The organism is Aureimonas endophytica (assembly GCF_014642635.1).
Lineage (GTDB): Bacteria > Pseudomonadota > Alphaproteobacteria > Rhizobiales > Rhizobiaceae > Plantimonas > Plantimonas endophytica.
Window position 1 is genome coordinate 945947 of the sequence record NZ_BMIQ01000001.1, and the last position, 56330, is coordinate 1002276.

Annotated in this window: 49 protein-coding genes and 1 pseudogene (2 of these 50 running past the window's edge); 24 read left to right on the plus strand and 26 right to left on the minus strand. The window is 68.2% G+C overall.

Annotated features, from left to right (window positions below):
* Positions 1–598, plus strand: the 3' portion of a protein-coding gene (locus IEY14_RS04765) for an NAD(P)-dependent oxidoreductase (protein WP_188907023.1). The gene continues 269 nt to the left of window position 1, outside the view; 598 of the gene's 867 nt are visible here — the last part of the coding sequence; its start codon lies off the left edge, out of view; it ends in the stop codon at positions 596–598.
* Positions 599–615: 17 nt separating this feature from the next.
* Here the strand turns inward: IEY14_RS04765 and IEY14_RS04770 are convergent, their stop codons facing one another.
* Both IEY14_RS04770 and IEY14_RS04775 read right to left on the minus strand, forming a co-directional pair.
* On the minus strand, positions 616–1464 hold the full coding sequence (locus IEY14_RS04770) for an oxidoreductase (RefSeq protein ID WP_188907024.1): 849 nt from the start codon (positions 1462–1464) through the stop codon (positions 616–618).
* Between the two features lie 99 nt (positions 1465–1563).
* Positions 1564–3552, minus strand: a complete 1989-nt coding sequence (locus IEY14_RS04775) for a diguanylate cyclase (protein ID WP_188907025.1) — start codon at positions 3550–3552, stop codon at positions 1564–1566.
* Positions 3553–3772: 220 nt separating this feature from the next.
* On the opposite strand from IEY14_RS04775, the gene IEY14_RS04780 reads away from it, so the two are divergent.
* From IEY14_RS04780 to IEY14_RS04790, 3 genes are all read left to right on the plus strand, one after another.
* The gene (locus IEY14_RS04780; protein ID WP_188907026.1) at positions 3773–5191 is read left to right on the plus strand and encodes an HD-GYP domain-containing protein; all 1419 of its coding nucleotides are present in this window, start codon (positions 3773–3775) and stop codon (positions 5189–5191) included.
* Positions 5192–5274: 83 nt separating this feature from the next.
* Entirely contained in the window at positions 5275–7116 is a 1842-nt protein-coding gene (gene ilvD, locus IEY14_RS04785; protein ID WP_188907027.1) for a dihydroxy-acid dehydratase, read from the plus strand.
* Positions 7117–7167: 51 nt separating this feature from the next.
* Positions 7168–7350 carry a hypothetical protein gene (locus tag IEY14_RS04790; protein ID WP_188907028.1) on the plus strand — a complete coding sequence of 61 codons (183 nt, stop codon included), beginning with the start codon at positions 7168–7170 and terminating at the stop codon, positions 7348–7350.
* Between the two features lie 61 nt (positions 7351–7411).
* Here the strand turns inward: IEY14_RS04790 and IEY14_RS04795 are convergent, their stop codons facing one another.
* The 8 genes and pseudogenes from IEY14_RS04795 to IEY14_RS04830 all read right to left on the minus strand — a co-directional run bounded on the left by IEY14_RS04795 (position 7412) and on the right by IEY14_RS04830 (position 17557).
* A complete protein-coding gene (locus tag IEY14_RS04795; RefSeq protein ID WP_188907029.1) occupies positions 7412–8230 on the minus strand; it encodes an alpha/beta fold hydrolase in 819 nt (272 codons plus the stop codon).
* An 81-nt stretch (positions 8231–8311) separates the two neighbouring features.
* The gene (locus tag IEY14_RS04800; protein ID WP_210318272.1) at positions 8312–9172 is read right to left on the minus strand and encodes a Cof-type HAD-IIB family hydrolase; all 861 of its coding nucleotides are present in this window, start codon (positions 9170–9172) and stop codon (positions 8312–8314) included.
* The gene (gene zwf / locus IEY14_RS04805) at positions 9154–10629 is read right to left on the minus strand and encodes a glucose-6-phosphate dehydrogenase (protein WP_188907030.1); all 1476 of its coding nucleotides are present in this window, start codon (positions 10627–10629) and stop codon (positions 9154–9156) included. The genes IEY14_RS04800 and zwf overlap by 19 nt, the downstream gene beginning before the upstream one ends.
* Positions 10629–11618: pseudogene (gnd, locus tag IEY14_RS04810) on the minus strand (phosphogluconate dehydrogenase (NAD(+)-dependent, decarboxylating)); the annotation flags it as partial. The gene zwf and the pseudogene gnd, both read right to left, overlap by 1 nt.
* Positions 11619–11695: 77 nt before the next feature.
* Complete coding sequence (tkt, locus tag IEY14_RS04815) at positions 11696–13804, minus strand: transketolase (protein ID WP_188907032.1); 2109 nt, start codon at positions 13802–13804, stop codon at positions 11696–11698.
* An 86-nt stretch (positions 13805–13890) separates the two neighbouring features.
* Positions 13891–14700, minus strand: coding sequence for an ABC transporter ATP-binding protein (locus IEY14_RS04820; RefSeq protein WP_308421998.1), 810 nt, complete (start codon positions 14698–14700; stop codon positions 13891–13893).
* Positions 14697–16682 carry a Fe(3+)-hydroxamate ABC transporter permease FhuB gene (fhuB, locus tag IEY14_RS04825; protein ID WP_188907033.1) on the minus strand — a complete coding sequence of 662 codons (1986 nt, stop codon included), beginning with the start codon at positions 16680–16682 and terminating at the stop codon, positions 14697–14699. Before fhuB ends, IEY14_RS04820 begins: the two co-directional genes overlap by 4 nt.
* On the minus strand, positions 16679–17557 hold the full coding sequence (locus IEY14_RS04830) for an ABC transporter substrate-binding protein (protein WP_188907034.1): 879 nt from the start codon (positions 17555–17557) through the stop codon (positions 16679–16681). Before IEY14_RS04830 ends, fhuB begins: the two co-directional genes overlap by 4 nt.
* A 131-nt stretch (positions 17558–17688) precedes the next feature.
* On the opposite strand from IEY14_RS04830, the gene IEY14_RS04835 reads away from it, so the two are divergent.
* Positions 17689–18429 (plus strand): SIMPL domain-containing protein, encoded by a 741-nt coding sequence (locus IEY14_RS04835; RefSeq protein WP_188907035.1) that lies wholly within the window; start codon positions 17689–17691, stop codon positions 18427–18429.
* A 57-nt stretch (positions 18430–18486) separates the two neighbouring features.
* On the opposite strand, the gene IEY14_RS04840 is transcribed toward IEY14_RS04835, so the two are convergent.
* Entirely contained in the window at positions 18487–18882 is a 396-nt protein-coding gene (locus IEY14_RS04840; protein ID WP_188907036.1) for a hypothetical protein, read from the minus strand.
* A 196-nt stretch (positions 18883–19078) separates the two neighbouring features.
* Here IEY14_RS04840 and IEY14_RS04845 point away from each other — a divergent pair, with 196 nt between their 5' ends.
* Entirely contained in the window at positions 19079–19525 is a 447-nt protein-coding gene (locus IEY14_RS04845; protein ID WP_188907037.1) for a DoxX family protein, read from the plus strand.
* A 7-nt stretch (positions 19526–19532) separates the two neighbouring features.
* Here the strand turns inward: IEY14_RS04845 and IEY14_RS04850 are convergent, their stop codons facing one another.
* The 4 genes from IEY14_RS04850 to IEY14_RS04865 all read right to left on the minus strand — a co-directional run bounded on the left by IEY14_RS04850 (position 19533) and on the right by IEY14_RS04865 (position 27955).
* Positions 19533–21275: an ABC transporter ATP-binding protein gene (locus IEY14_RS04850; protein WP_188907038.1), complete on the minus strand. Its 1743-nt coding sequence runs from the start codon at positions 21273–21275 to the stop codon at positions 19533–19535.
* Between the two features lie 146 nt (positions 21276–21421).
* Positions 21422–23392 (minus strand): RNA polymerase sigma factor RpoD, encoded by a 1971-nt coding sequence (gene rpoD / locus IEY14_RS04855; protein WP_188907039.1) that lies wholly within the window; start codon positions 23390–23392, stop codon positions 21422–21424.
* Between the two features lie 314 nt (positions 23393–23706).
* Positions 23707–25674, minus strand: coding sequence for a DNA primase (gene dnaG, locus IEY14_RS04860; RefSeq protein ID WP_188907040.1), 1968 nt, complete (start codon positions 25672–25674; stop codon positions 23707–23709).
* Between the two features lie 103 nt (positions 25675–25777).
* Complete coding sequence (locus IEY14_RS04865) at positions 25778–27955, minus strand: TonB-dependent siderophore receptor (RefSeq protein ID WP_188907041.1); 2178 nt, start codon at positions 27953–27955, stop codon at positions 25778–25780.
* 277 nt (positions 27956–28232) lie between these two features.
* Here IEY14_RS04865 and IEY14_RS04870 point away from each other — a divergent pair, with 277 nt between their 5' ends.
* Positions 28233–29066: an alpha/beta hydrolase gene (locus IEY14_RS04870; protein ID WP_244639345.1), complete on the plus strand. Its 834-nt coding sequence runs from the start codon at positions 28233–28235 to the stop codon at positions 29064–29066.
* Here the strand turns inward: IEY14_RS04870 and IEY14_RS04875 are convergent.
* Positions 29053–29508 carry a GatB/YqeY domain-containing protein gene (locus IEY14_RS04875; protein ID WP_188907042.1) on the minus strand — a complete coding sequence of 152 codons (456 nt, stop codon included), beginning with the start codon at positions 29506–29508 and terminating at the stop codon, positions 29053–29055. The genes IEY14_RS04870 and IEY14_RS04875 overlap by 14 nt on opposite strands.
* 183 nt (positions 29509–29691) lie before the next feature.
* Here IEY14_RS04875 and carA point away from each other — a divergent pair, with 183 nt between their 5' ends.
* Positions 29692–30879: a glutamine-hydrolyzing carbamoyl-phosphate synthase small subunit gene (gene carA, locus IEY14_RS04880; RefSeq protein ID WP_188907043.1), complete on the plus strand. Its 1188-nt coding sequence runs from the start codon at positions 29692–29694 to the stop codon at positions 30877–30879.
* Between the two features lie 16 nt (positions 30880–30895).
* On the opposite strand, the gene IEY14_RS04885 is transcribed toward carA, so the two are convergent.
* Positions 30896–31327, minus strand: coding sequence for a lysozyme inhibitor LprI family protein (locus IEY14_RS04885; protein WP_188907044.1), 432 nt, complete (start codon positions 31325–31327; stop codon positions 30896–30898).
* 43 nt (positions 31328–31370) lie between these two features.
* Positions 31371–31499 carry a hypothetical protein gene (locus IEY14_RS26095; protein ID WP_280515015.1) on the minus strand — a complete coding sequence of 43 codons (129 nt, stop codon included), beginning with the start codon at positions 31497–31499 and terminating at the stop codon, positions 31371–31373.
* 241 nt (positions 31500–31740) lie between these two features.
* Here IEY14_RS26095 and IEY14_RS04890 point away from each other — a divergent pair, with 241 nt between their 5' ends.
* The 6 genes from IEY14_RS04890 to IEY14_RS04915 all read left to right on the plus strand — a co-directional run bounded on the left by IEY14_RS04890 (position 31741) and on the right by IEY14_RS04915 (position 37872).
* Positions 31741–32010: a helix-turn-helix domain-containing protein gene (locus IEY14_RS04890; protein ID WP_188907045.1), complete on the plus strand. Its 270-nt coding sequence runs from the start codon at positions 31741–31743 to the stop codon at positions 32008–32010.
* A 126-nt stretch (positions 32011–32136) separates the two neighbouring features.
* Entirely contained in the window at positions 32137–35568 is a 3432-nt protein-coding gene (gene carB / locus IEY14_RS04895; protein WP_188907046.1) for a carbamoyl-phosphate synthase large subunit, read from the plus strand.
* A 253-nt stretch (positions 35569–35821) separates the two neighbouring features.
* Positions 35822–36295 (plus strand): transcription elongation factor GreA, encoded by a 474-nt coding sequence (gene greA, locus IEY14_RS04900; RefSeq protein ID WP_188907047.1) that lies wholly within the window; start codon positions 35822–35824, stop codon positions 36293–36295.
* A 20-nt stretch (positions 36296–36315) separates the two neighbouring features.
* Positions 36316–36579, plus strand: coding sequence for a BrnT family toxin (locus IEY14_RS04905; protein ID WP_188907048.1), 264 nt, complete (start codon positions 36316–36318; stop codon positions 36577–36579).
* Positions 36566–36781 carry a type II toxin-antitoxin system BrnA family antitoxin gene (gene brnA, locus IEY14_RS04910; protein ID WP_188907049.1) on the plus strand — a complete coding sequence of 72 codons (216 nt, stop codon included), beginning with the start codon at positions 36566–36568 and terminating at the stop codon, positions 36779–36781. The genes IEY14_RS04905 and brnA overlap by 14 nt, the downstream gene beginning before the upstream one ends.
* Entirely contained in the window at positions 36757–37872 is a 1116-nt protein-coding gene (locus IEY14_RS04915) for a glycosyltransferase family 4 protein (RefSeq protein ID WP_188907050.1), read from the plus strand. Before brnA ends, IEY14_RS04915 begins: the two co-directional genes overlap by 25 nt.
* Here IEY14_RS04915 and IEY14_RS04920 read toward each other — a convergent pair.
* Positions 37809–38663 (minus strand): glycosyltransferase family 25 protein, encoded by an 855-nt coding sequence (locus tag IEY14_RS04920; RefSeq protein WP_188907051.1) that lies wholly within the window; start codon positions 38661–38663, stop codon positions 37809–37811. The genes IEY14_RS04915 and IEY14_RS04920 overlap by 64 nt on opposite strands.
* 85 nt (positions 38664–38748) lie before the next feature.
* The gene (locus IEY14_RS04925; RefSeq protein ID WP_188907052.1) at positions 38749–40536 is read right to left on the minus strand and encodes an ABC transporter ATP-binding protein; all 1788 of its coding nucleotides are present in this window, start codon (positions 40534–40536) and stop codon (positions 38749–38751) included.
* Between the two features lie 393 nt (positions 40537–40929).
* On the opposite strand from IEY14_RS04925, the gene trxB reads away from it, so the two are divergent.
* Both trxB and IEY14_RS04935 read left to right on the plus strand, forming a co-directional pair.
* Positions 40930–41901 (plus strand): thioredoxin-disulfide reductase, encoded by a 972-nt coding sequence (gene trxB, locus IEY14_RS04930; RefSeq protein WP_188907053.1) that lies wholly within the window; start codon positions 40930–40932, stop codon positions 41899–41901.
* Between the two features lie 54 nt (positions 41902–41955).
* Positions 41956–42852 (plus strand): LysR family transcriptional regulator, encoded by an 897-nt coding sequence (locus tag IEY14_RS04935; protein ID WP_188907054.1) that lies wholly within the window; start codon positions 41956–41958, stop codon positions 42850–42852.
* Positions 42853–43155: 303 nt separating this feature from the next.
* Here the strand turns inward: IEY14_RS04935 and smpB are convergent, their stop codons facing one another.
* Together smpB and dapA are read right to left on the minus strand one after the other, a co-directional pair.
* Positions 43156–43629, minus strand: coding sequence for an SsrA-binding protein SmpB (gene smpB, locus IEY14_RS04940; RefSeq protein WP_188907055.1), 474 nt, complete (start codon positions 43627–43629; stop codon positions 43156–43158).
* Complete coding sequence (dapA, locus tag IEY14_RS04945; RefSeq protein WP_188907056.1) at positions 43629–44510, minus strand: 4-hydroxy-tetrahydrodipicolinate synthase; 882 nt, start codon at positions 44508–44510, stop codon at positions 43629–43631. The genes smpB and dapA overlap by 1 nt, the downstream gene beginning before the upstream one ends.
* 270 nt (positions 44511–44780) lie before the next feature.
* Here dapA and IEY14_RS04950 point away from each other — a divergent pair, with 270 nt between their 5' ends.
* Both IEY14_RS04950 and IEY14_RS04955 read left to right on the plus strand, forming a co-directional pair.
* Positions 44781–46967 carry a lytic transglycosylase domain-containing protein gene (locus IEY14_RS04950; protein WP_244639290.1) on the plus strand — a complete coding sequence of 729 codons (2187 nt, stop codon included), beginning with the start codon at positions 44781–44783 and terminating at the stop codon, positions 46965–46967.
* A 13-nt stretch (positions 46968–46980) separates the two neighbouring features.
* Complete coding sequence (locus tag IEY14_RS04955) at positions 46981–47853, plus strand: alpha/beta fold hydrolase (RefSeq protein WP_188907058.1); 873 nt, start codon at positions 46981–46983, stop codon at positions 47851–47853.
* 125 nt (positions 47854–47978) lie between these two features.
* On the opposite strand, the gene IEY14_RS04960 is transcribed toward IEY14_RS04955, so the two are convergent.
* On the minus strand, positions 47979–49337 hold the full coding sequence (locus IEY14_RS04960; protein WP_188907059.1) for a porin: 1359 nt from the start codon (positions 49335–49337) through the stop codon (positions 47979–47981).
* 436 nt (positions 49338–49773) lie between these two features.
* Here IEY14_RS04960 and IEY14_RS04965 point away from each other — a divergent pair, with 436 nt between their 5' ends.
* Positions 49774–50316: a gamma carbonic anhydrase family protein gene (locus tag IEY14_RS04965; RefSeq protein WP_188907060.1), complete on the plus strand. Its 543-nt coding sequence runs from the start codon at positions 49774–49776 to the stop codon at positions 50314–50316.
* Positions 50313–51434, plus strand: coding sequence for a pyridoxal phosphate-dependent aminotransferase (locus IEY14_RS04970; protein WP_188907061.1), 1122 nt, complete (start codon positions 50313–50315; stop codon positions 51432–51434). Before IEY14_RS04965 ends, IEY14_RS04970 begins: the two co-directional genes overlap by 4 nt.
* 7 nt (positions 51435–51441) lie before the next feature.
* Here IEY14_RS04970 and IEY14_RS04975 read toward each other — a convergent pair whose 3' ends face one another.
* Positions 51442–51714, minus strand: a complete 273-nt coding sequence (locus tag IEY14_RS04975) for a sel1 repeat family protein (protein ID WP_188907062.1) — start codon at positions 51712–51714, stop codon at positions 51442–51444.
* A gap of 341 nt (positions 51715–52055) precedes the next feature.
* Here IEY14_RS04975 and IEY14_RS04980 point away from each other — a divergent pair, with 341 nt between their 5' ends.
* Positions 52056–52397 (plus strand): DUF2147 domain-containing protein, encoded by a 342-nt coding sequence (locus tag IEY14_RS04980; RefSeq protein WP_188907397.1) that lies wholly within the window; start codon positions 52056–52058, stop codon positions 52395–52397.
* A gap of 3 nt (positions 52398–52400) precedes the next feature.
* On the opposite strand, the gene IEY14_RS04985 is transcribed toward IEY14_RS04980, so the two are convergent.
* Positions 52401–53102, minus strand: a complete 702-nt coding sequence (locus IEY14_RS04985; RefSeq protein ID WP_188907063.1) for a glutathione S-transferase N-terminal domain-containing protein — start codon at positions 53100–53102, stop codon at positions 52401–52403.
* A 189-nt stretch (positions 53103–53291) separates the two neighbouring features.
* Between IEY14_RS04985 and IEY14_RS04990 the strand changes: the two genes are divergently transcribed.
* Genes IEY14_RS04990 through IEY14_RS05000 form a run of 3 tightly spaced genes read left to right on the plus strand, consistent with a single transcriptional unit; the run spans position 53292 to position 56055 of the window.
* On the plus strand, positions 53292–53468 hold the full coding sequence (locus IEY14_RS04990; RefSeq protein ID WP_188907064.1) for a hypothetical protein: 177 nt from the start codon (positions 53292–53294) through the stop codon (positions 53466–53468).
* A gap of 46 nt (positions 53469–53514) precedes the next feature.
* Complete coding sequence (locus tag IEY14_RS04995) at positions 53515–55017, plus strand: AMP nucleosidase (protein ID WP_188907065.1); 1503 nt, start codon at positions 53515–53517, stop codon at positions 55015–55017.
* A 12-nt stretch (positions 55018–55029) separates the two neighbouring features.
* Complete coding sequence (locus tag IEY14_RS05000) at positions 55030–56055, plus strand: endonuclease/exonuclease/phosphatase family protein (RefSeq protein ID WP_188907066.1); 1026 nt, start codon at positions 55030–55032, stop codon at positions 56053–56055.
* 32 nt (positions 56056–56087) lie between these two features.
* Here IEY14_RS05000 and IEY14_RS05005 read toward each other — a convergent pair whose 3' ends face one another.
* A protein-coding gene (locus IEY14_RS05005) for a hypothetical protein (RefSeq protein ID WP_188907067.1) crosses the window boundary here: on the minus strand, positions 56088–56330 show its 3' portion. 153 nt of this gene lie beyond the right edge of the window; the window shows 243 of its 396 coding nt (coding positions 154–396); the start codon falls outside the window, past its right edge — the gene reads right to left on this strand; its stop codon occupies positions 56088–56090.

Genomic DNA, 56330 nt, shown 5'->3' on the forward strand with positions numbered 1-56330 from the left:
CATGCTGGTCGACCACACCACCGCCTCGGCCGAACTCGCGCGCGAACTGGCGAAGGCGGCGTCCGAGCGCGGCGTCGCCTTTCTGGACGCCCCGGTCTCCGGCGGCCAGGCCGGGGCCGAGAAGGGCATCCTGACCGTGATGGTCGGCGGCGAGGAGCCCGACTTCGCCTCCGCCAAGCCGATCATGGCCGCCTATGGCCGGACGATCACCCTGATGGGGCCGGTCGGCGCCGGCCAGCTCGCCAAGATGATGAACCAGATCTGCATCGCCGGCCTCGTCCAGGGACTGGCCGAGGCGATCCATTTCGGCAAGCAGGCCGGGCTCGACATCGCCACCGTCATCGGCGCCCTTTCCAAGGGCGCCGCCGGCTCCTGGCAGATGGAGAACCGCCACGCCTCCATGGCCGAGGGCCGCTACGATTTCGGCTTCGCGGTGGAATGGATGCGCAAGGATCTCGACATCTGTCTCGCGGAGGCGCGGCGCAACGGCGCGACGCTGCCCGTCGCGGCCCTGGTCGACCAGTTCTATGCCGAGGTCGAGGCGATGGGCGGGCGGCGCTGGGACACGTCCTCGCTGCTCGCCCGCCTGGAGCGCTGACCGGCGCGACCCGGCGCTCAGTCCTCCGGGAAGTCGGCGCTCAGGGACAGGTCGCCGAGCGCCTCGATCTCGGCGAGACGTTCCTTGAGCTTCGCCGTGACATTGTCATAGGCGATGCGGCCGAGCACGAGATGACGCGGCGCCTCGGCGCGCTCGGTCGCGGCGATGATCGCCTCGCCCGCCCGCACCGGATCGCCCGGCTGCCGGCCGCTGATGTCGGAGGTGCTCTTCAGCCGTGCGCCCGCAGTGGCGGCATAGTCGGCGATGCGGTTCGGCGTCTGGCGAAGCGAACGGCCGGCCCAGTCGGTGCGGAACGGCCCCGGCTCGATGCAGGTGACCTTGATGCCGATCGGCTTGCCCTCGGCGGCGAGCGCGTCGGAAAAGCCCTCCACCGCATGTTTCGACGCGGCGTAATAGCCGGAGCCCGGATAGCCGATGAAGCCGGCCTGCGAGGTGATGTTGATCACATGGCCGTAGCGGCGCTGGCGCATGCCGGGCAGCACGGCCCGCGTCAGGGCGAAGAGGCCGAAGACATTGGCGTCGAACTGGGCGCGGATCTCCTCTTCCTCGCCCTCCTCGATCGCCGCCTGATAGCCGTAGCCGGCATTGTTGACGAGAACGTCGATGCGGCCGAAACGGTCTTCCGCCGCCCGCACCGCCGCTTCGATCTCCGCCGGCTTCGTCACGTCGAGCGTCAGCGCCAGGAAGCGCTCGCCGCCGGTCGCGGCGAGTTCGTCGAGGCGCGCGGCCTCGCGCGCGGTCGCCGCGACGCGCCAGCCGCGCGCGAGGAGGAGCTTGGCGAGTTCCTTGCCGAAGCCGGTGGAACAGCCGGTGACGAACCAGACGGGACTTGCGTCGGAAGCCATGCGAAATCGATCCCTTGCCTCATCGGCCGCGCGCGGACGGTCTCCACCCGGGCGCGCGGAAGATAGAGCGCGATCGCCCGAGGCGAAGCGGCGTCCGGCTCAGGAGGCCACGGAAAGATCGGTCGCCGCGAATTCGGTGCGGTTGCGCCCGGCCCGCTTGGCGGCATAGAGCGCGAGGTCGGCGCGCTGGATGAGGTCGCTGCGGCTGAGCTGCGTGTCGCCGATGGTGAGGGTCGCGGCGCCGATGCTGATCGTGACCACGCCATGCGCGCTCCGCTCATGCGCGATCGCGCGCGAGACGACGGCGTGGCGCAGCGCCTCCGCCTCCTGCAAGGCGGTCGAAAGCGGCGTTTCCGGCAGGACGACGGCGAATTCCTCGCCGCCATAGCGCGCGACCGCGATGCCGGGCCGGCGCAGCACGGCGCGCAGTTCCGCGGCGACGGCCCGCAGGGCCTCGTCGCCGGCCATGTGGCCGTAATGGTCGTTGAAAGCCTTGAACTGGTCGACATCGAGGAGAAGCAGGCTGAGACTCCGCCCGTTGGCGAGCGCCATGTCGAAGGACTGTTCGAGCACCGCGTCGAAGGCGCGGCGGTTGAGGAGCTGGGTAAGGCCGTCGGTCGAGGCCAGCGAGGCGAGCTGCCGGTTGGCCCGCGCCAGCTCGTCCTCCATCGCCTTGCGCGCCGTCACGTCGCGCAGCACGAAGACGAGCTGGTCGTCGATCTCCGTCGGCCGCCCGTTCACCTCTACCCAGATATAGCGGCCGTCCTTGTGCCGCATGCGGTAGCGCACCTCCGTCACCGGCGTGCCCGAACGCAGGACCTGCATCATCGAGAGAACGGTCTCGCCGTCTTCGGGATGGATGAGGTCGCTCGGCGGCTGGGTCAGAAGCTCCGCCGGCGACCAGCCGATGACCTCCTTGCAGGCCGGCGACACGAAGGTGCGCATGTCGCGCCGGTCGAGGCAGGTGATCATGTCGGCGGAATTGGCGGCGAGCAGCCGGTAGCGGGCCTCGCTGGCTGCGACGGCCCGTTCCGCCTCGCGCCCCTCCTCCAGCCGCACGGCCATGGCGTTCAGGGTCTCGCCGAGGTCGCGCAGTTCCGGCGAATGCCAGAAGGGCAGCCGCGACCGCGCGGCGAAGTCGCCGTTCTTGATGCGGCCCGCCGTGCGCGTCAGTTGCAGGATCGGCGCCATGTGCAGCCGGTCGCCGAGACACCAGAAGGCGACCAGCGCCGCGATGAGGACCGCGGCGGCGGCCATGGCCGAATGCATCGCGCGGTTGCGGATCGGCGCCAGCAGCGCCTGCCGCGACTCGCCCACCGCGATCATCAGGCCGGAGGTCTCGGCGCCGTCGATCGGCTCGAAGCCATAGATGATCTCGTCGCCCATGAGGCCGGCGGTCTCCGCGACACCGCCGCCGGGCATGGACCGCATGGCGGCGAAGAGCGGATGGTTGCCGAGCACCGTGCCGCCGATCACGTCGTTCCGCGGGAAATGCGAGAGAATCCGACCCGAGGCCGGCTGCACCATCGCGACCGCCAGCCGGCCACCATCGGAGACGATCTCAGCCGTGGCGGAGAGGCGCGCGAGATCGATCGAGGCGAAGACGGCGCCGAGCTTGTTGCCGGCGGCGTCGCGATAGGCCATCGCCAAGGCGAAGGTCGGCTGCTTGCTCACCCGGCCGATCATGAAATTGCCGACGATGAACTCCTCGGCATTCGCCGCCATGATGCGCGTGACGAGTTCGCCATCGGTGAAGGGTTGCCGCTGGCGCAGGATGTTGTGGCAGGTGATGACGCCGTCGGCATCCATCAGCCCGACGGTCAGGAACTGCGGATTGGCTTCCTTGAACTGCGCCAAAGTCGCGTCGCAGGAGGCCCCGCCCTCGATCGACACGTTGGGCGAGCGTCGGAGCGTGTCGAGAAGGAGGCGCGAGGTGGCGAAGATCTGCGACTGGCGCGCCGCGGCGATCCGCGCCGACTGGACCACGTCGTGGCGGGCGGCGGCGAGGGTTCGGACATAGTCGTCATAGACCGAGAAGCCGACGAAGACGGCCAGCGGCAGGATGGCGGACGCGATGAGGATCGTCATTCGGCCTCGCATGCTGATGCGGCCGAGAGCCTCCCTGATCGCCATCGAGCACCTTTCGCGCGGACCGAATGCCGCTATCCAACCATTGAAGTCTTAATAAGACGCCCCAGCGGGCTCAGTCGACAGTTGAGAAGGGTGGGAAAGCGCCTTTCCGATGGTCGCTCGAAATCTCGGCGACGGCTTCAACGGCCGTTAACACGGGCCGGCTAGATCGAACGCGATGGCCCCATTCCCGCTCCGAGACGCCGCCCGTCCCGACCAACCCGCGCTCCGCCTTTCGGAAATCCTGTCGGCGCTGTCGGTGGCGCTCGACATGACGGAGGGCCAGCCGGCCGGCCATTGCATGCGCGCCGCCTATATCGGCGTCAGGATCGCGGAGGAACTCGGCCTCGGCAGCATCGCGCGGCGCGAGGTCTATTATGCGATCCTTCTCAAGGATCTCGGCTGTTCCAGCAATGCCGCCCGCCTTTGCCGCCTCTATCTCGCCGACGATCTCGCCTTCAAGCGCGACTTCAAGTTCCTGGACGACAGCCTGCCGCAGGTGCTGCGCTTCGTCTTCGATCATACGGGGCTCGGCCATGGCCTCGCCGAGCGCTTCCGGGCGATCGCCCATATCATGCGCCATGGCGGCGAGATCGCGCGCGAACTCATCGAGACGCGCTGCGAGCGCGGCGCGAAGATCGCCCGGCGCCTGCGCTTCTCGGAGGCGGTCGCGAGTTCCATCCATGCCCTGGACGAGCACTGGAACGGCAGCGGCAAGCCGCAGGGCCTGAAGGGCGAGGCCATCCCGCTCTATGCCCGCATCGCGCTCGCCGCCCAGGTGGCGGATGTCTTCCACCAGACGGACGGCGCGGCCGGCGCCCTCAGGGAATTGCGGCGCCGCTCCGGCCGCTGGTTCGATCCGACCGTCGTCGCCGCCTTCGCGAAAGTTCTCGCCGATCCAGGCTTCGCGGCGGAATTCGCCGCGGCGGACAGCGATCTGCCGGAATTCGACACCGAACTCGACCGCGTCGACGAGACCCTTCTCGACGACATCGCCGAGGCCTTCGGGGAGATCGTCGATTCCAAGAGCCCCTTCACCTCCGGCCATTGCGAACGGGTGACGCTCTTCGCCGACATGATCGCGGAAGGTCTCGGCCTGTCGCCGGAGCGGCGGCGCATCCTGCGCCGCGCCGCGCTGCTCCACGACATCGGCAAGCTCGGCGTCAGCAATTCGATCTTGGAGAAGCCCGGCAAGCTGGACGAGGAGGAGTTCCGCGTCATGCGCTCGCATTCGCTCCTCGGCGAGACGATCCTGTCGCGCATCGCCGCCTTCCGGGAACTCGCCGAGATCGCCGGCGCCCATCACGAGCGACTGGACGGCAAGGGCTATCCGCGCGGCCTGACCGCCGCCCAGCTCTCGCTGGAAACGCGGATCGTGACCACCGCCGACATCTTCGACGCCCTCACCGCCGACCGGCCCTATCGCGCGGCGATGCCGGTCTCGAAGGCGCTCGCGATCATGCGGGGCGATCTCGGAACCGCCATCGATCCGATCTGCCTCGCCGCCCTCGAAGAGGCGCTCCACGATTTCCTGCCGGAGGAGAAGCGAGGCGAACTGCCGCCGCCGCTCGCCGGCGCGGTTCCGGCCGCCGCCTGATTCGCCTTTCGCGAACGGGGGCTTGGACTTGACGGCCGACGGGTGTAGGCGATTGTCGCAATCTTTGACGATTGGATAAGACGATGCCAGCCTATCGCTCCCGCACGACGACGCATGGGCGCAACATGGCCGGAGCCCGGGGGCTCTGGCGCGCCACCGGCATGAAGGATTCCGACTTCGGCAAGCCGATCATCGCCGTCGTCAATTCCTTCACCCAGTTCGTGCCGGGTCACGTGCATCTGAAGGATCTCGGCCAGCTGGTGGCGCGCGAGATCGAGAAGGCGGGCGGCGTCGCCAAGGAGTTCAACACGATCGCCGTCGATGACGGCATCGCGATGGGCCATGACGGGATGCTCTATTCCCTGCCCTCGCGCGAGCTCATCGCCGACAGCGTCGAATACATGGTCAACGCCCATTGCGCCGACGCCATGGTCTGCATCTCGAACTGCGACAAGATCACGCCCGGCATGCTGATGGCGGCGCTGCGCCTCAACATCCCGGCGGTCTTCGTCTCGGGCGGCCCGATGGAGGCCGGCAAGGTGATCTGGCCGGACCAGACCGAAAAGAAGCTCGATCTGGTGGATGCCATGGTCGCGGCCGCCGACGACCGTATTTCCGACGAGGACGTGAAGACCATCGAGCGTTCGGCCTGCCCGACCTGCGGGTCCTGCTCGGGCATGTTCACCGCCAATTCGATGAACTGCCTGACGGAGGCGCTCGGCCTGTCCCTGCCCGGCAACGGCTCGACCCTCGCCACCCACGCCGACCGCCGGCGCCTCTTCGTCGAGGCCGGCCATCTTGTCGTCGATCTCGCCCGCCGCTATTACGAGCAGGAGGACGAGACCGTCCTGCCGCGCGCCATCGCGAGCTTTTCCGCCTTCGAGAACGCGATGACGCTCGACATCGCCATGGGCGGCTCGACCAACACGGTGCTCCATCTCCTGGCGGCGGCGCATGAAGGCGGCGTCGACTTCACCATGTCGGATATCGACCGCCTGTCGCGCCGCGTGCCGGTGCTCTGCAAGGTCGCCCCGGCGATCTCCAACGTCCATATGGAGGACGTCCATCATGCCGGCGGCATCATGGGCATTCTCGGCGAGCTCGACCGGGCGGGCCTCATCCGCACGGATGTTCCGACCGTGCATGCCGAGACGATGGGCCAGGCGCTGGAGCGCTGGGACGTGAAGCGCACGACGAGCCGCACGGTGCACGACTTCTACCGCGCGGCGCCCGGCGGCGTGCCGACGCAGGTCGCCTTCAGCCAGGAGCGCCGCTTCGACGATGTCGACACCGACCGCGAAACCGGTGTCATCCGCTCGCTCGAACACGCCTTCTCCAAGGATGGCGGCCTCGCGGTGCTCTACGGCAATCTCGCCGAGGACGGCTGCATCGTAAAGACGGCGGGCGTCGACGAGTCGATCCTGAAATTCGCCGGCCCGGCGCGCATCTTCGAAAGCCAGGACGCGGCGGTGCAGGCGATCCTCGGCAACAAGATCGTCGCCGGCGACATCGTGCTCATCCGCTACGAAGGTCCGCGCGGCGGGCCGGGCATGCAGGAAATGCTCTATCCGACGAGCTATCTGAAGTCGAAGGGCCTCGGCAAGGCCTGCGCGCTCGTCACCGACGGGCGTTTCTCGGGCGGTTCCTCTGGCCTGTCCATCGGCCATGTCTCGCCGGAAGCGGCGGAAGGCGGCACGATCGGCCTCGTGGAGGACGGCGACCGGATCGAGATCGACATCCCGAACCGCTCGATCCATCTGGCGGTGCCCGATGCCGAGATCGCCCGCCGGCGCGAGGCGCAGGCGGAAAAGGGCTGGAAGCCCGCCGCCCCGCGCAAGCGCAAGGTGACGACGGCGCTTCGCGCCTATGCGGCGATGACCACCAGCGCCGCGCGCGGCGCCGTGCGCGTCGTGCCAGAGCACTGACGAACGCTCTTCGCCCTGTCGCGTTGTCCTCCGACACAGGAGGACGATGCGATGAGCGACAAACGCGATGCCGAGCGGCGCGACGGCGAGCACCGGACGGCCGGCACCAATGCCCGGCCGCTGGACGAGACCATCGCCCAGACGGGCGGCGGCCTGCCGGACGATACGTCCGAACAGGTCGAGGTGCAGCCGGAAGAGATGAAGCGCATGGGCGACCAGATCCGGCCGCGCTGACCCATAGGCCAAGAGCCGCGCGGGACCCCGCGCGGCTCTTCTTCGTTTCGGGCGCTCCGGCTCAGCCGAGGAATTTCAGGAGATCGGCATTCAGCCGCTCCGGCACGGTGGCGAAGAGACCGTGCGGCTCGCCCTCGTATTCGATGAGCTCGGCGCCCGAAATGCCGCGCGCGGCGGCGCGCCCCGTCGGATCGATCGGCACCGTCTTATCGCCCGTGCCGTGAATGACGAGCGTCGGCACGGTGAAGGATCGGAAGTCCGGGCGGAAGTCCGTCTTGCCGAAGGCATCGACGCAGTCGATCGTCGCCTTCGGGCTCGCCATCACCCCCAAGACGAAGCTCCAGTCGAGGACGCCCTGGCTGACCGGGCTGGTGACGAAGCCGACGCCGTAGAACGTCTTAGCGAAGCTCTGAAGGAAGGCGAAGCGGTCCTTGCGGATCTGAGCCTTCATATCCTCGAAGACGCTGGCATCGACGCCGTCCGGATTGTCCGGGCCCTTCAGGAGATAGCCGGCGACGGAGGCGACCAGCGCCGCCTTCGCCACGCGGCCCGGCCCGTGCCGGGTGAGATAGCGGGCGATCTCGCCGCCGCCCATCGAGAAGCCGACCAGCGACACGCCCTGGAGATCCAGCGCCTCGATGACCGCCGCCAGATCGTCGGCGAAGGTATCGTAGTCGTAGCCGACCGCCGGATGGCCCGACTGGCCGAAACCGCGCCGGTCATAGGTGATGACCCGATAGCCCGCCTCGATCAGCGCCAGCGACTGATATTCGAACATGTCGCCGGTCAGCGGCCAGCCATGGATCAGAAGGACGGGCCTGCCCTCGCCCACATCCTTCACATGCAGCATGACGCCGTTCTTGCCTTCGACAAATGCCATCGGGAAACTCCGTTTGGGTTTCGGAGTGAACCGCCGGCGCGAGCGCTCGTTCCGCTCGGCGCCGATTTCGCGTCCGACCCGTCAGCCGGTGCGCGAGCGCTCGTCCTTCGCCGCGAGAAGCGCCTCGATGAAGGCGGCGAGACCGTCGGCCTCGTTGCTCGTCGTGACGTGATCGGCTTCGGCCTTCACCTCGTCGGGCGCCTGGCCCATGGCGACGGCGAGGCCGGCGACGCGGAACATCGACAGGTCGTTCGGCATGTCGCCGGCGACCGCGACCGCCGCCAGAGGGATGCCGAAGGCCTTGGCGAGTTCAGTCACGCCATGACCCTTGTCGGTCTTCGGCGCGGTGACGTCGAGATAATAGGTCTGCGACTTCGCGATCGTCGCGGAGGCGGAGAACCGCGCCTTCACGGCCCTCTCCGCCTCGGCGAGGCGGGCGGGATCGTCGCAGACGGCCTGGAGCTTGTCGGCGCGGCCCAGCCAGGGCGTGAGATCCTCGGCGACGACCGGCTCCTGCCGGGCGGCGACGATCTCCTGCTCGACATGGGGCATCGCTCGCGTCCGCGTCATCCAGCGCCCGTCCGCGAAGATCCAGTACGGCAGGTCCAGGCCATCGAAACAAGACGCGACGCCGCGCGCCGTTTCCTGCCCCAGATGATGCGCCTCGACGATCGTCCCGTCCGGTTCGAAGACCGTCGCGCCGTTGAAGGCGCCGACCGGCGTCGCGAGGCCGAGATCGGCGATATGGCCGCCCAGGCCGCTCGGCGGCCGCGCGCTGATCAGGGTGAAGCCGATCCCGGCCGCGCCGAGGCGCTTCACCGCCTCGATCGTCTTGGGGCTCAGCGACTTGTCGTCCCGCACCAGCGTGCCGTCGACATCGGAGATCACCAGCTCGATGTCGGCGAGCGCCGTCGCCTCCCCGCTCATCCGATCGCGTGCCATTCGCGGCCGTCGTCGCGGATCAGCCGATCGGCGCCGGCCGGTCCGGCCGAGCCGGCCGGGTAGGTCTCGACCCCGCCGCCGCTCGCCCAGTGGTCGAGAAAGGGCTGCACCGCCGCCCAGCCGCTCTCGATCATGTCGGCGCGCTGGAACAGGGTCTGGTCGCCGATCAGCATGTCGTAGAGCAGGGTCTCGTAGCCCGTCGAACGGCCGACCTTGAAATGATCGGCATAGGAGAAGTCGAGATCGACCGGCACGATGGCGATGCGCGGTCCGGGCTTCTTGGCGGAGAGCTGCATGCTGACGCCCTCGTTCGGCTGGATCTGCATGGTCATCGTGTTCGGCGGCAGGCGCACCGCGTCGGTCTCCTGGAACATCGCATAGGGCGCCGGCTTGAAGGCGACGACGATCTCCGTGTCGCGGGCCGTCAGCCGCTTGCCGGTGCGCAGATAGAAGGGCACGCCGGCCCAACGCCAATTGTCGACGAAGAGCTTCATCGCGACATAGGTCTCGGTCGAGCCGTCCGGCGCGACATTCGGCTCGTCGCGATAGGCCGCGACCTCCGTCTCGCCGATGCGCCCCGCATCGTAGCGGCCGCGCGCCGAGACCTTGTCGACCTCCTCCGCCTTCACGCGGCGGATGGCCTCGACGACCTTGGCCTTCTCGGTGCGCACCGCCTCGGCGTCGAAGGAATTGGGCGGCTCCATGCCGATGGCGGCGAGGAGCTGGAAGAGATGGTTCGGCACCATGTCGCGCATGGCGCCCGTCGCGTCGTAATATTTCCCGCGCTTCTCGACCCCGACGATCTCCGCCGCCGTGATCTGCACATGGTCGACATAGCGATGGTTCCAGACCGCTTCGAGCAGGTTGTTGGCGAAGCGGGTCGTCATGATGTTCTGGACCGTTTCCTTGCCGAGGAAGTGGTCGATCCGGTAGATCTGCGTCTCGTCCAGCACCGCGAGGAGCCGGACGTTCAGCGCCCTCGCGGAGGCCAGATCATGGCCGAAGGGCTTCTCGACGAGAAGGCGGCGGAAGGCGTCCTCCCGCTCCTCCAGAAGGCCGGCCGCCGCCAGCCGCTCGGCGATCTCGCCGAAGAAGTTCGGCGCGACGGCGAGATAGAAGCCGGCATTGCCGAAGCCGATCTCCTCAAGCTTCGCGCCCACCGCCTCGTAGGTGGCGCCGTCGAGGAAATCGCCCTTCAGATAATGGATATGCGGCTTCAGCCGCTCGAAGGCGTCGCCGCAATCGGTGCAGAACTCGGCGAGATGCGCCCGCAGCGTCTCGTCGTCTCCCTCCTCGAAGGAAATGCCGAGAATGGCGAAGCGGTCGTCGCGCACGAGCCTGTCGCGGACGAGATTGGCCAGCGCCGGCACGAGCAGCCGGCGCGTCAGGTCGCCCGTCGCCCCGAAGATGACGAGCGTTGCCGGCGGCGCCGCGCCGTCCTCCGAGACCGCGTACATTACTGGGGGATTTCCACATGGCCGCCGAAGCCGAAGCGCATGGCGGAGAGGAGCTTGTCGGCATAGGAATGCTCCTCGCGCGAACGGTAGCGCGCATAGAGCGCCGCCGAGAGCACGTTGACCGGCACCGCCTCCTCCATCGCCGCATGGATGGTCCAGCGCCCCTCGCCGGAATCGGCGACATGGCCGGAGAACTTCTCCAGTTCCTGGTCGCTCACCAGCGCCTCGGCGGTAAGATCGAGCAGCCAGGAGGAGATGACGCTGCCGCGCCGCCAGACCTCGGCGATGTCGGTGAGGTTGAGGTCGTAGCGCTCGTCCTCCTTGAGGAGGGTCGAGTTCTTCGTCTTCAGGACGTCGAATCCTTCGGCATAGGCCTGCATCAGCCCGTATTCGATGCCGTTATGCACCATCTTGACGAAATGCCCGGACCCGGCGGGCCCGGCATGGATATAGCCGCGTTCGGCGCGATCGTCGGTGGCGGAGCGGCCGCGCGTGCGCTCGATCGTGCCACGGCCCGGCGCAAGGCAGTCGAAGATCGGATCGAGATTGCGGACCGTCTCCGTCTCGCCGCCGATCATCATGCAATAGCCACGCTCCAGGCCCCAGACGCCGCCGCTCGTGCCGACATCGACATAGTGGAGCTGCCGGCCGGCGAGTTCCTTGGCGCGGCGGATGTCGTCCTTGTAGAAGGTGTTGCCGCCGTCGATGATCACGTCGCCGGGCTGGGCGATTTCGGCGAGGCGGGTGATCGTCTCTTCCGTCGGGTCGCCCGCCGGCAGCATCACCCAGAAGACGCGCGGCCCGGCGAGGACGCCGGCCATGTCCTCCAGCGAGGAGGCGCCCGTCATGCCTTCGCCGGCAAGCTTCTGGACCGTGTCCGCCGAGCGGTCGAAGACCACGCAGTCATGGCCGCCGCGGGTGAGCCGGCGCGCGATATTGGCGCCCATTCGTCCGAGCCCGATGATACCGATCTGCATGGGAATGAGGTCCTTTGCCGAGAAGCGAGGAGGTCAGGCCGGCGCGCGTTCCATGCCGCGCCGGCGGATGAGGCGGGACAGCCTTCGGATCAGGCGTCGCGGGCGGAGCTGCGCCGGGCGATCTGGTCCTTGGCGAGCTTCACCACATTGTCGGTCGTGAAGCCGAACTTCGCCTGGAGCTTGGCGATGGGCGCGGAGGCGCCGAAGGTGGTCATCACCACCATCGCGCCCTTGGCGCCGACATAGCGATCCCAGCCGAGCGAGCCGGCCTGCTCGACGCCGACACGGGCCATGACGTCCGGCGGCAGCACGCGGTCGCGATAGGCCTCATCCTGTTTCTCGAAGAGATGCCAGGAGGGCATCGAGACGACGCGGGAGCGGATGCCCTCGGCCCTCAGCCTTTCATGCGCCTCGACGCAGAGCGAGACTTCCGAACCGGTGCCGATGAGGATCACCTCGGGCACCTCGCCCTCGTCGCCCGCCAGGATATAGGCGCCCTTCTCCAGCCCGGCGGCGGAGGCGTATTTCGCGCGGTCGAGCGTCGGCAGCGGCTGGCGCGACAGGATCAGCGCGGTCGGCTCGTGCGTCTGGCGCATCGCCACCTTCCAGGCCTCGGCCGTCTCGTTGGCGTCGCAGGGGCGGATGGCGTTGAGGCCGGGAATGGCCCGCAGACTCGCCAGCTGCTCGATCGGCTGATGCGTCGGCCCGTCCTCCCCGACGCCGATCGAATCATGCGTGAAGACGAAGACGACCGGGATCTCCATGATCGCGGCGAGCCGGATCGGCGGGCGCATATAGTCGGAAAAGACCAGGAAGGTCGCGGTGTAGGAGCGCAGATAGGAGAGCGCCATGCCGTTGGCGATCGACCCCATCGCATGTTCGCGAATGCCGAAATGGAGGTTGCGCCCCTCGTAGCTGCCGGCCTCGAAGGAGCCGGCGCCGTCGAAGGTCAAGAGCGTCTTGGTGGAGGGCGCGAGATCGGCCGAGCCGCCGATCAGATAGGGCACCTTCGCGGCGATGGCGTTCAGCACCTTGCCGCCGGCATCGCGCGTCGCGACGCCCTTCGCATCCGCCTCGAAGCTCGGGATGTCGGCATCCCAGCCCTCCGGCAATTCGCCCTTGCGCATGCGCTCGATCTCGGCCGCCTCGCGCGGATAGGCCTCGGCATAGGCGGCGAAGGTCTTCTCCCAGGCCTCGCGCTTCTCCCGGCCCCGGCCCGCCACCGCGTCCCGGAAGCGCTCGGCGACGCCGTCCGGCACGAAGAAATCCTTGGACTCGTCCCAGCCATAGGCGCGCTTGGCGCCCTTCACGTCCTCGGCGTCGAAGGCCTCGCCATGCGCCTTGGCCGTGCCCTGCTGCTTCTGGAGGCCAAAGCCGATGACGCTGTCGATGACGATCAGCACCGGCCGGTCCTCGGTGCGGCGGAATTCCTCGATCGCGTGGCGGATCAGCGCCGTATCGTTGAAGTTCGAGACATGGATCGTGTGCCAGCCATAGCCCCGGAAACGCTCGATGACGTTCTCGGAAAAGGCGAGATCCGTATAGCCCTCGATCGAGACGCGGTTGTTGTCGTAGACCCAGCAAAGATTGGACAGCTTCAGATGGCCGGCCATCGAGGCAGCCTCGGCCGAGACGCCCTCCATCAGGTCGCCGTCGCCGCAGAAGACATAGACGTCGTGATCGAAGACCACATGGTCCGGCCGGTTGTAATGGGCGGCGAGATAGCGCTCGGCCAGCGCCATGCCGACCGAATTGGCGCAGCCCTGGCCGAGCGGGCCGGTGGTCGTCTCGACGCCGGTGGTCATGCGATATTCGGGATGGCCGGGCGTCTTGGAATCGAGCTGGCGGAACTGCCGGATGTCGTCCAGCGACACGGCGGGCTTCCCGGTCGGCCGGCCCTCGGCGTCGATCTCCTTCACACCGGCGAGATGCAGCACCGAATAGAGCAGCATCGAGCCATGGCCGACCGAGAGGACGAAGCGGTCGCGGTTCGGCCAGTCCGGCTTGTCAGGATCGTAGCGCAGGAACTGGGTCCAGAGCGTGTAGGCGGCGGGGGCGAGGCCGAGCGGCGCGCCGACATGGCCGGAATGGGCTTTCAGCACGGCGTCGAGGGTCAGGGTGCGGATCGTGTCGATCGCCAGCTGCTCGTTGGTGCCGTCCGTGGGCTCGTGCGACACGTCCTTGGGAAGAGCGCTCATCGGCCGAAACCCTCCTGATGGTTAAGCTCGTCCTGCCACATAGGCGGTGACAGGCGCATGGCGATGGTGCGGCGCGCGGCTTTTCGTCAGACCGGAAATGCCAGCGCATGCCCTTGCGGGCTTTCCAGCACCTCGAAGGCCTGGCCGTAGATCGCCTCCAGTCGCTCGGCCCGAAGGATCGCGCGCGGCTCCCCTTCCGCGACGAGCCGCCCGTCGCGCAGCGCCACGAGATGGTCGCAGAAGCGCGCCGCGAGATTGATATCGTGAAGAACCACGACGATGCCGATGCCGCGCTGCCGGCAGAGCGCGGCGAGCAGCGCCAGAACCTCGACCTGATGGGCGACGTCGAGCGCCGAGATCGGCTCGTCGAGAAGAAGGCAATCGGCCCCTTGCGCAATCAGCATGGCGATGAAGGCGCGCTGGCGCTCGCCGCCGGACAGGCTCTCGACGTCGCGGGCCGCGTAGGATTCCAGCCCGGTGACGCGGATCGCCTCGGCGATCGCGGCGCGGTCGGCCTCGCTCCTGCGGCCGAGCGCGCCGTGCCAGGGATAGCGGCCGAGCGCGACCAGCTCCTCCACCCGCATGCCCGGCACCGGCGGGCAGGTCTGTGGCAGGAAGGCGACCTTGCGCGCAAAGGCGCGGGCGGCGAAGCCGGCGAGCTCGGCGCCGGCATGGCGGATCGCCCCCGCGCTCGGCGCGTCCTGCCGGGCGAGCAGCTTCAGCAGCGTCGACTTGCCGGAACCGTTGCGGCCGATGAGGCCGGTCATCCGCCCCGCCGGAAAGGCGAGGTCGAGCGGGCCGACGAGACGGCGCCCGTCCACCGTGAAGCTCGCGCCGGCCACCTCGAAGAGCGGGGCCGTCGGCGTGTCGGGAGCGGGGCGGAAGGGCATGTTCATGCGGCGGACCGGCGGGACAGGAGGAGAAGCAGGAAGGGCGCGCCGACCAGGGCGGCGACGATGCCGGTCGGCAATTGCCATGGAAACACCGCCGAGCGCGCGGCGACATCGGCGAAGGCGGCCAGCATCGCGCCGATCAGCGCCGCGCCGCAGAGAAAGGGCAGCGGACGGTGGAGGCCGAGCATCCGCGCCGCATGCGGGGCCATCAGCCCGAGGAAGCTCAGGGGCCCGAGGATCGGCGTCGCGGCGGCCGTCAGCGCGGCGGCGGCGAGGAGCAGCAGGAAACGGGCCGGCGTCAGCGGCACGCCGAGCGCCCGGGCCAGACTGTCGCCGACCGGCAGGATGCCGATCCAGCGGCGCAGCAGCAGCGCCGCGAGGCCGAGGCAGAGACAGGCGAGAAGCACCGGCAGCGTGCCGTCCCAGCCGATGCCGCCCGGCGCGCCCGCCATCCAGGCGAGAAGCTGCACGGCGCGGGGATCGCCCGTGGCGGACAAGGCGCCGACCAGCGCATCCAGCAGGGCGTTGAGCGCGATGCCGGTGAGGACGACGCGCTCCGGCCGGAAGCCCGAGCGATGCGACAGGACGAGGATCGCGGCGAGAACCGCGAAGGCGCCGGCGACGGCCGCCGCGCTCTGGGCGACCGGCCCGAGCGTCGCGGTGAAGAACAGCGCGAGCGCCACCGCGATCGTCGCTCCCGCGCCGACGCCGAGCACTTCCGGCCCGGCCAGGGCGTTGCCGGTGAGCCGTTGCAGGATGGCGCCGGCCAGCGCCAGCATGGTACCGGCACCGATCGTCGCCAGGAGTCGCGGCCCCCGCCAGGGCAGGACGGTCGCGAGATCCGACGAGGACGAGAGGACCGTCCAGCCGCCCTCGACGTCGCGTCCGACGAGGACCGACAGGCCCGCCGCCGCGACGAGCGCCAGCGCCCCGAGGACGAGCGCCCTGCCCCGCAGCTCGAAACGCTCATGGCGAACCCGCGCCGCGGCCGGCGGCGGCATGGCGGTCTTGAGGCGCGGCAGAAGCAGGAGGAGCAGCGGCGTGCCGAGAATGGCGGTGACGGCGCCCGTCGGCAGGAAGTCGGCATTCTCGCCGATCGCCGCCTGAAGCAGCGCGTCGGTGGCAAAGAGGAGGAGCGCGCCGAACAGAGCCGAGGCGAGAAGGCGCGGACCGAAGCGGCGCGCCCCGGCGAGCCGCGCGAGCAGCGGCGCGACGAGACCGACGAAGCCGATGACGCCGACCGTCGAGGTGACGAAGGCCGCCATGGCGAGGCCGAGCGCGACGGCGCCGACGCGCAGCCCGACGACATTCATGCCGAGCGCCTTAGCACTCGTCTCGCCGAGATCGAGGAGTGACAGCGGCCGCACGAGAAGCGCGGCGAGGAGCGCCAGTGGCAGGAGGCGGAAGACGAGGCCGAGCACCGGGTCCCAGCCCTGCTGCGCCAGGGAGCCGGCACCCCAGATGAAGAGGCTGGCGAGATAGCGGTCGTTGAGCAGCGTCAGGATCGCCGCCAGCGCGCCGCAATAGAGGCTGACGACGAGGCCGGAGAGGACGAGCGGCACCGGCGCGAAATCCTGGCGGCGCGTCAGGAGAAAGACGAGGCCCGCCGCGACGGCGCTACCGCCGAGCGCCACGAGATCGCGGCCGAAGCCGAGAAGCGACGGCACGAAGAGCGTCGCGGCGACGAGCGCCAGCCGCGCCCCGGCATCGAAGCCGAGCGTCGTCGGCGAGGCGAGCGGATTGCGCAGCACCTGCTGGAGCAGCGCACCGGACGCGCCGAGCCCGAGACCGCAGACGAGGCCGATCGCGAGACGCGGCAGCCGCGCATAGACGAGGAGCATGCGCTCCGGGTCGTAGCCCTCCCCCCGCGCGGCGAAGGCCTTCAGGATCGACGGCCCGAGATCGCGCAGCGTCGCGGCCAGCGCCAGGGCGAAGAGGAGCGCGACGAGCGCGACCGGCAGGCGCTGTCCGACGAGGCTCCTCATGCGGCACGGCCTTCGAGCGTCGCGAGGAGAAGGCGGGCGAAGCGCAGGCCGGAGGCGACGCCGCCGAACATCAGCGAGGCCGGCATGGTCGCGACCCGCCCTGCCTTCACGAAGGGCAGTTCGGTCCAGAGCGGCGTCCGCGCCAGCGCCGGCATCACGTCGGGCGGCACCGGATCGATGATGACGACCCGCGCCTCGCCGAGGCTCGCCAGCGTCTCGACGCCGATCGTCGCGAAGCCCCAGTAGAGCGTCTCGCCGCGAAAGGCGTTGGCGAGGCCGATCCGGTCGAGGACGCCCTGATACAGCCCCTGCCCGCCATAGACGCGCACATGCCGGGGATCGAGAAAGCTGATCGCGAGGACGGGAAGCCGATCGGGCAGCGCGCGGACGCGCTCGGCAAGGTTCGCGAATTCACGATCCGCCGCCGCGAGAAAGGCTTCGGCCGCCGCCTGCCGGTCCAGCGCCGCGCCGAGCGTGCGGACGGCCTCGACCGCGCACGGCAGGATTTTGGCGCCGTCCTCGTAGATCGAGACGCGCAGCGTCGGCCCGATCCTCTGGAGCACCGGCAGGATCGGATCGAGATAGGGCGTCGTCAGGATGAAATCGGGCGCGAGCTTGGCGAGGAGCTCGAAATTCGCCGTCTGCGAATCGCCGACATCCACCGTGCCGGGCGGCAGCGCCGGCTCGACCACCCATTTCGGCCAGTCGGTCGCCCCAGCGACGGCGAAGGGCGGCGCGCCGAGCATGAAGGCGGTTTCGGCGAGCGCGTAATCCATGGAGACGAGGCGGGCGGGCGTCGCGGCACCGGCCGGATGCGGCACGGCCAGCGCGGCGAAGCCGGCTAGAACGTCCCGGCGGGAAAGGGCAAGGGGCAAGCCGAACCTCGGCGTCGATGCGTTATTTGTTTACTCTCATAGTCATGTTTTTGGAAGCGTCAACGCGGCCCGGCCCCTCGCCTTCCGCCACATTGCGATGGGAAGGGAAGGCATCGACATGGAGAATCACGATGCCGAAACGCCTTCTTCCGCTTGCCGCCCTCCTCTTCGTCACGGCCGTGCCGGCCTTTGCGCAGGAGGCCGGCGCGCCCGCGCCGCGCCGCGAGGTGACGGTTTCGGGCAGCGGCGAGGCCCATGGCGCGCCGGATCGCGCCACCGTCACCTTCGCCGTGCAGCGCAGCGGCAAGACGGCGCGCGAAGCGCTCGACGCGGCGAATCAGGCGATGACCGAGGTCGTCGCCGGCATGAAGGCGCTCGTCATCGAAAGCCGCGATCTCCAGACGTCCGGCTTCGCGATCACGCCGCAATATCGCTACGACAATGACGGCAACGGCAACAGCAAGCCGCCGGAACTCGTCGGCTACGAGGTGCGCAACGGCCTGACCTTGCGGCTGCGCGATGTCGGCAAGGTGGGCGAGGTGCTCGACCGCGCGGTGACGCTCGGCGTCAATTCGGGCGGCGACGTCGCCTTCGAGGTCGCCGACCCGGCGCAGCTGCGCCTCGCGGCGCGGCAGGACGCGGTGCGGGACGCGGCGGCGAATGCCAAGGCGCTGGCCGAGGCGGCCGGCGCGACGCTCGGCGAGGTGCTGCGGATCGAGGCCTTCGACGGCGGCCCGATGCCGCCGGCGCCGATGCCGATGCTGCGCATGGCGGCGGACGCGGCGGCGTCGAAGGCCGCCGTGCCGGTCGAGGCCGGCGAATCGACGGTCCATGCCGATGTGCGCGTAACCTACGCCCTCTCCGGGCGCTGAAACGACGGCGGCCCGGCGCCTGAGGCGCCGGGCCGTTCGAACCTTGAGCCGTCCGCCTCAGCGGCGGACGGAGAGCACCGGACAGCCGCGGTCGTTGGCGAAGCGCACGGTCTCGACGCGGCCGCGCCGCAACCCGTCGACCGTCACGGAACGCGGCGTCTCGCGCACGATGCGCGGCCGGTTGAGGCCGAGATCATAGGCCTTGCGCAAGGCGAGGCGCGGGCCGCAGACGCCGCCCCGGCGCCAGTCGTCGCGGCGGTCGTCCCGCCGATCGTCCCGCCGGTCGTCATGGCGCCCGTCGCGCCAGTCGCGATACTGGACCGGCATGCCGCGATAGCCGTCGTCGACGATCACCCGGATGTCCGACGCGGAGGCCGATGCGGTGCCGAGGCCGACGAGACCGGCCCCGAGGGTGACGGCGACGAGAGCGCCACGCACGAGATTGTTGAACATGGATGTCCTCCTGCTCTGCCGCCGGTCGCCGCGACGGGCGCCGGCTCGGATGGTCGAGCTATGGCAGGGCCTGGCTGAATGAAGCCGGAAGAGGGCGTTCATCGCCCGTTCAGCTAATGATTTCGGAGCTTTGCGACCTTCCGCTAGGGCAGGGCTTCATGGCATTCTCTTCTCGTCGTGGAACCGGGGGGATGCCATGCCATCTGCACTCGCGCGCCTCACCGGCGCCGGCTGGTTCGCCGTTCTGGCGCGGATCGTCCTCACCTTCGCCTTCTGGGGCAGCGGCCTGTCGAAGCTTCTCGACTTCCCGGGTGGCGTGGCCGAGATGGCGGCCTATGGGTTGCAGCCGGCGGTTCTCTTCAACATCGCCTGCATCGTGACGCTGCTCGGCGGTTCGGCCCTGGTGATCCTCGACCGCGCCGCCTGGCTCGGCCTCGGCGCGCTCGCCGTCTTCACCGTGCTGACGCTGCCGATCGTGCATCACTTCTGGAGCATGACCGGCGAGGAGGCCATGATCCATTTCTTCTTCGCCACCGAACATGTCTCGCTGATCGGCGGATTGATGGTCGCGGCCATCCTGTCGCGCGGCCGTCAGCGCGCCGGAAGCGCGCCCTCCGTCTCGGGCCTCGCACCGGCGGAGTGACGCGCCTTCAGGCGTCGATCACGGCGCCGTCGAGCTGGAGGTCGTGCAGCCGGCGATAAAGGCCGGAGGACCGGCCAACGAGTTCGGCATGCGAGCCTTCCTCGACGATCCGCCCCTCCTCCACGACGAAGATGCGGTCCGCCGCGCGGATCGTCGCGAGGCGATGGGCGATGACCAGAACCGTGCGGCCGTGCGACAGTTCGGCGAGCGAGGCCTGGATCGCCCGCTCCGTTTCCGTGTCGAGCGCCGAGGTCGCCTCGTCCAGGATGAGGATCGGCGGGTTCTTCAGGAAGATGCGGGCGATGGCGAGGCGCTGCTTCTGGCCGCCGGAGAGTTTCACGCCGCGCTCGCCGACCATCGTGTCGAGCCCTTCCGGCAGGGTGTCGATCAGTTCGCCGAGCCGGGCCTTCGCCGCCGCCGCCATGATCTCGGCATCCGAAGCGCCGAGCCGGCCATAGGCGATGTTCTCGCGGATCGAGCCGGCGAAGAGGAACACGTCCTGCTGCACGATGCCGATATTGGCGCGCAGCGAGCGCAGCGTCATGTCGCGGATGTCATGGCCGTCGATCAGGATGCGGCCGCGTCCGACATCGTAGAAGCGCGGCAGCAACGACAGGAGCGTGCTCTTGCCCGCCCCCGACGGGCCGACGAAGGCCGCGAGCTCGCCGGCGCGGATGGAAAGGTCGACGCCCTTCAGGATCTCGCGCCCGGCGCCGTAGCCGAAGGCGACGCCCTCGTAGCGGATGTCGCCCGCGAGGCGCTCGACGGCCCGCGCCCCCGGCCGGTCGGCGACGTCCGGCCGCTCGTCCAGGAAGTCGAGATAGCGCTGGAAGCCGGCGATCCCCTTCGGATAGGTCTCGATCACCGAATTGATCTTCTCGATCGGCCGCAGGAACACGGTGACGAGGAGAAGAAAGCCGACGAAACCGCCGGCGGTGAGGCTGCCGACCGTCACGAACCAGGCGCCCGCCAGCATGATCACCACCTGCACGAAGCGCATCGACAGATAGGTGAGCGAGGTGGAGGCCGCCATGAAGCGATAGGCTTCGAGCTTCGTCGCCCGGTAGCGGCTGTTGTCATGGGCGAAGAGCCGCTTCTCGTGCTCCTCGTTGGCGAAGGCCTGGACGACGCGGATACCACCGACATTCGCCTCGATCCGCGTGTTGAAATCGGCGACGCGGCCATAGAGGGCGCGCCAGGTCTGCGTCATCCGCTGCCCGTAATGGGTGGTGAGAAAGGCGGTCAGCGGCACGATGACCAGCGCGATCAGCGCCAGCGGCGGATGGACCCAGAGCATCAGGAGAAAGGCGCCGATCAGCGTCATCACCGCGATGAACAGATCCTCCGGCCCGTGATGGGCGACCTCGCCGATCTCCTCCAGATCCTTGGTCAGCCGCGCCACGAGGCGGCCGGTCTTCTCGTTGTCGAAGAAGCGGAAGGACAGGGTCTGGAGATGGTCGAAGGCGCGGCGCCGCATCTCGGTCTCGATATTGATGCCGAGCATATGGCCCCAATAGGTGACGACGACCTGGAAGGCGGCGTTCAGGAGATAGATGAGGAGGAGACCCGCCGCGCCGACCGCGATGAGCCCGAATTGCTGCGTCGGCAGCAGACGATCGATGAACAGCGACACCGCCACCGGAAAGGCGAGTTCCAGAAGGCCCGACACCACCGCCGAGGAGAAGTCGATCAGGAACAGGCGCTTGTGCGGACGGTAATAGACGAAGAATCGCCGGAGGAGGCCGTTCATCGACGGGTCCTTTCGATGCGCCGCGAAGTCGTTGAGAGGCTCCGCATAGCAGAGCCTCGCGGCATTGGAAGCCGAATTGTCGAGGACGAAGGGCAACAAAAAAGGCGGCCCGAGGGCCGCCTTCGTGTCTGCCGGGCCTTGCCCGTTCAGCTGTCGAGGAAGGAGCGCAGCTTGCGCGACCGGCTCGGATGCTTCAGCTTGCGCAGCGCCTTCGCCTCGATCTGGCGGATGCGCTCGCGCGTCACCGAGAACTGCTGGCCGACCTCCTCCAGCGTGTGGTCGGTGTTCATGCCGATGCCGAAGCGCATGCGCAGCACGCGCTCCTCGCGGGGCGTCAGCGAGGCGAGGACGCGGGTCGTCGTCTCGCGCAGATTGGCCTGGATCGCCGCGTCGATCGGCAGGATGGCGTTCTTGTCCTCGATGAAGTCGCCGAGATGCGAATCCTCCTCGTCGCCGACCGGCGTTTCGAGCGAGATCGGCTCCTTGGCGATCTTCAAGACCTTGCGCACCTTCTCCAGCGGCATGGCCAGCTTCTCGGCCAGTTCCTCCGGGGTCGGCTCGCGGCCGATCTCATGCAGCATCTGGCGCGAGGTGCGCACGATCTTGTTGATCGTCTCGATCATATGCACCGGAATGCGGATGGTGCGCGCCTGATCGGCGATCGAACGGGTGATCGCCTGCCGGATCCACCAGGTCGCATAGGTCGAGAACTTGTAGCCGCGGCGATATTCGAACTTATCGACCGCCTTCATCAGGCCGATATTGCCCTCCTGGATGAGGTCCAGGAACTGCAGACCGCGATTGGTGTATTTCTTGGCGATCGAGATCACGAGGCGCAGATTGGCCTCGACCATCTCCTTCTTCGCCTGCCGCGCCTCGCGCTCGCCCTTCTGCACCATATGGACGATGCGGCGGAATTCGGTGATCTCGAGGCCGGTCTCGGTCGCGAGATTCTGGATCTCCTGGCGTAGGTTGCGGATCGGGTCCTTCTCGTTCGCCGCGAACTTCGCCCAGCCCTTGCCGGAGAGATTGGCGATCGAGCGCGTCCAGTTCGGATCGAGTTCCGAGCCCTGATAGCTCTTCAGGAATTCCTCGCGCTTCACGCCATGGCTTTCGGCGAGACGCAGGAGCTTGCCCTCGTTCGACACGAGCCGCTTGTTGATGTCGTAGAGCTGGGCGACGAGCGAGTCGATGCGGTTCTGGTTGAGCGACAGGCTCTTCACCGCCGTGATCAGCTCTTCCTTCAGCTTCCGGTAGCTGCGCTCCTGGGCGGAGGACAGGGCGCCGGTGGCGGCGAGACGCGCCTCGACCTGCTGGTCCTGGAGCTTGCGCAGCCGCTTGTAGCTGTCGGCGATGAGATCGAAGGTCGCCAGCACCTGCGGGCGGATCTCGGCCTCCATCGCGGCGAGCGACAGGGAATTCTCGAGATCGTCCTCGTCGTCCTCGCCTTCCTCGCCGATCCGCTCGGGCGGCAGGGCCTCGTCGCCCTCGGCCGCCTCGCCCTCAGCCGCCACCTGCGGCGTGCGCGCTTCCGGCCCGGCATAGGTCGCCTCGAGGTCGATGACCTCGCGCAGCATGATGTTGCCCTCGACCAGTTCGTCGCGCCAGATGATGATGGCCTGGAAGGTCAGGGGGCTCTCGCAGAGGCCCGCGATCATCGTCTCGCGGCCGGCCTCGATGCGCTTGGCGATGGCGATCTCGCCCTCGCGCGACAGGAGCTCCACCGAGCCCATCTCGCGCAGATACATGCGCACCGGATCGTCGGTGCGGTCCGAGGCTTCCTTGCGCGTGGTGGTGGCGACGGCGGTGGTGCCGGCCTCGACCAGTTCCGTCGAGGGTTCCTCGGCTTCCTTCTCCTCGCCTTCCTCTTCCTCGCCTTCCTCGACGACGTTGATGCCCATGTCGTTGAGCATGGCCATCGTGTCCTCGATCTGCTCGGAGGTGACCTCCTCCGAGGAAAGGACCGAATTCAGCTCGTCCATGGTGACGAAGCCGCGCTTTTTCGCGGCCTTGATCATCTTCTTGACCGCGTCGTCGGAAAGGTCCAGCAAGGGGCTGTCAGGCGTGTCCTGACGTTCCTCGACCGCTGTTTCGCTTTCCTTGGCCTTCGTCGCCATCTGCGTATCCGTCTCCAAGACCCGCCCCGCCCGCCCCTTGGGGGACGGCACGCGGCGGATATCGCCATTCACCAATAGAAGCGGACTCTTAACGTTCGACTAACCATAGATGGCCGGCCGAATCGATGCTCCGCAAGACGGCCGGCGCAAAAAAGCGCTGAACCGCATCCAACCGTCTCCGGGCGAGACGCCTCGCCTGCCCGCTTCATCTTCGTCGCGGCCCGGCGGCCGGGGATAAGTCTCCCAGGCTCCGCATGCCCGCAATGGCGCACGACCGCGGCCCCATACACCTCAAGACGTTGGAAGGCCAGCGTTTAGTAGGACTTCATCGCACGCCCCGAAAGAATGCCGAATCCATCGATCAGCGCCTCGGTTCCGTGCAGCGTCTCGATTTCGCGTTTGACTTCCACGACATGGAGATACGCGGCCTCGGTCGGATCATGCCCCAGCGCCTCCTCGGCCGTGCGCAGTTCCCTATGTAGGGATCGAGCCCGATGGTGCAAGTGAAGCGCCTGTCGCACCGCCTCGCGCGCGTCCTCGGGCGCGGCGTCGTCGAGGAAGGGCCAGAGTCGCAGCCGCCGCATCGTGCCGCAGCAGTCCTCGTAGACGGGCCGCAGCCCGACGCGGTCGAGATGGGCGACGAGCTCCTCGCGCGAGGCCGGATGATGCTCGGCATAGATGTCGAGCACGGCCGAGCGCAGCCGCGCCAGATCGCCGTCCGGCAGCTCGACGCCGGCGAAATAGTCGAAGCCCTCGTGGAAGAGCTGCGGATGGTTGACGAAGCCGACGACGATGGCGATCTCGCGCGGCGAGGCCGCCGCTTCCGGCCGGCGGATCAGGCTGGAGCGGGCGAGACGATCGGACACCACCTGCCGGCGCGGCGCGCCGCCGCCCGGTGCCCGGCCCCCGCCCCCACCGCCGCCGTTCTGCCAGGGCGGGCGCTCGCCGCGCCGCCGCTCGCCGCCCTGCCAGCCGCCGCGCCGCGCCTCGGTCGGCGGCGGGCCGAAGAAGGCGCGCAGCCGGTCGTCCATGTCCTGGGCGTAATGGCGGCGGACGCTCTCGTCGCGGATCTCGCGCACCAGCCCCTTCACGCGATGCTCGAGTTCCGCCCGGCGCTCGGGCGTGTCGAAGATGCCGCCGGACGTCTCGCGCATCCAGAGGATCTCCGAGAGCGGGCGCGCTCCGGCCAGGACCTCGCGAAAGGCGTCCGGCCCGCCTTCCCGCACGAGATCGTCCGGGTCCTTGCCGCCGGTGAGCAGCGCGACGCGCAGCGAGCGGCCGGGCGCGAGGAGCGGCAAGGCGAGATCGGCCGCGCGGTTCGCCGCCTTCAGCCCCGCCCCGTCGCCGTCGAAGCAGAGCACCGGCTCGGGCGTCGTCTTCCAGAGGAGTTCGAGCTGCCGGTCGGTCATGGCGGTGCCGAGCGGCGCCACCGCATTCTCGAAACCCGCCTGATGCAGCGCGATCGCGTCGACATAGCCCTCGACGACGACGAGCGTGCCGGCCGTCTTCGCGGCGCGCCGGGCCCGCGCCAGATTGAAGAGCGTCGAGCCCTTCAGGAAGACCTCGGTCTCCGGCGAATTCAGATATTTCGCCTGGGCGTCCTTCGCCATGGCGCGGCCGCCGAAGGCGATCACCCGCTCGCGCACGTCCTCGATCGGAAACATGATGCGGTCGCGGAAGCGGTCGTAGGAGACGGCGATGCCCTCGCCATGGACGACGAGGCCCGCCCCCTCGATCTCCGCCTTGCCGATGCCCTTGCCCGCCAGGAATTCCTTCAGCCGCGAGCGCGAGTCCGGCGCGAAGCCGAGGCCGAAGGTCTTCTGCGTCGCGCCGCTGAGGCCGCGATCGCGCAGATAGGCGCGGGCCTTGGCGCCGTCCGGCCCGTGCAGGGTCTCGCGGAAGAAGTCGGAGGCGAGGCGCAGCGCGTCGAGCAGCGTGGCGCGCTGCTCCTCCCGCTCCTCCGCCTTCGGGTCGCGCGCCGGCAGCGACAGGCCGGCCTCGGCCGCCAGCCGCTCCACCGCCTCCGGAAAGCTCATGCCCTCGCATTCGGTGAGAAAGCGGAAATGGTCGCCCGAGACGCCGCAGCCGAAGCAATGGTAGCGGCCCTTGGCATCCTCGCAATGGAAGCTCGGGCTCTTCTCGCCATGGAAGGGGCAGCAGGCCCAATAGTCGCCCCGGCTCGGCTGCGACTTGCGCCGATCCCAGGTCACGCGCCGCCCGATCACCTCCGAGATCGGCACGCGGGCGCGAATTTCGTCGAGGAAGGTCGGGGAGAAGCGCATCGGTCCTTCATGAAAGCGGCGGGCTGAAGGATCAGCCTTTATCACCTTCTTAGTTAAGAACCGGCGCGCTCCCTTTGCAGTCCCCGCTCTTCACATGCCGGGTTCAGAACCGATAGCGCAGCGAGCCGATGACGCTGCGGCCCTCGTCGCGGTAGCAATAGCCGGCCTGGCAGGCATCCTCGCGCTTGTCGAAGAGGTTCTTGGCGTTGACCTGGGCGAAGACGCCATCCAGCTTCGGATTCGCCTTGCCGAAATCGTAGGAGACCATGGCGTCGACCAGGAGGCGGCCGTCATTGTGGAAGGTGTTGACGTCGTCGCCCCAGCTTTCGCCGAGATAGCGCAGTCCGCCGCCGAAGCCGAAACCGGCCGCCGGGCCGCCCTGCACCGTATAGTCGCTCCAGACCGAGATCTGATGGGCGGGGATGCCGGAGGGCACGTTGCCCTCGTTGTCGCCGGCCGTGATCTCCAGGTCGAGATAGGTATAGGCGGCCGTCAGGTTGAGGCCCGCCATCAGGCTCGTCGTCGCCTCCAGCTCGACGCCCTGCGAGCGCACCTCGCCGCGCTGGATCTGGAAGTTCAGGTTGTCCGGGTCCTGCGCCAGCACATTCGTCTGGCGGATGCGGAAGAGCGCGGCGTTGAGGGTGAGGTTGAGGTCGTCCGGCGCGTATTTGATGCCGATCTCCTCCTGCTTGCCGCGCGTCGGCTTGAAGGGCGCGCTGCTGGCGCTGCGGCCGATGGTCGGCGCGAAGGAGGTCGAATAGCTGACATAGGGCGAGATGCCGTTGTCGAAGAGATAGGCGAGGCCGACGCGATAGGAGAAGTTCTCGTCGTCCTGCCGGCCGCTGGCATCCGGGCCGTTGATGAAGTCGAAGCGCTTCGAGGCGAGCCAGTCGTAGCGGCCGCCGAGCGTCAGGACGACGCGGTTGTATTCCGCCTGATCCTGAAGATAGAGGCCGGTCTGGCTCTGCTGGGTCGTGGCGTCGGCGAAGGTTAGCGCCGGCGAATCGATCCGCTGCGCGCCATAGTTCAGCGCCGCGAGATCGAGGTCCGGCGCGACGCCGAGGCCGATCTTGTCGTTGACGTCGACATAGTTGTAGTCGAGCCCGCCGAGCAGCGTGTGCTTCACCGGCCCCGTATCGAACTTCGCCTCGGCCTGGTTGTCGACGGCGAAGGAGGACAGATCGTCGACGATGCGGCCGGTCGAGCGGCTGGCGCGCAGCCCGTCCGGCGACAGGGCATAGATCGACGCATATTTCACGTCGGCGTCGATATGGGCGTAGCGCAGGTTCTGGCGCACCGTCAGGCTCTCGTCGAAGCGGTGCTCGAACTCGTAGCCGATGCGGGCCTGCTTCTGGACGAAATCGCCGAAGGCCAGATCGCCCGATTCGAGGTCGGTGGTGCGGCCGTTCTCGTTGAAATAGGTCGCGTTGCCGCCGGTGGTGATGTTCGAATATTCGCCGAGGACCGTCAGATGCGTGTTGCGGTCGTCCGAGCGCAGCGTCAGCGCCGGGGCGATGAAGGCGCGGTCGTCCGGCACGCTGAGGACATCGGTATCGGCGCTGCGGGCGAGACCCGTGAGGCGGTAGAGCACGTTGTCACTGTCGCCGAGCGGCCCCGAGGCGTCGAACTGGCCCTGATAGCGGTCGTTCGTGCCGAACTGCGTCTCGATCTCGCGGAAGGGCGCGTCGGTCGGCCGCTTGGACACGAGATTGACGATGCCGCCCGGCGAGCCGCCGCCATAGAGCACCGAGCTCGGCCCTTTCAGGATGGTGACGCCTTCGAGGCCGTAGGGCTCGGTCTTGAAGATCGAGAAATTGCCGGTCAGCTCGCGCAGCCCGTCGCGATAGACGCCGTTATAGACGGTGTCGAAGCCGCGAATATAGAAGCTGTCGAAGCGCGGATCGAAGCCGAAGGCACCGACGCGTACGCCCGGCGTATAGGTCAGCGCCTCGGAAAGACTCTGGACGTTGCGGTCCTCCAGCTGTTCGCGCGACACGACGTTGACCGTCTGCGGCACCTTCTTCAGTTCCGTCTCGGTCTTGGTGCCGACCGCCGCCGCCTTGGCCACATAGCCGCGCGTCTCCAGCCCGCCGCCCTCGCCGTCGCCGGGCGTGACCTGCGCACCGCCATTGCCGCCGGCCGGGTTCCGCGCCGCGTCGATCGTCACCGTGTCGAGCTCGATCGCCTGCTGCGCCGTCGCGGTCGAGACGAGAGCGGGCCAGCAAACGCCGAGAAGACCGAGTCGGAAGACGGTGCGGGTGAGCGGACGGGAACGGCGCATGGGATCTGCCTGATGTTTCTTCGCGGCGGGCGGCCGCTTTCCTCCTCTCCAAAACATGAGTATCTGAGTCAATAATTCAGGCGGCACGACCTTGCTCGCGCCATGCGGGCATCTGCGAGAAATGCGAATGGAATGAGAGGCTTACATGACCATCGCCGAGCCGGACCGAATGCCGGAGATGACACGAGACCGGGCAATTGCGGCAGAAAAGCCACAGGATTTGGAAGATTTCCAGGCTGAAATCGCCAGTGCGCGCACGGTCTCGCTGCCCGGCACGATGGCCTATGATCTGGCCGCGCGGCCGAGCGGCGAGACGCGCCGCATCTTCGTCCATGTCCCCGCCGAGACGCCGCCGCCCGAGGGCTGGCCCCTTCTCGTGATGACCGACGGCAATGCGATGATCGCGACGGCGGTGGACGCGCTGCGCGTCCAGGCGAGCTATCCCGGCGGCACGAATGTCGGGCCCGGCGTCATCGCCGCGATCGGCTATCCGGTGGACGCCGCCTATGACCCGCTGCGGCGCTCCTTCGATCTCTCGCCGCCGCCGGGACGGCACTATCCACCCTTCACGCCGGCCGGGCCGCCCGTCCGCACCGGCGGCGCCGACGAGCTGCTGCGCTTCATCGAAGGCGATCTGTTGCCGTTTCTAGAGCGGCTGGTGCCGATCGACGCGGCGCGCCGCACCCTGTTCGGCCATTCCTTCGGCGGGCTCTTCGCCCTCCACGCGCTCTTCTCGGGCGCCGGTCTCTTCTCGCGCTATGTCGCCGCGAGCCCGACGATCTACTGGGAGGATGGCGGGCTCCTCGAGGCCGAGCGCCGCTTCGGCGAGGAGCATGACGGCTCGTCCGTCTTCGTCCATCTCTCCTCGGGCGAATACGAAGGCGAGACGCTGGCGCCCTTCCAATATGGCCGGGACGACACCGAGGCCCGCCTCGCCAAGGCCAAGGAGGCGCAGACGACGCGGCTCGCCCGCGAGATGGCCGGGCGGCTCGGCGCCCTGCCCGGCCTTGCCGGCCGGTTCGAGACCTATCCGGGCGAGACGCATATGACCGTCCTGCCCGTCGCCGTCGCGCGGGCGGTGCGGGTCGCCTTCGGTCTCAGCCTGCCGTGAGCGCGCTCTTCACGAGACCGTTCGCCTTGCCGAAATCCATGCGGCCGGCATGCTTGGTCTTCAGGAAGGCCATGACCGTGCCCATGTCGCTCATCGCCTTGGCGCCGGTGGCCGCCACCGCCTCGGCGACGGCCGCCGCCATTTCGGCCTCGTCCATCTGCGAAGGCAGGAAGGTCTTGATGATCGCGATCTCCTCGCGCTCGGCCTCGGCCAGCTCGGCGCGGTTGTTCTCGGCATAGATCTTCGCCGATTCCTCGCGCTGCTTGATCATCTTGGCGAGAAGCTGGCGCAGCTCGTCGTCGCTCGCCGCCTCCTTGCCGGCGGTGCGGTTGGCGATGTCGCGGTCCTTGATCGCGGCATTCACGAGGCGGAGCGTGCCGACCCGCCGCTTGTCCTGGTCCTTCGTCGCCTGCTTCAGCGCAGTGGCGATCTCGTCGCGCATGGCGATGCCTCCCTTCTCGTCTGCCGGCGGGGGTAGACTTGAGGCGAGGCCCGCGCAAGGCTCTTGCGTTCGCGCCGCCTTGCGGCGATATGCAGGAGGATACGCACAAGGACAGGCGGCAGGCTCGCGGTGGACGACACGGTCCCGCGCGCCGTTTCGCCCGAGCATAGACGAGGTTGCGCCATGACCGACGGCTGGAGCATTCGGAAGCCGACCGCCCTTCTCGTTCTCGCCGACGGGACGGTGATCGAGGGCGAGGGCGTCGGCCGCGTCGGCCACGCGCTCGGCGAGGTCTGTTTCAACACGGCGCTGACGGGCTATCAGGAGATCCTGACTGATCCGTCCTACGCCAAGCAGATCGTCACCTTCACCTTTCCCCATATCGGCAATGTCGGGGCGAACGAGGAGGATATCGAGGATCTCGTGCCGGCGAACGCCCACGGCGCGGTCGGCGCCGTCTTCCGCGCCGAGGTGACCGAGCCCTCCAACTACCGCGCCGCCGGCGGCCTCGACCAATGGCTGAAGAAGCGCGGCATCGTCGCCATTTCCGGCATCGATACGCGCGCCCTCACCGCCCATATTCGCGAGAACGGCATGCCGAACGCCGTGGTCGCGCATGACCCGGACGGCAATTTCGACGTCGAGGCGCTGAAGCGCGAGGCGGCCGCCTGGTCCGGCCTCGTCGGCCTCGATCTCGCCAAGGATGTCGCGAGCCATCAGACGGAAGTCTGGGACGAGGAGCCCTGGCAGTGGGATGCCGGTTATGCCCGCGGGGCCGAGCCGCGCTGCACGGTCGTCGCGCTCGACTACGGCACGAAGCGCAACATCCTGCGCCTGATGACCGGGCGCGGCGCGCGCGTCGTGCTCCTGCCGCCGACGGCGACCGCCGAGGAGGTGATGGCGCATCGGCCGGACGGCATCTTCCTGTCGAACGGCCCGGGCGACCCGGCGGCGACGGGCGAATATGCCGTGCCGACGATCCAGTCCCTCATCAAGACCGGCGTGCCGATGTTCGGCATCTGCCTCGGCCACCAGATGCTGGCCCTCGCCCTCGGCGGCAAGACGGAGAAGATGCATCAGGGCCATCACGGCGCGAACCATCCCGTGAAGGACTTCACCACCGGCAAGGTGGAGATCGTCTCGATGAATCACGGCTTCGCGGTCGACGCCGCCTCCCTGCCGGAGGCGGTGGAGCAGACGCATGTCTCGCTCTTCGACAACACCAATTGCGGCCTGAAGCTGAAGGACGCGCCGGTCTTCTCCGTGCAGCACCACCCGGAGGCCTCGCCGGGGCCGCAGGACTCGCACTATCTCTTCGACCGTTTCTTCGAACTGATCGACGCGCACAAGGCGAAGGACAAGGCCGCCTGACGGCGGCCTTCGGCCCCTAGCGCGGCGGCACCGGACAGGAGAGGTCGCCCTCCTCGCAGGAGAGAAGCCGCGCCAGATCGTCGGCCCGCTTCCGCGTCAGCTCCGCCCGGCAATCGGCGACGACCATCGGCTGGGCGCTGCCGCCCTCGACGCCGGCCGCGCGCAGCGCGCATTCCGCGTCGCGAAAACCGATCCAGGCCCGCTGGGCCGCGACGAGCTTCGTCTTCACCTTCTGATCGTCGCCGAGACGGGCGACGAGTTCGGCATAGCGCGCATTCAGATCCGCGTCGGCCCGCTTCAGCTCGGCGCCGGCGCAGGCATCGAGATCGCTCTGCGTCGCCTTGGCGCCGCAGGCCGCCTCTGCCGCCGGGGCGCCCCCGGACGCCGCGACGAGCAGCGCCAGAACCGCCGCGCCAAGCGTGAACCTGCGATGCGGACGAGGCTTCATCCGTCCCGTCCCCTGCCCTTTCGGCATCGAATGGCGATGCGGCTCAGGCCAGCCGGAACAGTCGACGCATGAACTTGCGCAGACCGCAGGCGAAGGTCGCGTGGAGATGCATGTCGTGGCGCTCGTATTCGCCGCCGTAGTTCGAACGCCCGATGATGATATCGGCAAGCATGGCCCATCCTCCCGGAATTTCGGCCCCGCCTGGAGCCCGATCTAACTCGTCATGCTAGAAATCTGGTGCACCCCGTGCGCTTCGTCAACGCCGCGAAGGCGCACGACGTGCATGCCTGTCCTTGGTATTTGCTTGGCCGCGCCTTATGTCGCCGTCGCGGCCCGACCCGGTCGCGACGGGTATTCGCCGACGATGATCGCAGCCGAATCTTTCGCGACGATGACCATCATGGAGAGGATCGGTGGAGGCGAAGGCATTCCGCGCCTGGCGCAAGGAGATGGGGCTGAAGCAGCGGGACGCGGCCGAGAAGCTCGGCCTGAAGAAGCGCGTCATCCAATATTACGAGAAGGGCGATCGCGACGGGCGCGCGGTGGAGATCCCGAAGGCGGTGGAGCTCGCCTGCCTCGCGCTCGCCCTCGGCTTCGAGAGCTATGACGGGGCGCCGCGGCGGCGAAAATCCCCCGCTCCGACGCCGCCGAAACCGAATCCCTTGATGACGAATGGCGATTAGCGGCGATGCGCTCTTTCGCCGGCCGGCGCTTTTCCCTATAAGCCGGCCTCAGCCTGAACAATCCTCATGTCATGGGAGCTGGTCGCCCGATCTCGCGGCCGGCCTTCGCGCGCGGAAAACGACAAGATGCCGAAACGCACCGACCTGAAATCGATCCTGATCATCGGCGCGGGACCGATCATTATCGGCCAGGCTTGCGAGTTCGACTATTCGGGAACGCAGGCCTGCAAGGCCCTGCGCGAGGAGGGCTACCGGATCATCCTCGTCAATTCCAATCCGGCGACCATCATGACCGATCCCGATCTCGCCGATGCGACCTATATCGAGCCGATCACGCCGGACGTCGTCGCCCGGATCATCGCCGCCGAGCGCCCGGACGCGCTCCTGCCCACCATGGGCGGCCAGACGGCGCTGAACACCGCGCTCAGCCTGAAGCGCATGGGCGTCCTCGACAAGTACGGCGTCGAGATGATCGGCGCCGATGCCGAGGCGATCGACAAGGCCGAGGACCGCGCCCTCTTCCGCGAGGCGATGACGAAGATCGGCCTCGCGACGCCGAAGAGCTTTCTCGCCAATGCGACGGAGGCCAAGAAGGCCGACAAGCGCGCCCATGAGGAGCGCCGCGCCGCGCTCGTCGCCGAGATGCAGGACGGGGCGGAGCGCGACGCCGCCCTGGCGAAGATCGACGCCGAATGGGCGCTCGGCGAATCGGACCGCAAGCAGCGCTACATGACCAAGGCGCTCGCCGCCGCCGCCGAGGGTCTGGATCATGTCGGCCTGCCCGCCATCATCCGCCCCTCCTTCACCATGGGCGGCACCGGCGGCGGCATCGCCTATAACCGCTCGGAATTCTTCGAGATCGTCGAGGGCGGCCTCGACGCCTCGCCGACCACCGAGGTGCTGATCGAGGAATCGGTGCTCGGCTGGAAGGAATACGAGATGGAGGTGGTCCGCGACCGCGCGGACAATTGCATCATCGTCTGCTCGATCGAGAACGTCGATCCGATGGGCGTCCATACGGGTGATTCGATCACGGTCGCCCCTGCCCTGACGCTGACGGACAAGGAATATCAGATCATGCGCAATGCCGCGATCGCGGTGCTGCGCGAGATCGGCGTCGAGACCGGCGGCTCCAACGTCCAGTTCGCCGTCAATCCCGAGAACGGCCGCCTCGTCGTCATCGAGATGAACCCGCGCGTCTCGCGCTCCTCGGCGCTGGCCTCCAAGGCGACGGGCTTCCCGATCGCCAAGGTCGCGGCCAAGCTCGCCGTCGGCTATACGCTGGACGAGCTCGACAACGACATCACCGGCGGCGCGACCCCGGCCTCCTTCGAGCCGACGATCGACTATGTCGTCACCAAGATCCCGCGCTTCGCCTTCGAGAAGTTCCCTGGCGCCTCGCCGGTGCTGACCACCGCGATGAAGTCGGTTGGCGAGGTGATGGCGATCGGCCGCACCTTCGAGGAATCGCTGCAGAAGGCCCTGCGCGGGCTGGAGACCGGCCTCGACGGCCTGGACGAGATCGCGATCCCCGGCATCGGCGAGGGCGAGGACAAGAACGCCATCCGCGCCGCGATCGGCACGCCGACGCCGGATCGCCTGCGCATGGTGGCGCAGGCGCTGCGCATGGGCTTCTCGGAGGAGCAGGTCTTCCAGTCCTGCCGCATCGATCCCTGGTTCATCGCCAAGCTGAAGATGATCGTCGATCTGGAAGCGCGCATCCGCCAGCACGGCCTGCCGGAGGACGCGGAGAACCTGCGCGCCTTGAAGGCCGCCGGCTTCTCCGACGCGCGGCTGGCGAAGCTGACCGGCGAGGACGAGCGCATGGTGCGCGCCCGGCGCGAGACGGCGGGCGTCCATCCCGTCTACAAGCGCATCGACACCTGCGCCGCCGAATTCGCCTCGCCGACCCCCTATATGTACTCGACCTACGAACGGCCCTTCGCCGGCGCGGTGCGCTCGGAGGACGGCGTTTCCGACCGGCGGAAGGTCGTCATCCTCGGCGGCGGCCCGAACCGCATCGGCCAGGGCATCGAGTTCGACTATTGCTGCTGCCATGCCGCCTTCGCGCTGAAGGAAGCGGGCTACGAAGCCATCATGATCAACTGCAACCCGGAAACGGTGTCGACCGACTACGACACGTCGGACCGGCTCTATTTCGAGCCGCTGACCGCCGAGGACGTGCTGGAGATCCTGCGCGTCGAGCAGGCGAAGGGCACGCTCCACGGCGTCATCGTGCAGTTCGGCGGCCAGACGCCGCTGAAGCTCGCCCATGCGCTGGAACAGGCCGGCATTCCGATCCTCGGCACCTCGCCGGACGCGATCGACCTCGCCGAGGATCGCGACCGCTTCCAGAAGCTTCTGCAGGACCTGAAGCTGCGCCAGCCGAACAACGGCATCGCCCGCTCCGTCGACGAGGCGCGGCTGATCGTCGAGCGCATCGGCTATCCGGTGGTCATCCGCCCGTCCTACGTTCTCGGTGGCCGGGCGATGGAGATCGTGCGCGGCGACGCGCAGTTCCAGCGCTACATCACCGAGGCGGTGGTCGTGTCCGGCAAGTCGCCGGTGCTGATCGACAGCTATCTGACCGACGCGATCGAGGTGGATGTCGACTGCCTCTCGGACGGCGCGGACAGCTTCGTCGCCGGCATCATGGAACATATCGAGGAGGCCGGCATCCATTCCGGCGACTCGGCCTGCTCGCTGCCGGTCCATTCGCTCTCCGACGCCATCGTCGCGGAAATCGAGCGCCAGACCCGCGAACTCGCCGTCGCGCTCAAGGTCGTCGGCCTGATGAACGTGCAGTTCGCGGTGAAGGACGACGAGATCTACGTGCTGGAGGTCAACCCCCGCGCCTCGCGCACCGTGCCCTTCGTGGCGAAGACCGTCGGCTCGCCGATCGCCAAGGTCGCCTCGCGCATCATGGCGGGCGAGAGCCTGACGGAGGCCTTCGCCGCCTATGGCGGGCGCCCGGACTGGCGCCGGCTCGAACATGTGGCCGTGAAGGAGGCCGTCTTCCCCTTCGCCCGTTTCCCCGGCGTCGACACGCTGCTCGGGCCGGAAATGCGCTCGACCGGCGAGGTGATGGGCCTCGACCGCGCCTATGCCACGGCCTTCGCCAAGTCGCAGCTCGGCGCCTCGACCGAACTGCCGATGGCCGGCACCGTCTTCGTTTCGGTGAAGGAAGGCGACAAGGACCGCGTGTTGGCCCCGGTGCGCCGCCTCGCCGAGCTCGGCTTCAAGGTGATCGCGACGGGCGGCACGCAGCGCCATCTCGCCGAGAACGGCATTCCGGCCGAGAAGATCAACAAGGTGCTGGAAGGGCGGCCGCATATCGAGGACGCGATCCGCAACCGCCAGGTCCAACTCGTCTTGAACACGACGGAAGGGGCGAAGGCGCTGTCCGATTCCCGCTCGCTGCGCCGCGCCGCGCTGATGCACAAGGTGCCCTACTACACCACGGTGGCGGGCATGGTGGCGGCGGCCGAGGCGATCGGCGCGCTGAAGGCCGGCGGACTTGAAGTGCGCTCGCTCCAGTCCTACTTCCGCGCCGCGTGAAGGGCGACGGAGGGGGTTCCATTCGACCCCCTCTGCCTATTTCCTGAACGATGCGATCGATTTGACAGCGGCTGCCGGCCGCATCATCATCCCTCGCATCGGTCGCCTTCCGGCGATCACCCCAGCATTGGCTCAGCGGGTTCCGGTCGGCGATCGCCGTCCGGGGCCGTTTTCTTATTGGCCCTGCCGAAGTCGCGGGGCCGGAACGAACGAGAAGGGACTGCCGGCCCGGGCCGGCATTCGAAGGTGAGGCATGGAAAAGATTCCGATGACGAGCCAGGGCTACGAGGAGCTCAAGGAAGAGCTCCGTCGCCGCCAGCAGGAGGAGCGTCCGCGCATCATCGCCGCGATCTCCGAAGCGCGCGCCCATGGCGACCTGTCCGAAAACGCGGAATATCATGCCGCCAAGGAATCGCAGAGCCTCAACGAGGGCCGCATCGCCGAGCTCGAGGACCTGACGACCCGGGCCGAGGTCATCGACGTGACCAAGATGTCCGGCGAGAAGGTGAAGTTCGGCGCGACGGTGAAGCTGATCGACGAGGATACCGAGGAGGAGAAGGTCTATCAGATCGTCGGCGACCAGGAAGCCGACGTGAAGAAGGGCCGCATCTCCATCTCCTCGCCGATCGCCCGCGCCCTGATCGGTAAGGGCGAAGGCGACACGGTCGAGGTCGCGGCGCCGGGCGGCGCCAAGTCCTACGAGATCATCGAGCTGCGCTGGGGCTGAGGCGAAGAGGCCGACGCGGCATGAGGTTCGAGTACGATCCCGAAAAGAGCGCCTCGAACCTCATCAAGCACGGCATCGATTTCGACGAAGCCCAACGGCTCTGGACGGACGACCGGCTCGCGATCGCCGAGGCCAGATCCGACGACGAGCCTCGATTTCTCGCCATCGGGCGGATCGGAGACCGGCACTGGTCCGCGATCTATACTTTGCGAAGCGAGAGGCTGAGGCTTATATTGGTGCGACGAGCCCGAGCCGAGGAGATCATGCGTTATGAAGGCCGCTGACTTCGACAAGGCGTTCGACGACGGCGAGAGCATCGACGCTTCCATCGACTGGTCGACCCTGCGGCGACCCAATCTGGAGAGCCGCAGACTGGAGATCGAGCTGACGTCGCGAATGGCGGAAGATGTCGATCGTCATGCGCGACGCATGGGTCTCACCCCCCAGGCCTTGATCCAGAAATGGGTCGCCGAAAAGCTGTCCTGACTCGGCCAGCTGCTTTCCCGTCCGTGAAACCTTCCGAAACCGAAGTCGTCGCGCCGAATTTCAAGCGGCGCCTGTCGGGCGTGACGTCCACCGTCGTGCAGCTCGTGCCGCTCCAGGCTCGGGCGCTGCGGATCGCGGCGCTCGGGCCCGGCCTGCCGGACCATCTGCCGAAGCTGCGCTTCGCCGATCTCCGTCATTTCTGGCGCCGGCCGCCGGGGCGGCCGTTCCGCATCTGGCATGCGCGGCGCAATATCGAGATGCTGCCCGGCATCCTGCTGCGCGATGGTCTGCGCATGCCGCTGAAGCTCGTCTTCACCTCGGCGGCGCAGCGGCGCCATACCGGCTGGACGCGCTTTCTCATCCGCCGCATGGACGCGGTGATCGCAACGAGCGGCCGGAGCGCCGCCTTTCTCGACCGCCCCGCCACCATCATCCTCCATGGCATCGATCTCGACCGCTTCGGTCCCGCTGGCCCGATCGCGGAGGGCTTTCCCGGCCGGTTGGTCGTCGGCTGCTCGGGCCGCATCCGGCCGCAGAAGGGCACCGATCTCTTCGTAGCGGCGATGATCGAACTCCTGCCGGACTTTCCGGACTGGGTGGCGGTGGCGACGGGCCGGGCGACGCCCGACCATGCGGGCTTTCTCGCCGAGCTGAAAGCGAAGGTCGCGGCGGCGGGGCTTTCGGAGCGCATCCTCTTTCCCGGCGAGGTCGCGGATGTCGTGCCCTGGTTCCGCCGTTTCGATCTCTATGTCGCGCCGCCGCGCAACGAGGGCTTCGGCCTGACGCCGCTGGAGGCGATGGCCTCCGGCACGCCCGTCGTCGCCAGTGATGCCGGCGCCTTCACCGAACTCGTGCGCGACGGCGTCACCGGCCGAGTCGTGCCAGCGGGCGACGGCGAGGCGCTGACGGCGGCGATCCGCCCCTTCCTGGCGGATGACGCGTTGCGCGCCCGCGCCGGGAAGGCGGCGCTGGCCGACATGCAGGCGCGCTTTCCCTTGCAGCGCGAAGCCGACGAGATCCGCGCCGTCTACGAGCGGCTGTGGTCGAACCTGCCGGCGAAATCCGCCTCGTCGATATCGACGACGCGATAGCGCCGGCCGAACAGGCGCATCAGATGCTCGCCGGCGAGCTTCGCCTGGGTGACGAGGCGCCGACGGTGAAAGGGTAGGTTCGCGACGGTGAGCGGCAGGCGGCGGCGGGGCGCCTGGATCGAGGAACTCGACGGCAGCGGCACCGGGCGCCCGCGCCGTTCCATGATGTGGAACTGCATGGCGAGAGCCGGCTCGGCCTGGAAGGCGACGAGGCCTTTCAGCCCGTGCAGGAAGGCATCCACCGGCGCCGCGCCGCGCTCGGCGCGGGCGAGAAGCTTGCGCGCGCCGCTCGGCCAGAGGAGATAGGCGGCGGAGCCAGACTTGTCGCGATGGAGCCGGACGATGCTCTGCCCTTCGCCGACCGGCCGGGTCGCGCGGCCGACGAAGCGGCGGCGATCGAAGCTTTCGAGATTGAGGACATCCACATCGCGCGTCGCGGCCAGCGCCGGCAGCACGAGCGGCAGGCGGGCGGAGAGCATCACGTCGTCCTCAAGGATCAGCATCGGTCCGTCGCCCTCCGCCACGTCGCGCCAGAGCGTCTCGTGCGAGAGGAAGCAGCCGAGTTCGGCATCGGTGAGCGGGCGCTCCCAGGCCCCGTTGAGACGGGCCGCCCGCGTCGGCGCGATCGTAGCGGCGCTCACCGCCGGCAGGCGCTCGAAGGCGAGGCCGAGCCGGGCCGCCTCGCCTTCCATATAGCGCCGACGCGCCTCGGCCGTGTCGAGATTGATGAAGCGGATGCGGGGCTGGTCCTTTCGGATGATCTCGCCCTCATCCGTTTCGATCGCCGCCATCCGCTTCCACCGCCCTTCCCTCGCGTCGGTTCGGTGATAGCGGCGCGGGGCGGCAGCGGCAACGCGCCGCTTCCGCCCCGCGCCTTCATTCGGCGGCGATGATCGAGACGGACTGGCGCTCCGACAGGCGGCGGTAATGCCCGTTCGGCTGCCGCAGCAGGCTCTGGTGATCGCCATCCTCGACGATCCGGCCCCGGTCGAAGACCAGGATCCGGTCGAGCGCCCGCACCGTCGAGAGCCGGTGCGCGATGACGAGCGAGGTCCGCCCCTTCATCAGCCGTTCGGTCGCCTCCTGGATGGCGGCCTCCGATTCCGAATCGAGGCTCGATGTCGCCTCGTCCAGGATCAGGATCGGCGCATCCGCCAGGAAGGCGCGCGCCAGCGCCACGCGCTGCCGCTCGCCGCCGGACAGCTTCACCCCGCGCTCGCCGACCAGCGTCTCGTAGCCTTGCGGCAGGCGCTCGATGAAGCGATCGGCGCTGGCCAGCCGCGCCGCCCGCTCGATCTCCTCCCGGCCGGCGCCCGGCCGGCCATAGGCGATGTTCTCGGCGAGCGAGCGGTGGAACAGGATCGATTCCTGCGGCACGATCGCCACCTGCCGGCGCAGCGAGCGCTGCGTGACGCCGCGCACATCCTGGCCGTCGATCAGGATGCCGCCCTCCGTCACCTCGTAGAGGCGTTGCAGGAGCTTGACGAAGGTCGTCTTGCCCGAGCCCGAATGGCCGACGAGACCGACGCTTTGTCCGCCCGCGATCACCACCGACAGGCCCTCGTAGAGCGGCGTCCGGTGATTGCCGTACCGGAACGTCACCGCCTCGAAGCGGATCTCGCCGCGCGTCACCGCCAGCGGCCGGGCGTCCGGCGCGTCGCGGATCGCCGGCATCTCGGCATCGAGCGCCACCAGCTCCTCCATGTCGTTGGCCGAGCGCTGGAGGTTCATCACATGGAAGCCGATGTCGCGCAGATAGCCATGGATGACGAAATAGGTGGTCAGCACGTAGACGACGTCGCCGGGCGAGGCCTGCCCCCTCGACCAGAGCAGAAGCGCCACCGCCGTGATGGCGAAGCGGATCGCCCAGAGCAGCGCCGTCTGCAGCGTGCCGCTCCAGGAGCCGCGCCGCCAGGTCGTCCAGGTCCGCGCCTTCCAGGTGCCGAGCGCCTCGTCGAGCCGCGCCTCCTCCCGGTCCTCCGCGCCGAAAGCCTTGACCACGGCATTGCAGGACAGGGCGTCGGCGAGGACGCCGCCGACGCGCGTGTCCTGCCGGTTCGATTCGCGTGCCGCCACCGCCACCCAGCGCACCGTGAGGAGCACGGTCAAAAGGAGATAGGCGATGGCGCCGAGCCCGAGCACCAGCCCCATCGCCGGCCAGCGCCAGGCGAACAGCGCCACCGTGCCGAGAAGCACGAAGACCGAGGGCAGAAGCGCGACGAGCAGCGTGTCGTGCATCAGGTCGAGCGCCCACATGCCCCGCGTGATCTGCCGCACCGTCGAGCCGGAAAAGGCATTGGCATGCCAGTCGGCCGAGAAATGCTGCACCCGCGCGAAGGCCCGCGCGCCGACGCGGCGCATGATGCGCAGCGTGAACACGCTGATCGCGATGAAGGCGACGTGCCGGCAGACGACGAAGAGCAGGCCCAGCGCCGCCATGGCGCCGAGCGCGTCCCAAGCGGCGCCGAGCCCAGCGCCGCTTGGGGCGAGCGCATCGATGATGCGGCCCGCGAAGATCGGCACCAGGATGTCGACCAGCGTCGCGAGGCAGATCGCGCCGCCGATCGCGAAGGCGAGCAGCCGATGCTCGCGCCAATTGGCGAAAGTAAAGCGGAGAACCGCGCGCAGGGCGTCGCCCCGCTTCGTGTCGTTGCTGTCAGACATGGAACAAGAGGCGCCTGGAAGCGCCAGCCTTCATGCCGAAGCGGCGCGCGCATCGTTGCGCGGCGCGGCGTTCGGAACTGTCAGGTCAAACCGGAAAACCGGAACGGCGAACTCGTCGGGGGATCAGATCCCGGCCACGAGCGGCGAGTGGTCGGAGCCACCACGGGGAGCATTGGACATGTTCATCATATGCGCCCTCCCCTAACCTGCGTTGATTCGCCGAAGGCGCACAACCATTGCCTGAGGATGAACGGATTGACAATCCTTCACCGTCCCGAGCAACAGCCTGTGGCTTTCGTGCAACGGCGACTTGTGGCTTCCTCTCCCCTCGACTATTGAATGAAGCGCGTTTCACAGCCACTTGGCGAGAACGGCAATTCGAGCGAGGCGATAATGACGGAGCGCCACGTCCCCCTCCTGATCATCGGATCGGGTCCGGCCGGCTACACGGCGGCGATCTATGCGGCGCGCGCCATGCTGAAGCCGGTGCTCGTCGCCGGCCTGCAGGAAGGCGGCCAGCTGACGATCACGACCGATGTCGAGAACTATCCGGGCTTCGCCGATCCGATCCAGGGCCCCTGGCTGATGGAGCAGATGAAGGCGCAGGCGCTGCATGTCGGCACCGAGATGGTGCACGACCTCGTCGTGGAGGCCGATTTGTCGCGCCGGCCCTTCCGCCTGCGCTGCGATTCCGGCGCCGTCTTCCTCGCCGATGCGCTGATCGTCGCGACGGGCGCCCAGGCGAAATGGCTCGGCATCCCCTCCGAACAGACCTTCCAGGGCTTCGGCGTCTCGGCCTGCGCCACCTGCGACGGCTTCTTCTATCGCGGCAAGGACGTGATCGTGGTCGGCGGCGGCAATACGGCCGTCGAGGAAGCGCTCTACCTGTCGCATATCGCCAAGAGCGTCACCGTCGTCCATCGGCGCGACGAGTTCCGCGCCGAGCGCATCCTGCGCGAGCGCCTCGCCGCGCAGCCGAACGTCACTGTCGTCTGGAACGCGGAGATCGACGAGATCCTCGGCGCCGTGAAGCCGATGAAGTCGGTGACCGGCGCGCGCCTGCGCCATCGCCTGACGGGCGAGACCGAGGAGCGCGCGGTGGACGGCGTCTTCGTCGCGATCGGCCACGCGCCGGCCGTGGAGCTCTTCGTCGGCCAGCTCGACCAGAAGCCGTCCGGCTATCTGTGGGTCGAGCCGGGCACGACGCGCACCTCGGTGCCGGGCGTCTTCGCGGCGGGCGACGTCGCCGACGACGTCTATCGCCAGGCGGTGACGGCGGCGGGCCTCGGCTGCATGGCCGCGCTGGAGGCGGAGCGCTTCCTTGCCTCCGTCGAGATGGACGAGTTGCGCGAAGCGGCCGAATAATCAGACTCGAGGGAGGCTCCCGGTCCGCCGGGAGGGCGGAGGAAAGCGACTGGCATGGCGCTCGACTGGGACAAGCTGCGCATCTTTCACGCAGCCGCCGAGGCCGGCTCGTTCACACATGCGGCCGATGCGTTGAATCTCAGCCAGTCGGCGATCAGCCGGCAGGTGGCTGCGCTCGAACAGGAGATCGGCGCGCCGCTCTTCCACCGGCATGCGCGCGGCCTCGTTCTGTCCGAACAGGGCGAGATCCTGTTCCAGACCGCGACCGACGTGCTGAAGCGGCTCGAAATGGTGCAGGCTCAGCTGACCGAGACGCGCGAGAAGCCGACCGGACGCCTGCGCGTCACCACCACCGTCGGTCTCGGGTCGAGCTGGCTGACCGAGCGCGCCAAGGAATTCCTCGAACTCTATCCCGAGATCGAGCTGCAGCTCGTGCTCGACAACGAGGAGATCGACCTCACCATGCGCAAGGCGGACGCGGCCATCCGCCTGCGCCAGCCGCAGCAGCCGGATCTCATTCAGCGCCGCCTCTTCACGGTGCATTTCCACGTCTATGCCGCGCCCGGCTATCTCACCCGCTTCGGCACGCCGGAAAGCCTCCAGGACCTCGACCGGCACCGGCTGATCACCTTCGGCGAGCCGGCCCCGACCTATCTGCGCAGCCTCAACGCCCTGGAGACGATCGGCCTGGAGGACGGGCAGGCCCGGCCTTCGATCCTCCAGATCAACAATCTCATGTCGATCCGCTCCGCCATCGATCGCGGCATCGGCGTCGGCCTTCTGCCGGACTACATGATCGACAAGCAGTCCAAGCTGGTGCAGGTGCTGCCGGAGATCGAGATGCCGACCTTCGACACCTATCTCTGCTACCCGGAAACCCTGCGCAATTCGGCGAAACTGAAGGTCTTCCGCGACTTTCTGATCTCGAAGGCCCGCACCTGGTCCTTCTGAAGGCAATCCAGCCGGACCGCGAAGCAGCTCTGCCCAACATGCAGGCAGAGGCATGCAGCGCCTGCATAGCAGGCATGTCGCATCGCACATGGTCTGGAACAGGAATAATGATAGGTTAAGGACAGTCGGGTCGCGGATGGATACCTCCTCCCATCCACTCCGCCCCGGCCGTTTCCTCCCAAGGGTTGCCTTTGGCACCCTATTTCGCCGGGCTTCGCGCCCGGCTTTTTTTTGCGCCTCGAGACCCGGATAGCGGTTCCGCCTTCCCTGAAAACGGAAGCGGCGACGGGGCGACGCGGAGCTTCAGCCCATCTCCTTCATCAGTCGCGCCTTCTGGCGGTTCCAGTCGCGCTCCTTCTCGGCCTCGCGCTTGTCCGGCGCGTTCTTGCCCTTGGCCAGCGCCAGTTCCAGCTTCGCCCGGCCGCGATCGTTGAAATAGATCTTCAGCGGCACGAGGGTCATGCCCTCGCGCTGCACGGCGGCGGCCAGCCGGTTGAGCTGGCGCTTGTTGACGAGCAGCTTCCGCCGCCGGCGCGGCTCGTGGTTGAAGCGGTTCGCCTGCAGATATTCCGGCACGTAGGAGTTGATGAGCCAGAGCTCGCCCTTCTCCTCCGTCGCATAGGATTCGCCGATCGTCGCCTTGCCCTCGCGCAGCGCCTTCACTTCCGTGCCGGTCAGGACGAGGCCGGCCTCGAGCGTGTCGAGGATCGCGTAGTGAAAGCGCGCCTTCCGGTTCTCGGCGGCGATCTTGTTCGTCGGCTTCTTGTCTTTCGCCATCAGTTCAGCAGGCCGGCATGGCGCAGCGCCGCGTCGATCGCCGTCTCGGTGGCGGAATCGATCGGCGTCAGCGGCGAGCGCATGACATTGCCGAGCCGGCCGAGCCGCGACAGCGCATATTTCGCGCCGCAGACGCCGGGCTCGAGGAAGATCGCCTTATGGAGCGGGAAGAGCCGGTCCTGAATCTCCAGGGCCTTGGCGAAGTCGCCGGCGAGCGAGGCGCGCTGGAACTCGGCGCAGAGCCGGGGCGCGACATTCGCCGTCACCGAGATGCAGCCCTGGCCGCCATGGGCGTTGAAGCCGAGCGCCGTCGCGTCCTCACCGGAAAGCTGGATGAAGTCCGGCCCGCAGGCGGCGCGCTGGTCGGAAACGCGGTCGAGCTTCGCGGTCGCGTCCTTCACGCCGACGATGTTGGGGAAATCGGCGGCGAGCTGCGCCATCGTCTCGACGCTCATGTCGATCACCGAGCGCGGCGGGATGTTGTAGATGAAGATCGGCAGCGTCACCGCCTTCGCGACGGCCGCGAAATGGGCGTAGAGCCCGCGCTGCGTCGGCTTGTTGTAATAGGGCGTGACGACGAGGAGCGCGTCGGCCCCGGCCTTTTCCGCCGAACTCGCCAGATCGATCGCCTCGGCCGTGTTGTTGGAGCCGGCACCGGCGATCACCGGCACGCGCTTCTTCGCCGTCTCGATGCAGATCTCGACGACGCGCTTGTGCTCCTCGTGGGACAGGGTCGGCGACTCGCCGGTCGTGCCGACCGGAACGAGGCCGGTCGTGCCCTCGGCGACCTGCCATTCCACGAAGTGGCGAAAGGCCTTCTCGTCGAGCGCGCCCGCCCCGTCGAACGGCGTGACGAGCGCCGTCATCGAACCCCTGAACATCGCCCTATCTCCCCATGTGGGACGCAAGTCATGCCGCGCGACCAAACCGCACGGCAAGGGCCATGAAATCGGCCGCTTGAGCCTTCATGGAAGGGCCGCAACATAATGGGGCGGGCCGGGGACGACAAGCGGCGAGCGGGACTCGCGCGCTTGTGAAGCCGCTGTGACACCGCCGATTTACGATGTCTTTATTCTGCCCGTGAGAAATTCGGAAACCATAAGATCGATCTGCATGCGACGGCCCGGCAGCGGGGGCCGCGGAGGGGTGCCATGGCGTTTGGGATGAGAGCAGGACGCGGTCTTGTCGCGACGAGCGCCTTCGCCCTTCTCTGCTCGGGCGTCCTCGCGCAGAGCCTGCCCGCCAGCGGCCCGGTGCCGCCGATGCGCCCCGCCGCCGATATCGGCGCGAAGGGCGTTTCGATCGATCCCGCCCGCTTCGGCGCGCCGCCGGCACCGGTCCATCAGAACCCGCTCGTGTCGCGGTCGGTGCCGCAGGATGTCGACACCGAAACCAGCGCCTTCACCGCCTCGATCAGCCAGATCGCGGCGCGCCCCAGCGACATCCGCGCCGTCGCCGGCCAGCTGAAGGACGGCATGAATGCCGTCTCCTCCGGCGACCTGCGCAAGGCCCGCGCCATCCGCGAGGGCATGCGGGCGAACTCGCTCGACCGCCATATCCTCGCCTGGGCGATCGCGCTGAACGGCGGGGCGGACGTGCCGGCCCAGGACATCGCCCAGGCGGCGGCCGAGTTGCGCGGCTGGCCGGGCATGAAGCGGCTGCGCGCCAATTCCGAACGCGCGCTCTATCGCGAGCAGCCCTCGGCGAGCGAGGTGATCAACGCCTTCGCCGGCTCGGCGCCGGAAACGCCGGAAGGCGCGATGGCGCTCGCCCGCGCCTATCTGGAGGTCGGCCAGGCCGGCCCCGCCAAGCGCGCCATTCTCGCCGTCTGGCACAACGAGCCGCTCGACCGCACGCTGGAGACGAAGATGCTGCAGCAGTTCGGCAGCATCCTCACCCGCGCCGACCACAAGCGGCGCATGGACATGCTGCTCTACAAGGAGCGCGTCGCCGATGCCGAGCGGATGAAGGGTCTCGCCGGGGCGGAGAAGCTCTTCGCCGCGAGGGCCGCCGTGATCCGCGACGACGCGCGCGCCGGCGCGCTGCTCGGCGCCGTGCCGGCGGCCCAGCGCTCCGATGCCGGCTATCTCTTCGCGACGGTCGAATATTACCGCAAGAAGGACAAGGTGGCCGAGGCCGCCGACATCCTCCTCAAGGCGCCGCGCGACGCGGCGAGCCTCGTCGATGCCGATGCCTGGTGGAACGAGCGGCGCATCGTCGCCCGCGACCTTCTCGATGTCGGCCGGGCGAAGGACGCCTATCGCGTGGCGAGCGCCCATTCGGCCGAGGGCTCGACGGATGCCGCCGACGCCGAATTTCATGCCGGCTGGATCGCGCTGCGCTTCCTGCGCGACCCCCAGACGGCCGCCAAGCACTTCTCCCGCATCGCCCAGCTTTCGGCCCGGCCGCTGTCGCAGTCGCGCGCCTATTACTGGCTCGGCCGCACGGCCGACGCCTCGCGCGCCGGCAATGCCCAGCGCTATTACGCGCAGGCCGCGTCCTATCCGACGACCTTCTACGGCCAGCTCTCCGCCTCGCATCTCGGCCGCCAGCCGGACGGCATCGCCTATCCGAAGCCGAGCGGCGCCGAGCGCCAGCGCTTCGAGAGCCGCGAGGCGGTGCGCGCCATCCGCCGGTTGGAGGAGATCGGCCTGAAGGATCGCGCCGAGAAGCTCTATCGCAGCCTCGCTGACGATCTGACGAGCCCGGGCGAGCTGGCGCTCCTCGCCTCCATGGCGGAGCAGAAGGGCAATCACTACCTGTCGTTGAAGGTCGGCAAGCAGGCGAATGTGCGCGGCATCGACGCGGCGGCCGCCCTCGCCTTCCCGATCGGCGTCATCCCGGCGAGCGCCAATATCTCCGCCTCCGGCAAGGCGCTCGCCTATGCGATCGCCCGGCAGGAATCGGAGTTCCGCCCGGACGCGCGCTCCGGCGCCGGCGCGCTTGGCCTGCTGCAGCTGATGCCGGCGACGGCGAAGACCTTGGCCAAGGAAGCCGGCATGGCCTACAACCAGGCGCGCCTCACCACCGACGTCGCCTATAACGCGATGCTCGGCTCGCGCTTCCTCGGCCAGCAGATCGACAATTTCTCCGGCTCCTATGTGCTGACCTTCGCCGCCTACAATGCCGGGCCGCGCCGGGCCCGCGAATGGATCCAGCGTTTCGGCGATCCGCGCGGCCGGCCGGTCGAAGAGGTGGTGGACTGGGTGGAGCGCATTCCCTTCACCGAGACCCGCAACTACGTGCAGCGCGTGATGGAGAACTATCAGGTCTACAAGATGCGCCTCGGGGCGGATGCCAATATCGAGCGCGACCTCGTTCTCGGCCGCCGGGGATGATAGGCTCGGCCGCATGACGGCCCGCGCGACGCTTCTCCACTATTCGCATGACGGATTGCGGCTCGCGGTCCGGCTCTGGGGCAGTCTCGGCGAACCGAGGCTGCCTTTCGTCTGTCTGCCGGGCCTCACGCGCAATTCGCGGGACTTCGCGGGCTTCGCCGAGGCGGTGCGGGCGGGCCCGACGCCGCGCCCCGTCGTCGCCTTCGACTATCGCGGGCGCGGCGCCTCCGACCGCGCCGGTGACGCGGCCACCTATACGCTCGGCCATGAAATGGCGGATGTGCTCGCCGGCCTCGATCATCTCGGCATTGCCCGCGCGATCTTCGTCGGCACCTCGCGCGGCGCGCTGATGCTGCATCTCCTCGCCATGGCAGAGCCGGATCGTCTCGCGGCGGCGGTCCTCAACGATGCCGGGCCGAGACTGGAGATCGAGGGCCTCCTCGCCATCAAGGCCTATGTCGGCAGGACGGGATTGCTCCCCGACTGGACGGCGGCCACCGAAGCCGTGCGGCGCATCAATGCCGAGACCTTCCCCGCCCTGACGGAGGCGAATTTCGCGCGGATGGCGCGCGCCAATTTCCGGGAGACGGAGGACGGCATCGTCGCCGACTACGACCCACGCCTCGCGGACGGGCTTACGGCGATCGAGGCGGAGACGGCTTTGCCGGAACTCTGGGAGGGTTTCGCGGCGCTCTCCGCCCTTCCCGTCCTCGTGCTGCGCGGCGAGCACTCGGCGCTCCTGTCGCGCGAAACGGTTCGGCGGATGGCCGAGGCGCATCCCCGTCTCGAAGCGATCGAGGTGAGCGGCCAGGGCCACGCGCCCCTTCTCGAAACCGCCGACCTGCCGCGACGCATCGGCGAGTTCGCCAGCCGCCACGGCTTCTGATCTCGCGGTCCTCGCCGGTTTCGACGCCGATCGTGGATCGCGTTGCGGCCGGCATTTTCGTCTAAAAACGAAAGAAGCCCGGCATCGCTGCCGGGCTCCCCATTCTCGTCCGATCGAAGGATCGATCAGAAGGTGCGCTTGAACTCGAGGAAGCCGCGGGTCTGGTTGTCGCGGTCCGAACCCGGGATGTCGAAGTTGACGTAGGACACTTCGCCGAGAACCGAGAAGTTCTTGGTGACCTGGTAGCCGACGTTGCCGGCGACGCCGAAGTAGTTGACCGAGCTGATGTCGGCCGCTTCGACCACACCGAGACCGGTGTTGAAGTCGAAGCCGTTGAACGTGCCGCTCAGATCGAAGGTCTCACCGTAGACGCCCGACACCGCCGCGAAGAGCTTGCCGAAGGTCTGCTGGTAAGCCGCACCGACCTGCCACTGGCTCGGGACCGCGAAGGAACCGTTGCCGGTGATGATACCGGTCGTCGGATCGACGGTACGGCCGAGATTGTTGCCGCCACCGTTCGAGTAGGTGAAGACGTTGCCGACCAGAGCGTAACGCGACGGATCCGAGGCCCAGTGACCTTCGACCTTCAGGATCGAGTCGGCGAGGATCAGGTTCTCGAGCTGCACACCGCCCTTGACGACGAACGCGCCATCGGCACCATCGTCACCGTTGAACTCGTCGGTACCGACGAAGTAGTTGCCGTAGATACCATCACCACGGCGACCGAAGTAGCTGAGGGTGTTGACGTAGTCGAAGGAGTCCTCGTCGTAGACGCCCATGATGTAGGCGCCGCCGAAGCCGCCCTTGTAGGAGAGCTTGGCGATGACGTCCGGGATGAAGTCGCCCGAGCCGTCGTCTTCGACGGAGACCGTGCCGGAGAAGCCCGAGAAGGCCGCCGTGTAGGAGATGCGGTTGGCCTGGAAGTCGCCGGCCGCCCAGTCGGTGTCGGTGAGGAGACCGTCGGAGATGCCGCCGTCGTCGGCCGTCCAGGCCGAGTCGAGGTAACCGACCGTCAGGCCGCCGAGCTGGAGATAGGCTTCCTCGGCCGCATAGGCAGCGCTGGAATTGCCGGTGGACGGGTTGTTGGTGGCCTCGAGGCGGATCTTGGCGCGCAGGGTGCCGAGCTCGGTCTCCTCGCGGGCGTCGAAGTCGAGACGGGCGCGGGTCCGGACGCCGATGTTGTAGTCGTCGCCGGAATTACGCGTGAAACCGTCGCCGTTGTCGTCGATCGCGAAGCCCTCGTTGTCGATATCGCCGTTATACTGACGGTCGTTGCCCTGGAAACGGACGCGGACGTAGCCGCCGATCTTCAGGCAGGTCTCGGTGCCGGGGATGTAGAAGAAGCCCGTGCCGTAGACGTCGCAAACGCGGACGTATTCAACCGGCTCCGGCTCGACCATGGTGACCGGGGCGTCGGCCGCACGGGCACCGGAAACCGCGACGAGAGCCGCGGCGGAGCCAAGAAGAAGGCTCTTGATGTTCATATCCTGACCTCCAGTCAAGTTATAGAGTAGGGTTGGGCCTTGTTTCGAAGGACAGCCTTCCCTGCCCCATCCCCAGCTTTGAAAGTCCGAAGCGGGACCGCCGCGTTCTTTCTGACCGGACCATTATCCACCGGCCGATCCGTTGCAATCGCCAAAAGGCCTCCACGACGGGTTCACGACGCTTTGGACACAGTGCTGTGTCTCGAAAGTCACGCTTTTGGCGAGGGGCCAGAGGCAAAGGTTAAAAGATCCTTAACGACAGGGGCTTAGCGGCCGTTCGGTGGCGAAATTCGGGGCGGTGATGCGGCGCAAATACGTCGGCGCCGCCGGACCTCCAGCGCCGTTCGAAGCGGCGCCGGGCCGGGCTTTCGCGCCGCCACGCTCCTGCCTTGACCGAAGCTTGCGCCTCGGCGAAGGCTCGGGGAGGAGGACGCCGATGGCCATCTATTCCCTCGACGGCGAGCACCCGGTCGGGATCTCGCAACAGGACGTATTCGTCGCGCCCGGCGCGCATCTCATCGGCCGTGTCCGCTTGGGCGCCGGGGTCGGCGTCTGGTTCGGCGCCGTCCTTCGCGGCGACAACGAATGGATCGAGATCGGCGCCGACACCAATATTCAGGACAATGCCGTGCTGCACAGCGATCCCGGCGCACCGCTTTCGATCGGGGCCGGCTGCACGATCGGCCATGGCGCGATCGTCCATGGCTGCACGATCGGCGACAATTGCCTCGTCGGCATGGGCGCGACGATCCTCAACGGCGCCCGGATCGGCCGCGACTCGATCGTCGGCGCGAACGCGCTCGTCACCGAGAACAAGAGCTTTCCCGACGGCTGGCTGATCATGGGCGCCCCGGCCAAGCCGGTGCGCGAACTGGACGAGGCCGCGATCGAGGCCCTGCGCGAATCGGCGCGGCGCTACCGCGCCAATGCGCAGCGCTTCGCCGCCGGTCTCCGGCGGATCGACGGAGAGCAGCCATGAGCCGAGCCGGCGGCCCCCTTCTCTTCTCCGAACGCGCGCGGCGCCTGCCGGCGACGACGCCCTTCGTCGGGCCGGAGGCGATCGAGCGGCAGAGCGGCCTGCCCTGCCGGGCGCGGCTCGGTGCCAATGAGAGCGTCTTCGGCCCCTCGCCCCGCGCCGTCGCGGCCATGGCGGAGGCGGCGGCGGCCAGCTGGGCCTATGGCGATCCCGAACAATTCGCGCTGAAGGCGGCGCTGGCGCGCCATCTCGGGATCGAGGCGAGCCACATCACCGTCGGCGAGGGCATCGACGGCCTGTTCGGCCTTCTCGTCCATCTCGCGACGGCGCCGGGCGACGCGGTGCTGACCTCCCACGGCGCCTATCCGACCTTCAACTACCATGTCGCGGCCTATGGCGCCGTGCTCCACACCGTGCCCTATCGCGGCGACCGGCAGGATCTCGACGCCCTTCTCGACCGGGCGCGGGCGCTGCGGCCGAAGCTTCTCTATTTCGCCAATCCCGACAATCCGACCGGCTCCTGGCATGAGGAGGCCGATATCCGCCGGCTGATCGACGGCGTGCCGGAGGAGACGATCCTCGTCTTGGACGAGGCCTATGGCGATCTCGCGCCGCCGACGAGTCTGCCGCCCGTCGATCTCCTGCGGCCGAATCTGCTGCGCTTCCGCACCTTCTCGAAGGCCTATGGCATGGCGGGAGTCCGCGTCGGCTATGCGATTGGCCAGCCGGAGGCGGTGCGCCAGTTCGATAAGGTGCGCAATCATTTCGGCGTGTCGCGCATTGCGCAGGCCGGGGCCGTGGCGGCGCTCGCCGACCAGGACTATCTGCGGGACACGGTCCGCCGCATCACAGCCGCACGCGACAGGCTGGGCGTGATCGCCCGGAGCGCCGGGCTCGTGCCGCTACCCTCGGCGACGAATTTCGTCGCGATCGACTGCGGGCGCGACGGCGCCTTCGCCAAGGCGGTGCTGGAGGGGGTGCTGCGGCGCGGCGTCTTCATCCGCAAGCCGGCCGTCGCTCCGCTGGATCGGCTGATCCGGGTGACGGTGGGCCGCGACGAGGATCTCGCGCTCTTCGCGGAAGCGCTGGAGGGGGCGCTCGGCGAGGCCGGCGGCGCCTGATCGGCGATCAGTGCGTGGCGAGCCAGTCGCGCGCGGCGCGCAGCGCGCGGCCGATCTCGAGCTTGCTCATCTGCTCGGCGATGTCCTGGCGGTGATAGGCGGCCCGCTCGTCGCCCTGCCGGTCGGCGAGGTTGAAATACATATGGGCGGCGACGAGATCGATGGCGCCGTCGCGGCCCGAAGCGGCGCGCATGCCCATTTCGAAGAGCACGCCGGCGCCGGTCTGGAGCTTGGCGCCGATGCCGCCGGAGGTCATTTCGGAGAAGTCGAAGCGGGCCATATCAAGTGTTCCGTTGCCTGCCGCCTGTCTTTCTACTTGGCGGCTCATGAGGCGATACTCGCAGCCGGCTTTGAAAACTCGCTTAAAAGGCAGAGCTAATTTGCCTTAAACGTCGCGGGCTCCACCAGGGTTAAGAAAGTTGCTCGTGGCCCGGATCGCCTTGCTTTCCAGGGCTTTCACGCCTGCTTCACCATGCCGCCGCGCCTTGCCGTCAATCCTCGCCTAACCATGTCTCGTCTTGCTTGGGGCCGGCGGAGCGGATCGGCCGCATGGCCGCGCCGCCGAAACCGGCCGACGAGACAGTGGATGGCGGCGCGATCGCCCGCCCATGCGAGGTGACGATGACGCGAAGACTTCTTGCCGTGCTTCTGGCCGTCTCGGCCCTCGGGCATCCCGCTGCGGCAGCCGAGCCGATCCTCGGCGACTGGCTGATCCCGAATGGCGAGATCGCCACGGCCAAGGCCTGCGGGCCGAGCTTCTGCATCATCGCCGCGAGCGGCAAGTACAAGGGCCGGCAGGTGGCGCGCGTCTCCGGCACGGCGCCGCTCTATCTCGGCGAGGTCATCGATCCGACGACGGGCAAGAGCTACGAGGGCAGCGCCAAGGTCGAAGGCGCCTCCCTCACGCTGAAGGGCTGCGCCTTCAAGATCGTCTGCCGCTCCCATGTCTGGAAGCGGCGCTAGGGCTCAGCGCGCCCGCTGGTTGAACAGCACCTTCTGCGCTTCCTTGTCGTCGGCGAGGTTGCGGCGGTGCTCGTCGCCGACCTTCAGCCCCTTCTCCACCGCCGGCCGCGCCTTCACGGTCTCGAACCAGCGCTTCAGGTTCGGAAAGTCGTCGAGGTTCTGGCCCTGGTTGGCATGCGGCACCACCCAGCCGATCGAGGCCATGTCGGCGATCGAATAGTCGCCGCCGAGATAGTCCGCCTCGCCGAGACGCCTGTTCATCACGCCATAGAGCCGGTTCACCTCGTTCGTGTAGCGGTTGATGCCGTATTCGATCTTCTCCGGTGCATATTGGCGGAAGTGATGGGCTTGGCCCGCCATGGGGCCGAGACCGCCGACCTGCCAGAACAGCCATTCGTCCACGGCGACGCGGGCGCGCTCGTCGCTGGGATAGAAGCGGCCGAACTTGCGGCCGAGATATTGCAGGATGGCTCCCGATTCGAAGACGGAGATCGGCGCGCCGCCCGGCCCTTCGGGATCGACGATCGCCGGCATGCGGTTGTTCGGCGCGATCTTCAGGAAGGCGGGCGCGAACTGCTCGCCGGCACCGATATTGATGTATTTCACCTCATAGGGAATGCCGAGTTCCTCGAGCATGATCGAGATCTTCCAGCCGTTCGGCGTCGGCCAGTAATAGAGTTCGATCGGCTGGGTCTGCGCGGTCATGGCCGTGTCGCCTTCCTGTTCGCGAGGGTCGGGCGAAGAGCTAGGGCCTCCACAGGCGCGGCGCAATGCCGCCGGATTTTCCACAAAAAGTGTTCCCTGAACGGTTGATGAAGGGTAGCATCAGCTTCGCTTCAGCCGGGAGATCCTATCCTCCCGGCCGGAACTTGGGGACTTCTGGGGGGACTGCGCATGATCCTTCGCCTGACCGTCGTGACGACGCTGATCGCCGTCTTCGCCCTGTCGATGAGCGCGCTGGTCGATTCCAGCCGCCAGCGTTCCTTCGCCGCCCCGAGCCAGGAAGGCGGCAACCAGGGCTGCCTCACGGCCGGCCTCCTCTGCGCGCCGAGCAACCAGATTCCCAACTGAGCGACGGCTGTCTTCCGCGCGTCGTGGAAGCCGTCTAGAGAAGGCCATGACGGAACTCCTCGACGCCCGCGCGACCCCTGTCCTTCGCATCCCGGAGGCGGCGCCCGGCCGCCCCTTCGACGACGCCGCAGAGGCGGTCGCCGAATTGCGACGCCTCTACGACACGGCGACCCGGTTCCTGCGCCAGAGCTTCGACGACGTGTTGAAGAGCGGCGATGTCAGCCGGCGCTATCGCGCCTTCTATCCGCAGCTTTCGCTGATCACGAGCGGTCACGGCCGCATCGATTCGCGCCTGTCCTACGGCCATGTGCCGAGCCCCGGCACCTATGCCACGAGCGTCACACGGCCGGATCTCTTCGAGAACTACCTGAAGGAGCAGATCGGCCTTCTGGTGCGCAATCACGGCGGCCCGGTGACGGTCGGCGATTCGACCACGCCGATCCCGCTGCATTTCGCCTTTCCCGAGGGTAGTCACGTCGACGGCGCCTCGGCCGACCGGCTGGCCAAGCCCCTGCGCGACATCTTCGACGTGCCGGATCTCGCCTCGACCGACGACCGCATCGTCAACGGCAATTTCGAGCCGCGCCCCGGCGAGCCGATGCCGCTGGCGCCCTTCACGGCGCAGCGCGTCGACTATTCGTTGCACCGCCTCGCCCATTACACGGCGACGAGCCCCTGGCACTTCCAGAACTACGTGCTCTTCACGAACTACCAGTTCTATGTGGACGAGTTCTGCGCGCTGGCCCGCGCCAAGATGGCGGCCGGCGGCGAGGGCTATGAGAGCTTCGTCGAGCCCGGCAATCTGGTGACGCCCGCCGGCGCGCGCGAGCCGGTGAGCGGCCTGCCCTCCGTGCGGCTGCCGCAGATGCCGGCCTATCACCTGACGGCGGCGAACGGCCGTGGCATCACCATGGTCAATATCGGCGTCGGCCCGTCCAACGCGAAGACGATCACCGATCACGTCGCGGTGCTGCGGCCGCATGCCTGGCTGATGCTCGGCCATTGCGCCGGCCTGCGGAACACCCAGGCGCTCGGCGACTATGTCCTCGCCCATGCCTATGTGCGCGAGGACCACGTGCTCGACGCCGACCTGCCGGTCTGGGTGCCGATCCCGCCGCTCGCCGAGGTGCAGGTGGCGCTGGAACAGGCGGTGGCGGAAGTCACCGGCCTTTCCGGCTACGAACTGAAGAAGATCATGCGCACCGGCACGGTGGCGACGATCGACAACCGCAATTGGGAACTGCGCGACCAGAAGGAACCGGTGGAGCGCCTGTCGCGCTCGCGCGCCGTGGCGCTCGACATGGAATCGGCGACGATCGCGGCGAACGGCTTCCGCTTCCGCGTGCCTTACGGCACCCTGCTCTGCGTTTCGGACAAGCCGCTGCATGGCGAATTGAAGCTGCCCGGCATGGCGACGGACTTCTACAAGCGGCAGGTCGCCCAGCATCTGCGGATCGGCATCCGGACGATGGAGAAGCTCGCCGACATGCCGCCGGAGCGGCTGCATTCGCGCAAGCTGCGCTCCTTCTTCGAGCCGGCCTTCCAGTAAAGTCCGGCCGCGATGCGCTCGATCTCCGTCCGCCGGCCGCGCCTGTCCTGGCGCCGCGTGGTCGCGCTCGCCGCGGCGGCGCTCACCCTATTCGTCGCTCTCGGCTTCTTCGGCGGCCTCGTGCCGCTTTTCGACACGTTCGGCCAGTTCCGCGCCCATGGCGCGATCCTGCTCCTCGTCCTCGTGCCGCCGCTCCTCTTCCAGCGGCGCTTCGGGCTCGGCGGCGCCGCATGCCTCGTCGGCTTGCTCGCCCTTTATACGGTCCTGCCCTTCCTGCCGCTGGCGACGCCGCCGGCGGATCCGGCTCCCGGCGCGCCGCGCTATACGCTCCTGCAGATGAACCTGCGCTTCGACGCGCCCGAGCCGGACAAGGCCCTCAGCCTCATCGCGCGGCTGCGCCCGGATGTCGTCACCCTGGAGGAACTGACCGGCGAGTGGCAGACCGCCCTCGAACGGATGAGTTCCGCCTATCCCTACCAGTTCTACTGCCGGAGCCGGAAGGCGGATGGCGACGTCGCCATCCTGTCGCGCCGTCCCTTTCTCGGCAGCGTGCCGGGGCGCGAGGCGACTGGCACCGACTGCGACCTCGCCAACCGGTTCGCCGTGAAGACCGTGGACTTCAACGGCCTGCCCGTGGTGATCGGCGCCGAACATCTGCGCTGGCCCTGGCCGGGCGGCCAGCACCGCATGGTGGCTTCGCTCGCGCCGCTGCTCGGCCGCCTGAGCGATCCGCTGATCATCGCCGGCGACTTCAACTCGGCCCCCTGGACGGCCACGATGCAGGCCTATGCGAAGGCGAGCCACACGCGCCTCGTCGGCGGGATCGGCCCGAGCTGGATCGCCGAATTCCTGCCGCCGGAACTCGGCCGCTATCTCGGCCTGCCGATCGACAACGTCCTCGTCTCGGACGGCGTCGAGGTGCTCGGCGTCCAGCGCGTGGAAGCGACGAGCTCCGACCACCTGCCGGTGCTCCTCACTTTCACCATGCGCTTCGCCTTGCCGGAAGAACCGGAAGTGCGCAGCGCGACGTTGCGATAGGGCCGGGTCCGCTCAGCGGCTTCGGCCCGTCCTCAGGCCGCCGTCGTGCGCGGCGTGGGGTCGGTCATGCGTATGACGATGCCGTCCGGGATGAAGAAGCCGTTCAGCATATTGCTCGACAGCGACAGGTCTCCCTGCCTGTCGCCGCCATAGATCGCCGCGAGCGCGCGAATGGCGGGATGATCGAAGGGTACGAGCCGCACCGCCGAGGGCGAAAGATCGATCCTCGACCCTGCCCGCGAAAGCACGGTGGAGACCGTGCGATAGAACTCATG

Excerpts from the sequence above, each read along its gene's own strand:
- IEY14_RS04995 (WP_188907065.1), top strand. The coding sequence starts at position 53,515 with ATGACGGAACTCCTCGACGCCCGCGCGACCCCTGTCCTTCGCATCCCG.
- IEY14_RS04850 (WP_188907038.1), bottom strand. The coding sequence starts at position 21,275 with ATGAACGGCCTCCTCCGGCGATTCTTCGTCTATTACCGTCCGCACAAG.
- dapA (WP_188907056.1), bottom strand. The coding sequence starts at position 44,510 with ATGTTCAGGGGTTCGATGACGGCGCTCGTCACGCCGTTCGACGGGGCG.
- rpoD (WP_188907039.1), bottom strand. The coding sequence starts at position 23,392 with ATGGCGACGAAGGCCAAGGAAAGCGAAACAGCGGTCGAGGAACGTCAG.
- IEY14_RS04905 (WP_188907048.1), top strand. The coding sequence starts at position 36,316 with ATGAGGTTCGAGTACGATCCCGAAAAGAGCGCCTCGAACCTCATCAAG.
- greA (WP_188907047.1), top strand. The coding sequence starts at position 35,822 with ATGGAAAAGATTCCGATGACGAGCCAGGGCTACGAGGAGCTCAAGGAA.
- IEY14_RS04780 (WP_188907026.1), top strand. The coding sequence starts at position 3,773 with ATGGCCCCATTCCCGCTCCGAGACGCCGCCCGTCCCGACCAACCCGCG.
- zwf (WP_188907030.1), bottom strand. The coding sequence starts at position 10,629 with ATGTACGCGGTCTCGGAGGACGGCGCGGCGCCGCCGGCAACGCTCGTC.
- carB (WP_188907046.1), top strand. The coding sequence starts at position 32,137 with ATGCCGAAACGCACCGACCTGAAATCGATCCTGATCATCGGCGCGGGA.
- IEY14_RS04975 (WP_188907062.1), bottom strand. The coding sequence starts at position 51,714 with ATGGCCCGCTTCGACTTCTCCGAAATGACCTCCGGCGGCATCGGCGCC.
- dnaG (WP_188907040.1), bottom strand. The coding sequence starts at position 25,674 with ATGCGCTTCTCCCCGACCTTCCTCGACGAAATTCGCGCCCGCGTGCCG.
- tkt (WP_188907032.1), bottom strand. The coding sequence starts at position 13,804 with ATGAGCGCTCTTCCCAAGGACGTGTCGCACGAGCCCACGGACGGCACC.
- IEY14_RS04955 (WP_188907058.1), top strand. The coding sequence starts at position 46,981 with ATGACGGCCCGCGCGACGCTTCTCCACTATTCGCATGACGGATTGCGG.
- IEY14_RS04990 (WP_188907064.1), top strand. The coding sequence starts at position 53,292 with ATGATCCTTCGCCTGACCGTCGTGACGACGCTGATCGCCGTCTTCGCC.
- IEY14_RS04965 (WP_188907060.1), top strand. The coding sequence starts at position 49,774 with ATGGCCATCTATTCCCTCGACGGCGAGCACCCGGTCGGGATCTCGCAA.
- IEY14_RS04865 (WP_188907041.1), bottom strand. The coding sequence starts at position 27,955 with ATGCGCCGTTCCCGTCCGCTCACCCGCACCGTCTTCCGACTCGGTCTT.
- IEY14_RS04885 (WP_188907044.1), bottom strand. The coding sequence starts at position 31,327 with ATGAAGCCTCGTCCGCATCGCAGGTTCACGCTTGGCGCGGCGGTTCTG.
- fhuB (WP_188907033.1), bottom strand. The coding sequence starts at position 16,682 with ATGAGGAGCCTCGTCGGACAGCGCCTGCCGGTCGCGCTCGTCGCGCTC.
- IEY14_RS04950 (WP_244639290.1), top strand. The coding sequence starts at position 44,781 with ATGGCGTTTGGGATGAGAGCAGGACGCGGTCTTGTCGCGACGAGCGCC.
- IEY14_RS04920 (WP_188907051.1), bottom strand. The coding sequence starts at position 38,663 with ATGGCGGCGATCGAAACGGATGAGGGCGAGATCATCCGAAAGGACCAG.
- IEY14_RS04970 (WP_188907061.1), top strand. The coding sequence starts at position 50,313 with ATGAGCCGAGCCGGCGGCCCCCTTCTCTTCTCCGAACGCGCGCGGCGC.
- brnA (WP_188907049.1), top strand. The coding sequence starts at position 36,566 with ATGAAGGCCGCTGACTTCGACAAGGCGTTCGACGACGGCGAGAGCATC.
- IEY14_RS04790 (WP_188907028.1), top strand. The coding sequence starts at position 7,168 with ATGAGCGACAAACGCGATGCCGAGCGGCGCGACGGCGAGCACCGGACG.
- IEY14_RS26095 (WP_280515015.1), bottom strand. The coding sequence starts at position 31,499 with ATGCTTGCCGATATCATCATCGGGCGTTCGAACTACGGCGGCGAATAC.
- IEY14_RS05000 (WP_188907066.1), top strand. The coding sequence starts at position 55,030 with ATGCGCTCGATCTCCGTCCGCCGGCCGCGCCTGTCCTGGCGCCGCGTG.
- IEY14_RS04985 (WP_188907063.1), bottom strand. The coding sequence starts at position 53,102 with ATGACCGCGCAGACCCAGCCGATCGAACTCTATTACTGGCCGACGCCG.
- ilvD (WP_188907027.1), top strand. The coding sequence starts at position 5,275 with ATGCCAGCCTATCGCTCCCGCACGACGACGCATGGGCGCAACATGGCC.
- IEY14_RS04935 (WP_188907054.1), top strand. The coding sequence starts at position 41,956 with ATGGCGCTCGACTGGGACAAGCTGCGCATCTTTCACGCAGCCGCCGAG.
- IEY14_RS04820 (WP_308421998.1), bottom strand. The coding sequence starts at position 14,700 with ATGAACATGCCCTTCCGCCCCGCTCCCGACACGCCGACGGCCCCGCTC.
- IEY14_RS04915 (WP_188907050.1), top strand. The coding sequence starts at position 36,757 with ATGGGTCGCCGAAAAGCTGTCCTGACTCGGCCAGCTGCTTTCCCGTCC.
- carA (WP_188907043.1), top strand. The coding sequence starts at position 29,692 with ATGACCGACGGCTGGAGCATTCGGAAGCCGACCGCCCTTCTCGTTCTC.
- IEY14_RS04845 (WP_188907037.1), top strand. The coding sequence starts at position 19,079 with ATGCCATCTGCACTCGCGCGCCTCACCGGCGCCGGCTGGTTCGCCGTT.
- IEY14_RS04870 (WP_244639345.1), top strand. The coding sequence starts at position 28,233 with ATGGCCTATGATCTGGCCGCGCGGCCGAGCGGCGAGACGCGCCGCATC.
- IEY14_RS04925 (WP_188907052.1), bottom strand. The coding sequence starts at position 40,536 with ATGTCTGACAGCAACGACACGAAGCGGGGCGACGCCCTGCGCGCGGTT.
- IEY14_RS04770 (WP_188907024.1), bottom strand. The coding sequence starts at position 1,464 with ATGGCTTCCGACGCAAGTCCCGTCTGGTTCGTCACCGGCTGTTCCACC.
- IEY14_RS04775 (WP_188907025.1), bottom strand. The coding sequence starts at position 3,552 with ATGACGATCCTCATCGCGTCCGCCATCCTGCCGCTGGCCGTCTTCGTC.
- IEY14_RS04835 (WP_188907035.1), top strand. The coding sequence starts at position 17,689 with ATGCCGAAACGCCTTCTTCCGCTTGCCGCCCTCCTCTTCGTCACGGCC.
- smpB (WP_188907055.1), bottom strand. The coding sequence starts at position 43,629 with ATGGCGAAAGACAAGAAGCCGACGAACAAGATCGCCGCCGAGAACCGG.
- IEY14_RS04840 (WP_188907036.1), bottom strand. The coding sequence starts at position 18,882 with ATGTTCAACAATCTCGTGCGTGGCGCTCTCGTCGCCGTCACCCTCGGG.
- IEY14_RS04800 (WP_210318272.1), bottom strand. The coding sequence starts at position 9,172 with ATGGCACGCGATCGGATGAGCGGGGAGGCGACGGCGCTCGCCGACATC.
- trxB (WP_188907053.1), top strand. The coding sequence starts at position 40,930 with ATGACGGAGCGCCACGTCCCCCTCCTGATCATCGGATCGGGTCCGGCC.
- IEY14_RS04980 (WP_188907397.1), top strand. The coding sequence starts at position 52,056 with ATGACGCGAAGACTTCTTGCCGTGCTTCTGGCCGTCTCGGCCCTCGGG.
- IEY14_RS04795 (WP_188907029.1), bottom strand. The coding sequence starts at position 8,230 with ATGGCATTTGTCGAAGGCAAGAACGGCGTCATGCTGCATGTGAAGGAT.
- IEY14_RS04875 (WP_188907042.1), bottom strand. The coding sequence starts at position 29,508 with ATGCGCGACGAGATCGCCACTGCGCTGAAGCAGGCGACGAAGGACCAG.
- IEY14_RS04960 (WP_188907059.1), bottom strand. The coding sequence starts at position 49,337 with ATGAACATCAAGAGCCTTCTTCTTGGCTCCGCCGCGGCTCTCGTCGCG.